The organism is Mesorhizobium sp. EU05-FHT14A09, assembly GCF_058790995.1.
Genome location: NZ_JBYTDF010000015.1, coordinates 56,845 through 112,683 on the forward strand (window position 1 = coordinate 56,845; position 55,839 = coordinate 112,683).

Annotated in this window: 56 protein-coding genes (2 of these 56 cut by a window edge); 37 read left to right on the plus strand and 19 right to left on the minus strand. The window is 62.8% G+C overall.

The features are described from left to right. The 4 genes from AC3WTO_RS30030 to AC3WTO_RS30045 all read left to right on the plus strand — a co-directional run. Positions 1-290 carry the 3' portion of an ArsR/SmtB family transcription factor gene (locus AC3WTO_RS30030; RefSeq protein ID WP_492464749.1) on the plus strand. It extends 25 nt beyond the left edge of the window, so the window shows 290 of its 315 coding nt (coding positions 26-315); its start codon lies off the left edge, out of view; it ends in the stop codon at positions 288-290. Positions 291-292: 2 nt separating this feature from the next. Further along, positions 293-757, plus strand: a complete 465-nt coding sequence (locus AC3WTO_RS30035) for an SRPBCC family protein (protein ID WP_492464748.1) — start codon at positions 293-295, stop codon at positions 755-757. 27 nt (positions 758-784) lie between these two features. Further along, complete coding sequence (locus AC3WTO_RS30040) at positions 785-1,201, plus strand: GFA family protein (RefSeq protein ID WP_492464747.1); 417 nt, start codon at positions 785-787, stop codon at positions 1,199-1,201. A gap of 69 nt (positions 1,202-1,270) precedes the next feature. Next, on the plus strand, positions 1,271-1,420 hold the full coding sequence (locus tag AC3WTO_RS30045; RefSeq protein WP_492464746.1) for a hypothetical protein: 150 nt from the start codon (positions 1,271-1,273) through the stop codon (positions 1,418-1,420). A gap of 35 nt (positions 1,421-1,455) precedes the next feature. Here the strand turns inward: AC3WTO_RS30045 and AC3WTO_RS30050 are convergent, their stop codons facing one another. Then, positions 1,456-3,261, minus strand: a complete 1,806-nt coding sequence (locus AC3WTO_RS30050; RefSeq protein WP_492464745.1) for an IlvD/Edd family dehydratase — start codon at positions 3,259-3,261, stop codon at positions 1,456-1,458. Between AC3WTO_RS30050 and AC3WTO_RS30055 the strand changes: the two genes are divergently transcribed. From AC3WTO_RS30055 to AC3WTO_RS30065, 3 genes are all read left to right on the plus strand, one after another. Beyond that, positions 3,260-3,391, plus strand: coding sequence for a hypothetical protein (locus AC3WTO_RS30055; RefSeq protein ID WP_492464744.1), 132 nt, complete (start codon positions 3,260-3,262; stop codon positions 3,389-3,391). The genes AC3WTO_RS30050 and AC3WTO_RS30055 overlap by 2 nt on opposite strands. Positions 3,392-3,459: 68 nt before the next feature. Continuing rightward, positions 3,460-3,915 carry an SRPBCC family protein gene (locus AC3WTO_RS30060; protein ID WP_492464743.1) on the plus strand — a complete coding sequence of 152 codons (456 nt, stop codon included), beginning with the start codon at positions 3,460-3,462 and terminating at the stop codon, positions 3,913-3,915. A gap of 78 nt (positions 3,916-3,993) precedes the next feature. After that, positions 3,994-4,482: a hypothetical protein gene (locus AC3WTO_RS30065; RefSeq protein ID WP_492464742.1), complete on the plus strand. Its 489-nt coding sequence runs from the start codon at positions 3,994-3,996 to the stop codon at positions 4,480-4,482. Positions 4,483-4,493: 11 nt separating this feature from the next. On the opposite strand, the gene AC3WTO_RS30070 is transcribed toward AC3WTO_RS30065, so the two are convergent. Then, the gene (locus AC3WTO_RS30070) at positions 4,494-5,672 is read right to left on the minus strand and encodes an Mrp/NBP35 family ATP-binding protein (RefSeq protein ID WP_492464741.1); all 1,179 of its coding nucleotides are present in this window, start codon (positions 5,670-5,672) and stop codon (positions 4,494-4,496) included. Between the two features lie 422 nt (positions 5,673-6,094). On the opposite strand from AC3WTO_RS30070, the gene AC3WTO_RS30075 reads away from it, so the two are divergent. Next, positions 6,095-6,565 carry an SRPBCC domain-containing protein gene (locus tag AC3WTO_RS30075; RefSeq protein ID WP_492464740.1) on the plus strand — a complete coding sequence of 157 codons (471 nt, stop codon included), beginning with the start codon at positions 6,095-6,097 and terminating at the stop codon, positions 6,563-6,565. Between the two features lie 15 nt (positions 6,566-6,580). On the opposite strand, the gene AC3WTO_RS30080 is transcribed toward AC3WTO_RS30075, so the two are convergent. Beyond that, entirely contained in the window at positions 6,581-7,804 is a 1,224-nt protein-coding gene (locus tag AC3WTO_RS30080) for a sensor domain-containing diguanylate cyclase (RefSeq protein WP_492464739.1), read from the minus strand. 145 nt (positions 7,805-7,949) lie between these two features. Between AC3WTO_RS30080 and AC3WTO_RS30085 the strand changes: the two genes are divergently transcribed. From AC3WTO_RS30085 to AC3WTO_RS30155, 15 genes are all read left to right on the plus strand, one after another. Continuing rightward, the gene (locus AC3WTO_RS30085; protein ID WP_492464738.1) at positions 7,950-8,879 is read left to right on the plus strand and encodes a LysR family transcriptional regulator; all 930 of its coding nucleotides are present in this window, start codon (positions 7,950-7,952) and stop codon (positions 8,877-8,879) included. A gap of 105 nt (positions 8,880-8,984) precedes the next feature. Next, positions 8,985-9,464: a formate dehydrogenase subunit gamma gene (locus AC3WTO_RS30090; protein ID WP_492464737.1), complete on the plus strand. Its 480-nt coding sequence runs from the start codon at positions 8,985-8,987 to the stop codon at positions 9,462-9,464. Beyond that, entirely contained in the window at positions 9,461-11,017 is a 1,557-nt protein-coding gene (locus AC3WTO_RS30095; protein ID WP_492464736.1) for a formate dehydrogenase beta subunit, read from the plus strand. Before AC3WTO_RS30090 ends, AC3WTO_RS30095 begins: the two co-directional genes overlap by 4 nt. 10 nt (positions 11,018-11,027) lie before the next feature. Next, positions 11,028-13,907 carry a formate dehydrogenase subunit alpha gene (fdhF, locus tag AC3WTO_RS30100; RefSeq protein WP_492464735.1) on the plus strand — a complete coding sequence of 960 codons (2,880 nt, stop codon included), beginning with the start codon at positions 11,028-11,030 and terminating at the stop codon, positions 13,905-13,907. A 116-nt stretch (positions 13,908-14,023) separates the two neighbouring features. Continuing rightward, complete coding sequence (locus AC3WTO_RS30105) at positions 14,024-14,452, plus strand: endonuclease domain-containing protein (protein WP_492464734.1); 429 nt, start codon at positions 14,024-14,026, stop codon at positions 14,450-14,452. Beyond that, a complete protein-coding gene (fdhD, locus tag AC3WTO_RS30110; protein WP_492464733.1) occupies positions 14,449-15,273 on the plus strand; it encodes a formate dehydrogenase accessory sulfurtransferase FdhD in 825 nt (274 codons plus the stop codon). The genes AC3WTO_RS30105 and fdhD overlap by 4 nt, the downstream gene beginning before the upstream one ends. Beyond that, positions 15,263-15,526, plus strand: a complete 264-nt coding sequence (locus tag AC3WTO_RS30115) for a formate dehydrogenase subunit delta (RefSeq protein WP_492464732.1) — start codon at positions 15,263-15,265, stop codon at positions 15,524-15,526. Before fdhD ends, AC3WTO_RS30115 begins: the two co-directional genes overlap by 11 nt. 401 nt (positions 15,527-15,927) lie before the next feature. Then, positions 15,928-16,401, plus strand: coding sequence for a hypothetical protein (locus AC3WTO_RS30120; RefSeq protein ID WP_492464731.1), 474 nt, complete (start codon positions 15,928-15,930; stop codon positions 16,399-16,401). A 111-nt stretch (positions 16,402-16,512) separates the two neighbouring features. Continuing rightward, positions 16,513-16,908, plus strand: coding sequence for a hypothetical protein (locus AC3WTO_RS30125; RefSeq protein ID WP_492464801.1), 396 nt, complete (start codon positions 16,513-16,515; stop codon positions 16,906-16,908). After that, positions 16,875-17,408 (plus strand): hypothetical protein, encoded by a 534-nt coding sequence (locus AC3WTO_RS30130; RefSeq protein ID WP_492464730.1) that lies wholly within the window; start codon positions 16,875-16,877, stop codon positions 17,406-17,408. Before AC3WTO_RS30125 ends, AC3WTO_RS30130 begins: the two co-directional genes overlap by 34 nt. A gap of 17 nt (positions 17,409-17,425) precedes the next feature. Beyond that, positions 17,426-17,926: a hypothetical protein gene (locus tag AC3WTO_RS30135; protein WP_492464729.1), complete on the plus strand. Its 501-nt coding sequence runs from the start codon at positions 17,426-17,428 to the stop codon at positions 17,924-17,926. Positions 17,927-18,111: 185 nt separating this feature from the next. Beyond that, positions 18,112-19,665 (plus strand): alpha/beta fold hydrolase, encoded by a 1,554-nt coding sequence (locus AC3WTO_RS30140; protein ID WP_492464728.1) that lies wholly within the window; start codon positions 18,112-18,114, stop codon positions 19,663-19,665. A 107-nt stretch (positions 19,666-19,772) separates the two neighbouring features. Continuing rightward, complete coding sequence (locus tag AC3WTO_RS30145; protein ID WP_492464727.1) at positions 19,773-20,246, plus strand: carboxymuconolactone decarboxylase family protein; 474 nt, start codon at positions 19,773-19,775, stop codon at positions 20,244-20,246. 75 nt (positions 20,247-20,321) lie between these two features. Then, positions 20,322-20,684, plus strand: coding sequence for a nuclear transport factor 2 family protein (locus tag AC3WTO_RS30150; RefSeq protein ID WP_492464726.1), 363 nt, complete (start codon positions 20,322-20,324; stop codon positions 20,682-20,684). A gap of 84 nt (positions 20,685-20,768) precedes the next feature. After that, a complete protein-coding gene (locus AC3WTO_RS30155; RefSeq protein ID WP_492464725.1) occupies positions 20,769-21,083 on the plus strand; it encodes a hypothetical protein in 315 nt (104 codons plus the stop codon). 137 nt (positions 21,084-21,220) lie between these two features. Here AC3WTO_RS30155 and AC3WTO_RS30160 read toward each other — a convergent pair whose 3' ends face one another. From AC3WTO_RS30160 to AC3WTO_RS30195, 8 genes are all read right to left on the minus strand, one after another. Then, complete coding sequence (locus AC3WTO_RS30160; protein WP_492464724.1) at positions 21,221-22,648, minus strand: gamma-aminobutyraldehyde dehydrogenase; 1,428 nt, start codon at positions 22,646-22,648, stop codon at positions 21,221-21,223. 114 nt (positions 22,649-22,762) lie between these two features. Then, positions 22,763-23,578, minus strand: coding sequence for an ABC transporter permease (locus AC3WTO_RS30165; protein WP_492464723.1), 816 nt, complete (start codon positions 23,576-23,578; stop codon positions 22,763-22,765). Further along, positions 23,568-24,542 carry an ABC transporter permease gene (locus AC3WTO_RS30170; RefSeq protein WP_492464722.1) on the minus strand — a complete coding sequence of 325 codons (975 nt, stop codon included), beginning with the start codon at positions 24,540-24,542 and terminating at the stop codon, positions 23,568-23,570. Before AC3WTO_RS30170 ends, AC3WTO_RS30165 begins: the two co-directional genes overlap by 11 nt. After that, entirely contained in the window at positions 24,539-25,537 is a 999-nt protein-coding gene (locus tag AC3WTO_RS30175) for an ABC transporter ATP-binding protein (RefSeq protein WP_492464721.1), read from the minus strand. The genes AC3WTO_RS30170 and AC3WTO_RS30175 overlap by 4 nt, the downstream gene beginning before the upstream one ends. 181 nt (positions 25,538-25,718) lie before the next feature. Next, positions 25,719-26,879, minus strand: a complete 1,161-nt coding sequence (locus tag AC3WTO_RS30180; protein WP_492464720.1) for an ABC transporter substrate-binding protein — start codon at positions 26,877-26,879, stop codon at positions 25,719-25,721. Between the two features lie 129 nt (positions 26,880-27,008). Beyond that, on the minus strand, positions 27,009-27,920 hold the full coding sequence (locus AC3WTO_RS30185) for a LysR family transcriptional regulator (protein ID WP_492464719.1): 912 nt from the start codon (positions 27,918-27,920) through the stop codon (positions 27,009-27,011). A gap of 39 nt (positions 27,921-27,959) precedes the next feature. After that, positions 27,960-28,577 carry a DedA family protein gene (locus AC3WTO_RS30190; protein WP_492464718.1) on the minus strand — a complete coding sequence of 206 codons (618 nt, stop codon included), beginning with the start codon at positions 28,575-28,577 and terminating at the stop codon, positions 27,960-27,962. Then, a complete protein-coding gene (locus AC3WTO_RS30195) occupies positions 28,574-29,077 on the minus strand; it encodes a class I SAM-dependent methyltransferase (protein WP_492464717.1) in 504 nt (167 codons plus the stop codon). Before AC3WTO_RS30195 ends, AC3WTO_RS30190 begins: the two co-directional genes overlap by 4 nt. A 304-nt stretch (positions 29,078-29,381) precedes the next feature. On the opposite strand from AC3WTO_RS30195, the gene AC3WTO_RS30200 reads away from it, so the two are divergent. Further along, positions 29,382-30,056 (plus strand): response regulator transcription factor, encoded by a 675-nt coding sequence (locus tag AC3WTO_RS30200; RefSeq protein ID WP_492464716.1) that lies wholly within the window; start codon positions 29,382-29,384, stop codon positions 30,054-30,056. Further along, complete coding sequence (locus AC3WTO_RS30205; RefSeq protein ID WP_492464715.1) at positions 30,053-31,456, plus strand: sensor histidine kinase; 1,404 nt, start codon at positions 30,053-30,055, stop codon at positions 31,454-31,456. The genes AC3WTO_RS30200 and AC3WTO_RS30205 overlap by 4 nt, the downstream gene beginning before the upstream one ends. A gap of 103 nt (positions 31,457-31,559) precedes the next feature. Here AC3WTO_RS30205 and AC3WTO_RS30210 read toward each other — a convergent pair whose 3' ends face one another. Next, complete coding sequence (locus tag AC3WTO_RS30210) at positions 31,560-32,123, minus strand: TetR/AcrR family transcriptional regulator (protein ID WP_492464714.1); 564 nt, start codon at positions 32,121-32,123, stop codon at positions 31,560-31,562. A 214-nt stretch (positions 32,124-32,337) separates the two neighbouring features. Here AC3WTO_RS30210 and AC3WTO_RS30215 point away from each other — a divergent pair, with 214 nt between their 5' ends. Both AC3WTO_RS30215 and AC3WTO_RS30220 read left to right on the plus strand, forming a co-directional pair. Further along, entirely contained in the window at positions 32,338-33,567 is a 1,230-nt protein-coding gene (locus AC3WTO_RS30215; protein WP_492464713.1) for an efflux RND transporter periplasmic adaptor subunit, read from the plus strand. Continuing rightward, positions 33,564-36,653, plus strand: coding sequence for an efflux RND transporter permease subunit (locus AC3WTO_RS30220; RefSeq protein WP_492464712.1), 3,090 nt, complete (start codon positions 33,564-33,566; stop codon positions 36,651-36,653). The genes AC3WTO_RS30215 and AC3WTO_RS30220 overlap by 4 nt, the downstream gene beginning before the upstream one ends. Before the next feature lie 82 nt (positions 36,654-36,735). On the opposite strand, the gene AC3WTO_RS30225 is transcribed toward AC3WTO_RS30220, so the two are convergent. After that, a complete protein-coding gene (locus AC3WTO_RS30225; protein WP_492464711.1) occupies positions 36,736-37,212 on the minus strand; it encodes a VOC family protein in 477 nt (158 codons plus the stop codon). 290 nt (positions 37,213-37,502) lie between these two features. Here AC3WTO_RS30225 and ilvD point away from each other — a divergent pair, with 290 nt between their 5' ends. Together ilvD and AC3WTO_RS30235 are read left to right on the plus strand one after the other, a co-directional pair. Beyond that, the gene (gene ilvD, locus AC3WTO_RS30230) at positions 37,503-39,338 is read left to right on the plus strand and encodes a dihydroxy-acid dehydratase (RefSeq protein WP_492464710.1); all 1,836 of its coding nucleotides are present in this window, start codon (positions 37,503-37,505) and stop codon (positions 39,336-39,338) included. Positions 39,339-39,456: 118 nt separating this feature from the next. Continuing rightward, the gene (locus AC3WTO_RS30235; protein ID WP_492464709.1) at positions 39,457-39,720 is read left to right on the plus strand and encodes a hypothetical protein; all 264 of its coding nucleotides are present in this window, start codon (positions 39,457-39,459) and stop codon (positions 39,718-39,720) included. A gap of 21 nt (positions 39,721-39,741) precedes the next feature. On the opposite strand, the gene AC3WTO_RS30240 is transcribed toward AC3WTO_RS30235, so the two are convergent. Further along, the gene (locus AC3WTO_RS30240; protein WP_492464708.1) at positions 39,742-40,905 is read right to left on the minus strand and encodes an ATP-binding protein; all 1,164 of its coding nucleotides are present in this window, start codon (positions 40,903-40,905) and stop codon (positions 39,742-39,744) included. Beyond that, the gene (locus AC3WTO_RS30245; protein ID WP_492464707.1) at positions 40,902-41,594 is read right to left on the minus strand and encodes a response regulator; all 693 of its coding nucleotides are present in this window, start codon (positions 41,592-41,594) and stop codon (positions 40,902-40,904) included. Before AC3WTO_RS30245 ends, AC3WTO_RS30240 begins: the two co-directional genes overlap by 4 nt. 209 nt (positions 41,595-41,803) lie before the next feature. On the opposite strand from AC3WTO_RS30245, the gene AC3WTO_RS30250 reads away from it, so the two are divergent. Together AC3WTO_RS30250 and AC3WTO_RS30255 are read left to right on the plus strand one after the other, a co-directional pair. Further along, entirely contained in the window at positions 41,804-42,439 is a 636-nt protein-coding gene (locus tag AC3WTO_RS30250) for a methyltransferase family protein (protein WP_492464706.1), read from the plus strand. 118 nt (positions 42,440-42,557) lie between these two features. Then, entirely contained in the window at positions 42,558-43,472 is a 915-nt protein-coding gene (locus AC3WTO_RS30255) for a DMT family transporter (protein WP_492464705.1), read from the plus strand. 257 nt (positions 43,473-43,729) lie between these two features. Here AC3WTO_RS30255 and AC3WTO_RS30260 read toward each other — a convergent pair whose 3' ends face one another. The 4 genes from AC3WTO_RS30260 to AC3WTO_RS30275 all read right to left on the minus strand — a co-directional run bounded on the left by AC3WTO_RS30260 (position 43,730) and on the right by AC3WTO_RS30275 (position 50,043). Then, positions 43,730-44,359 (minus strand): CDGSH iron-sulfur domain-containing protein, encoded by a 630-nt coding sequence (locus AC3WTO_RS30260; protein WP_492464704.1) that lies wholly within the window; start codon positions 44,357-44,359, stop codon positions 43,730-43,732. 82 nt (positions 44,360-44,441) lie between these two features. Then, on the minus strand, positions 44,442-46,385 hold the full coding sequence (locus AC3WTO_RS30265; RefSeq protein ID WP_492464703.1) for a GTP-binding protein: 1,944 nt from the start codon (positions 46,383-46,385) through the stop codon (positions 44,442-44,444). Positions 46,386-46,702: 317 nt separating this feature from the next. Next, a complete protein-coding gene (locus tag AC3WTO_RS30270; RefSeq protein ID WP_492464702.1) occupies positions 46,703-49,159 on the minus strand; it encodes a GcvT family protein in 2,457 nt (818 codons plus the stop codon). Next, positions 49,156-50,043 carry a phosphotransferase gene (locus AC3WTO_RS30275; RefSeq protein WP_492464701.1) on the minus strand — a complete coding sequence of 296 codons (888 nt, stop codon included), beginning with the start codon at positions 50,041-50,043 and terminating at the stop codon, positions 49,156-49,158. Before AC3WTO_RS30275 ends, AC3WTO_RS30270 begins: the two co-directional genes overlap by 4 nt. 209 nt (positions 50,044-50,252) lie before the next feature. Here AC3WTO_RS30275 and AC3WTO_RS30280 point away from each other — a divergent pair, with 209 nt between their 5' ends. The 6 genes from AC3WTO_RS30280 to AC3WTO_RS30305 form a co-directional block, all read left to right on the plus strand. Continuing rightward, the gene (locus AC3WTO_RS30280) at positions 50,253-51,014 is read left to right on the plus strand and encodes a DeoR/GlpR family DNA-binding transcription regulator (RefSeq protein ID WP_492464700.1); all 762 of its coding nucleotides are present in this window, start codon (positions 50,253-50,255) and stop codon (positions 51,012-51,014) included. Positions 51,015-51,197: 183 nt separating this feature from the next. Then, positions 51,198-51,299, plus strand: a complete 102-nt coding sequence (gene kdpF / locus AC3WTO_RS30285) for a K(+)-transporting ATPase subunit F (RefSeq protein WP_207213090.1) — start codon at positions 51,198-51,200, stop codon at positions 51,297-51,299. Between the two features lie 15 nt (positions 51,300-51,314). Continuing rightward, complete coding sequence (gene kdpA, locus AC3WTO_RS30290) at positions 51,315-53,024, plus strand: potassium-transporting ATPase subunit KdpA (RefSeq protein WP_492464699.1); 1,710 nt, start codon at positions 51,315-51,317, stop codon at positions 53,022-53,024. 12 nt (positions 53,025-53,036) lie between these two features. Then, positions 53,037-55,076: a potassium-transporting ATPase subunit KdpB gene (gene kdpB, locus AC3WTO_RS30295; protein WP_492464698.1), complete on the plus strand. Its 2,040-nt coding sequence runs from the start codon at positions 53,037-53,039 to the stop codon at positions 55,074-55,076. A 2-nt stretch (positions 55,077-55,078) separates the two neighbouring features. Further along, complete coding sequence (gene kdpC / locus AC3WTO_RS30300; protein WP_492464697.1) at positions 55,079-55,648, plus strand: potassium-transporting ATPase subunit KdpC; 570 nt, start codon at positions 55,079-55,081, stop codon at positions 55,646-55,648. A gap of 98 nt (positions 55,649-55,746) precedes the next feature. Further along, positions 55,747-55,839, plus strand: partial view of a DUF4118 domain-containing protein gene (locus tag AC3WTO_RS30305; protein WP_492464696.1) — the 5' end (the start) only. The gene runs 2,619 nt beyond the window's last position; only the first 93 of its 2,712 coding nucleotides appear in the window; its start codon is at positions 55,747-55,749; the stop codon falls past the right edge of the window.

Consider the following 55,839-nt stretch of genomic DNA (forward strand, 5'->3'; position numbering starts at 1 on the left):
CATTGGCCGACCCGACGCGCAGGAGACTGCTCGACCTTCTCTACGAGAAGAACGGACAGACGCTGGGGCAGCTTTGCGAGAACCTCGACATGGCCCGGCAGTCGGCGACGCAACATCTCGGCCTCCTGGAAGAAGCCAATCTGGTCAGCACGATCAAGCGCGGCCGGGAGAAGCTGCATTTCATCAACCCGGTGCCGCTCCACGAAGTCTACGAGCGCTGGGTGCGCAAATTCGAACAGCAGCGGCTCGAGCTGCTGCACGATCTGAAAAAAGAACTCGAAGGAGAGTGACGATGGCCAGGGAGACAACCAGTTTTGTCTATGTGACGTACATTCTCTCGACACCTGAAAAGGTGTTCGAGGCCATCGCCAGACCGGAGGTCACGCGGCGCTACTGGGGCCATGAGAACGTCTCCGACTGGCAGGCGGGATCGACATGGGAACATGTCCGCGCCAATGACGAACGCACCATCAAGGTGGTGGGCAAGGTCGTTGAAGCCACGCCGCCGAGCCGCCTCGTCATCACCTGGGCTACACCGCAGCAAGCCGCCGATCCGGCGAGCCACAGCCGGGTGACCTTCGCGATCGAGAAACAGGATGACATGGTGCGGCTCACCGTCAGCCATGACGAACTGGAGGCAGGCAGCGACATGGCGAAGACCATGACAAAGGGCTGGCCGGCGGTTCTCTCCAGCCTGAAATCCTTCCTGGAAACCGGCCGCGGCCTCGACATTTTCGGCAAGCCGAAAGCGGCCTGACCCCAATCCATCAAAGAAAGAACACCAATGACCAAGTTCTATCGCGGCGGCTGCGCCTGCGGCGCGGTCCGCTATGAGACGACGAGCGAACCGATTTTCGAGAACCATTGCCAGTGCCGCGACTGCCAGAAACAAAGCGGCACCGGGCATGCATCCTATCTGACCTTCGCCAACCGGGCCGACATGGCGATGACCGGAGAAACCAGCAGCTGGCGTGTGCCGAGCGACAGCGGCAACGAGAAGATCTACGCCTTCTGCCCGACTTGCGGCGCGCCGGTCTATCTGTCGACCGTCGCCATGCCGAATTTCATCGCGGTCTCGGCCGCCAGCCTGGACGACCCCGGCCAGTTCAAGCCGCAGGTGGTCACCTATACCGCCCGCGGCCACGCCTGGGACACGCTCGATCCGGCGTTGGCGGCATTCGAGGGCATGCCGCACGGATAGAGGCAGACGGTCCGCAATAATCGGAACCGCGCGGCCCTGCACCGGGTTGTCACCGGACAGGAGGTTGCCATGATCCGCAAGCTGAAATCCGGCGAATATCGTCTCTATTCGCGCAAGGTCGACCCCAGGACCCACAAGCGCAAGAACCTCGGCACGTTCAAATCAAGGGAAGCAGCCGAGAAGCATGAGCGCGAGGTGCAATATTTCAAGCACCACTAGCCGGGGCCGTTTAGCGCCCCGGCCGACCCCTTGGCCTAGTGATTGTCGCGCGGCATGCCCTGGGTATGGGCGACGTCCTGGTATTTGACTGCCGGCTTTAGCACCATGCCTTCCGAGAACTGGTCGACCATGGAGCGCTGGATTTCCTGCCACGGCGTCTGGTGCTTGGGATAGTGATAGCCGCCATTGCCACTGAGTGCGGCGCGGCGGCGGGCAAGCTCATCCTCTGGCACTAGCATGTCAGCGGTGCCTCGCTTGAGATCGATGCGCACGCGGTCGCCCTTGCGCAGCAGCGCCAGGCCACCGCCGATCGCCGCCTCCGGCGAAGCGTTGAGGATCGAAGGCGTTCCCGACGTGCCGGACTGGCGACCGTCGCCGATGCAAGGCAGTGAGTGGATGCCCTTCTTGATGAGGTAGGCCGGCGGCTGCATGTTCACCACTTCCGCGCCCCCTGGATAACCGACCGGGCCGGCGCCACGCATGAACAGGATGGTGTGTTCATCGATGCCCTCGGCCGGATCGTCGATGCGGGCGTGGTAATCTTCCGGCCCATCGAACACCGCGACCTTGCCTTCGAAGGCCTCGGGGTCGTCGGGGTTCGACAGATAGCGGTCGCGGAACTCCTTGGAGATCACGCTGGTCTTCATGATGGCGCTGTCGAACAGATTGCCCTTGAGATTGATGAAGCCGGCTTCCTTCCTCAGCGGATCGGCAACCGGCAGGATGACCTTCGGGTCGAGGTTCTCGGCCTTGCCGCAGTTCTCGCCCATGCTCCTGCCGTTGGCGGTGACGGCAGCCGGATGCGGCAGCAGGCCGGCCTTCATCAGTTCGGCGACCACTGCCGGCACGCCACCGGCATGGTGGTAATCCTCGCCCAGATATTCACCGGCCGGCTGCAGATTGACCAGCAGCGGGATCTTGTGACCGATTGCCTGCCAGTCGTCATTGTCCAGCCGGACACCGAGATGACGGGCAATCGCGTTGAGATGGATCGGCGCGTTGGTGGAGCCGCCGATCGCCGAGTTGACGACGATGGCATTCTCGAAGGCTTCGCGCGTCATGATATCCGATGGCTTCAGGTCCTCATGCACCATGTCGACGATGCGCTTGCCGGTTTCGTAGGCGATCTGCCCGCGCTCGCGATAGGGCGCCGGGATGGCGGCCGAACCGGGCAATTGCATGCCGAGCGCCTCGGCCAGGCTGTTCATGGTCGTGGCTGTGCCCATGGTGTTGCAATAGCCGACAGAAGGCGCGGAGGAAGCCACGATCTCCATGAACTCGTCATAGTCGATCTCGCCCGCCGACAGGCGCTGGCGCGATTCCCAGACGATGGTGCCGGAGCCGGTGCGCTTGCCCTTGTGCCAGCCGTTCAGCATCGGTCCGACGGAAAGCGCGATCGCCGGAATGTTGACGGTGGCCGCCGCCATCAGCATGGCAGGCGTGGTCTTGTCGCAGCCGATGGTCAGCACGACACCGTCGAGCGGATAGCCATAGAGCACTTCCACCAGCGAGAGATAAGCAAGGTTGCGGTCGAGGGAGGCGGTCGGGCGCTTGCCCGTCTCCTGGATCGGATGGCAGGGGAACTCGAAAGGGATGCCCCCGGCCGCGACGATGCCTTCACGCACCCGCTTGGCGAGTTCGAGATGATGGCGGTTGCAGGGCGAAAGATCGGAACCGGTCTGGGCGATGCCGATCAGCGGCTTGCCCGACTGCAGTTCGGCGCGGGTGAGGCCGTAGTTCAGGTAGCGCTCCAGATAGAGCGCGGTCATGCCCGGATTGTCGGGATTGTCGAACCATTCCTGAGACCGGAACTTCTTCTTGTTGCTAGGCGCGCCTGCCATGGCTGTCTCCGCATTTGTCAGACAAATGGATATTTCATCGCATGCATTCAGGCAAGGCCATGCCCCGGACTTTGGTGCGATGGACAGCATTGATGCACTGCGTTACGGCTTTGGCCAGAGCATGACCTGAAAAAGTGCGAAAGATCATGCTCCAACAGGGAATGAGGTCAGTTTCGACTGCCCCCATGGGAGGATTGCATGGCTCTGCTGATCGAAGGCGAAGAACGCATCGCGGCCCCGGTTGAGAAGGTTTGGGCGGCACTCAACGACCCGGCGGTGCTGAAGGGCAGCATTCCCGGCTGCCAGAGCCTGGAAATGAAATCTCCCACCGACATGGCGGCCACGGTGGTGCTGAAGATCGGGCCGATCAAGGCTACCTTCAACGGCGAGGTGACGCTGAAGAACCTCAACCCGCCGCATTCCTACACCATCCAGGGCGAAGGCAAGGGCGGCATCGCCGGTTTTGCCAAGGGTGGCGCCGATGTGACGCTGACCGCCGACGGCGACGGCGCGACGCTGCTGAAATATGCCGCCAAGGCCGATGTCGGCGGCAAGATCGCCCAATTGGGCAGCCGCCTGATCACCTCGACCTCGAAGAAGCTCGCCGGCGAGTTTTTCTCAACCTTCGGCAAGAAAGTGGGTGCCGCCGGTTGAGGCTTCCCGCAATGGCTTGACGTCGACGCTGCCGACAGTCAGTTCTCCGGCTCCCCGTGGAAAGTCGGAGGTCGACCCGTGGCCAGGATCGCAGCTGCTGCCCTTCTCGGATTGCTGGTATCCGGCCTGCCGGCTGGAGCAGCAGACGACGCGCTGGGCAGAAATCTCATCCGCCAGCTTTCCTGCACCAGCGACCCCGACCCGACCGTCGCCCTGCTTCACCTCGAAAAGACCGGCCGGATCGGCGACAATGACGGCGACCGCAACGACGGCGAAACCTGCTGGTTCATGAAACCAGCTCTCAAGATCGAAGGCGTTGTCTTCACGCGCATCTGCGCAACCGCGGATGACGATGCACTGATGGTCGAGATGTTCCCGAAATTCTACTATCGCGGCCCGGGCCAGCCGAACGGCAGGCTGGTGCGACTGACGTCCAAGGCAAGCGTGCCGACGCTGCGCAGCTGGGCGAAGAAGGTCTTGGGCAACGGGCCCTACGAGGTCGGCTCCGCCGGCCGCGAAGATGGCGAGAAGGCCATCTCCTGCGCTGCCAGCACGCGCCGGCAATAGTCCCGGCCGGGCTATTCGAAGACGATGCTGGGTCCTGTTTCGGCAGCGCTCTTGCCGGCCTGCAGCTGCGCCCAGGTTCTGGCGGCGATCTCCTTGTAGATCTTGGCTTCCGCACCATCCGGCTTGGCGGCCACAACCGGCGAGCCGGCGTCCGAACTCTCTCGAATGCCCATTTCCAGCGGCACCGCGCCAAGGAATGGCACGCCGAGGCGCTCGGCCTCCTTCTGCGCGCCGCCATGGCCGAAGATGTCGTAGCGCTTGCCGGTGTCGGGAGCGATGAAATAGCTCATGTTCTCGACGATGCCGAGCAGCGGCACATCGACCTTCTTGAACATGTTCAGACCCTTGCGCGCATCGATCAGCGCAAGGTCCTGCGGCGTGGAGACGATCACCGCTCCGGCCAGCGGTACCTGCTGGGCCATGGTCAGCTGGGCGTCGCCGGTGCCGGGCGGCATATCGACCACCAGAACGTCGAGCGGCCCCCATTCGACTTCGCGCAGCATCTGGGTGAGCGCCGACATAACCATCGGCCCACGCCAGATCATCGGCGTCTCCTCATCGACGAGGAAGCCCATCGACATCACCTTGAGGCCGTAATTTTCCTTTGGCTTCAGGACCTTGCCATCGACCGTCTCCGGCTTGCCATGGATGCCGAGCAGCTTTGGCATGGAAGGTCCGTAGATATCGGCGTCGAGAATGCCGACCTTCAAGCCGTTGGCGGCGAGACCGAGGGCAATATTGACGGCGGTCGTGGACTTGCCGACACCGCCTTTGCCGGAAGCAACCGCGATGATCGCCTCGATGCCCGGAACGCCGCGCTTGCCGGAACTCTGCGACGGCGGCGCTTGCCGCGGAGCCGGTGCGGGACGCGGCGCCGCAGCCTGAGGGGCCGGCTGCGGGGCTGCCGGCCGCTGCGGCACCGGCGCCTCCATGCCGCCACTTTTCTTCTCGGCGGTGAGCGCAACGACTGCGCCGGCGATCCCTGGAATGGCTTTCACCACGCGCTCGGCGGCGGCGCGCAGCGGCTCCATCTCCTGGGCGCGGGCCGCCGGAACGGTAATTGAAAAGAACACCTTGGCATCAGCGATGAAGATCTCCGACACCATGCCGAGATCGACGATGTTGCCGGAGAAATCCGGCCCGCTGATCGTCTTCAGGCGATCGATGACGGCTTCCTTGGTTACGGACATGCTGCTGCTTCTTCTGTCTGTTGCCTGGGCCTGAAATAGTGCACTTCCCGCACTCGGGCAATTCCAGCAAAAGTGCGCAGCGGTTTTGCGTCCGCAATTGCATAAAAATAGGAAGCTGGCGCGCTTAGCGAAACGGGAACGCTTGAAACCAGCGGCATGGTTGCCGAGGAAACCTGGCAGCCGAAACACTTTGTCACGTCAGCAAATTCCAGGGACAGCACCGCGCTGTACTTCCCACCCATGCTTTCGATGCTCTTTCGGTGCTCACGTTCAGATACTCCCGAACGGCGTCATTCCGGCCCGGATGACTCTATCTCTAAATGCGCCTGAACAGCTTGCAAATTGCAATTGGTGTTGATAGCTAAAACTGATCTTGCTTTGCAAGCAGTTTGCAAGCATCGAGCGATCTATGGAACATAGCGATGGACTACGAAATCGGTCACAGGACGTTCGTTTTCGAACGGCGTTGCGAGGCCCCGGTAAGCAGGGTGTTTGCGGCACTCGCGGATCCGGTCACCCGTGCAAGCTGGAGCGCACCATCCGATGGCGCAGCCTTTGTCTATGATGAAGCTGACTTTCGCACCGGCGGCGAGGACCGGTTCCGCTGTGGTTCAAAGCACAACCCGCAATATACCGGGCGCACGACGTACGTTTCGATTATCCCCGGCGAACTGGTGATCAGCAACGAGACCGTCGAAGCCGGCGGGCGAACGCTGATGTCGAGCCTGATTACAACGGAACTGGAAGCCGACGGCGATGCGACAAATGTCAGGCTGACCGTGCAGGTGACCTCTCTTTTCGGCGACCAAATGATCGTAGGGACCGAGATCGGGAACAATGCCGCTCTCGACAACTTGGTTGAGCACTGTTCGCTCCCTAGCCCGGCAGCCTAAAATCTGCCGTCGTCCTTATAAAAACGCCACCTCCAGCCGTTTGTCCTGCTGCGACAGGATTCGGCATCGCGCCTCGAATCGATCGGAAGCGATGGCGAGCTGGAACCGGTTGGGGATTCCAGCCGCGCTGAAGACATCCAGCGTGGCGCCGTCCTCGCCGATCGCGCGTACGGTGCAGTCTATGGTCGACGAGCGGCCGTTGAAGATGATCAACCCGGCCTTGAGCACGCGCCGGCGCGAGGCATGTGCCTCCGCCGAATGCCACAGCGTGCAGCGGTTACGCCCTGCCTGCTTGGACTGGTACATGGCTGCGTCCGCCCGCTCGATGAGCGCCTCGAGATTCGGCGCCGTCGGATCGAGCAAGGCTATGCCGAAGCTCGCCGTGGCCTGAAGCGTGATGTCGCCGTGCTGGACATGCATCCGTTCGATGGTGGTACGCAGGCGCTCGGCTGTTTCGAACGCGCCGTTGCGGCCAGCATGGGCCAGCAGCGCGAACTCTTCGCCGCCGATGCGGCCGAAAACATCGGTTTCGCGCAGCGTGTTGGCACAATGCTCGGCCACACCCTGCAATATCCTGTCGCCACCGCTGTGACCGAACGTATCGTTGATCGACTTGAAATGATCGATGTCGAAGGCGATGCAGGCGACGTTGCCATATTGGCGCTGGGCCAAAGCGACATCTCGCCTGGCGACCTCCATGAACGCACGGCGCGACAGGATTCCCGTCAGCATGTCGGTGGAGACGCGCTGGCGCAGCTCGATCTCGTTCATCGCCATGGCGGCGAAATCGGCCAGGATGCCGAGCTCCTTTTCGCTGAAGCCACGCGGCTCGAATCCGATGGCGCAGACGCTGCCGATGTTGTGGCCATCGCTGGTGCGCAACGGCACGCCGGCATAGCTGCGGACATGGGGATCGCCCACGACATAAGGGTTTTCGGCGAAACGCGGATCGAGCCTGGCGTCGGGTACCACCAGTGGCTCGTCCTGCAGGATCGTGTAGCGGCAGAAGGTGTTCCGACGACCCGCCTCCGAACCGCCCAGGCCCTCGCAGGCCTTGTACCATTGCCTGTGGGCGTCGATGACCGAGACAATGGCGACCGGAATATCCAGGATCGTGCGGATCAATCGCACGATGCGATCAAACGAGGCTTCGCGCGGCGTGTCGAGGAAATCATACCGGTCGAGTGCGGCAAGGCGTGCCGCCTCGCGCATGTCCAGATCGGCCTGCACTGCATCCATTTCTCGGGCTCCAGCTCGTCAAGGTCACCCGCACGGCACATGCCGGCGACCTTATCCCTTGGCAGCCCCCGCTTGCCTTGAGAGATGGTGTCGTCCACGATCATTAAACAAGAGTTTCAATGATGGTTCAGTTTAAACAGACCGCATGATCGACAAGCTGGAATTTTTCATCGCGCTCGCCCGGGAAGAGCATTTCGGACGCGCGGCCGAGATGTGCGGAGTGACGCAGCCGACCTTGTCGGCCGGCATCAAACAGCTGGAAGATCAACTCGGCGTCATGCTGGTGAAGCGCGGTTCGCGTTTCCAGGGCCTGACGCCGGAAGGCGTACAGGTGCTGACCTGGGCGCGCCGCATCGTCAGCGACACCCGCTCAATGAAGGAGGAGATGCGCGCGGCCAAGCACGGGCTTTCCGGTCGCATCCGCATAGCCGCCATTCCCACGGCACTGGCCATGGTGGCGCGGCTCACCACGCCGTTCCGCGAAAAGCACCCCGGCGTCACTTTCTCGGTGCTGTCGCGCACCTCGATCGAGGTGCTGTCGCTGCTCGGCAATCTCGATATCGACGCCGGCATCACCTATCTCGACAACGAGCCGCTCGGCCGGGTGACCAGCGTACCGCTCTATGACGAGCGCTACCAGCTGATCACGGCGGCCGGAACCGAATATTCCGATCGCGAAATGGTGACCTGGGAGGAGGTGTCGAGCCTGCCGCTCTGCCTGCTGACGCCCGACATGCAGAACCGCCGCATCATCGACCAGCATCTGGCGGATGCCGGCGTGCAGGTGCGGCCGACGCTGGAGAGCAACTCGATGATCGTGCTGTTCTCGCATATCCGCACCGGCAAATGGTCGTCGATCATGCCGCTCAACCTCGCGGAAACATTCGGCTTTTCCGAACCGATCCGGGCTATTCCGATCGTCGACCCGGATGCCCGCCACGCCGTCGGGCTGGTGACGGCGCCGCGCGATCCGCAGACGCCCCTGGTGCAGGCGCTGCTGGACGAGGCGACGGCGCTGGCAGGCGATCTGCGCCGCGAGGCCGCGGCTAAGGTTCAGTCGACCCGCAATCGATAGAAAATTTTTATCATACGACGAAACAGCTTTATTGATTCCAAGGGTTTGTATCGCCTTTAATAGAGCAATAGCGCCCAAAGGGCGTAACGTCAGGGAGGGCGCTGCATGTCGATGCAGCCTGCAAGTACCGAAATCGCGGCGCGCACAGCCGCCGTCGTCAGCGAGATGAAGGACCTCGAAGGTCCGCTGCTGCCGATCCTGCACGGTATCCAGGAAGAATTCGGCTACGTACCGCAGGAAGCGCTGCCGGTAATCGCCGAGGCGCTCAACCTTTCCCGCGCCGAAGTGCATGGCGTCGCCACCTTCTACCATGATTACCGCAAGCATCCGGCTGGACGGCACGTGCTGAAGGTCTGCCAGGCGGAAGCGTGCCAATCAATGGGTTCCGACGCTGTCGCCGCCAAGCTGAAACAGGCGCTCGGCATCGGCTTCCACGAGACGACCAAGGACAATTCTGTTACACTGGAACCGGTCTATTGCCTCGGGCTCTGCGCGTGTGCCCCGGCCGCCATGCTGGACGGCGAAGTGATCGGCAGGCTGGACGACGAGGCGATCGACGATATCGTCGCGGAGGTACGGCGATGAGCGCTACCATTTACATCCCAGGTGACTCCGGTGCGCTGGCGCTCGGCGCCGAAAAGGTCGCCAAGGCGGTAGCCAAGGAGCTGGCGGAGCGCGGCATCGCCGCGAAGATCGTCCGCAACGGCTCGCGCGGCGCCTATTTCCTCGAACCGATGGTCGAAGTCGAGACCGCGGAAGGTCGTCGCGCCTACGGGCCGGTGAAAGCCTCCGACGTGAAAGGACTGTTCGACGCAGACCTCCTTGCCGGCGGCCAGCACAGGCTGGCACTTGGCGACCCCGAAGACATTCCGTTCTTCGCCAGGCAGACTCGGCTGACCTTCGCGCGCTGCGGCATCACCGACCCGGTATCGCTGGAAGACTATGAAGCGCATGGCGGTCTCGACGGCTTGCGCAAGGCGGTGGCCATGGTGCCCGCCGACATCGTCAAGCAGGTCACCGAATCCGGCCTGCGCGGACGCGGCGGCGCCGGCTTCCCGACCGGTATCAAGTGGAAGACGGTGCTCGATACGGCAGCCGACCGCAAATACATCGTCTGCAACGCCGACGAAGGCGACAGCGCTACTTTCGCCGATCGCATGATCATGGAAGGCGACCCGTTCGTGCTGATCGAAGGCATGACGATCGCCGGCATCGCCACCGGCGCCACCAAGGGTTTCGTCTACATCCGTTCGGAATATCCGCATGCGGTGGCGACGATGAACAAGGCCGTCGAGGTCGCCCGCAACGCCGGCGTGCTTGGGGCCACCGTGCTCGGCTCGCCGAATGCCTTCGACATCGAGATCCGGGTCGGCGCGGGCGCCTATGTCTGCGGTGAGGAAACCTCGCTGCTGAACTCGCTGGAAGGCAAGCGCGGTGTGGTGCGCGCCAAGCCGCCGCTGCCGGCGATCCAGGGCCTGTTCGGCAAGCCGACGGTGATCAACAACGTGATCTCGCTGGCGTCCGTGCCCATCATCATGGACAAGGGCGCGGCCTTCTACAAAGACTTCGGCATGGGCCGCTCGCGTGGCACGATCCCGATCCAGATCGCCGGCAACGTCAAATATGGCGGCCTGTTCGAGACGGCTTTCGGCCTGACGCTGGGCGAGATCGTCGACGATATCGGCGGCGGCACCCGTTCGGGCCATCCGGTCAAGGCCGTACAGGTTGGCGGACCGCTCGGCGCCTATTTCCCGCGCGCGCTGTTCGACACGCCGTTCGACTATGAGGAATTCGCCAAGCGCGATGGGCTGATCGGCCATGCGGGCATCACGGTGTTCGACGACACCGCCGACATGCTGAAGCAGGCACGCTTCGCCATGGAATTCTGCGCCATCGAGAGCTGCGGCAAGTGCACGCCCTGCCGCATCGGCTCGACGCGCGGCGTCGAGACCATCGACAAGATCGCGGCCGGCATCGAGCCGGAGAAGAATCTCGAGCTGGTCACCGATCTCTGCAACACGATGAAATTCGGATCGCTCTGCGCGCTGGGCGGCTTCACGCCTTACCCGGTGATGAGCGCGATCAAGCATTTTGGTGAAGACTTCAAGCCGGCGCCCGTCGCCGAAGCTGCTGAATAGGAGCCTGGCCATGGGTCTCATCCACGAAATCGACTACGGCACGCCGGCTTCGAAATCGGAGAAGCAGGTCACGCTGACCGTTGACGGCTTCACCGTCACCGTGCCGGAAGGCACCTCCATCATGCGGGCATCGATGGATGCCGGCATTGCCATCCCGAAGCTCTGCGCCACCGACATGGTCGACGCCTTCGGCTCCTGCCGCCTGTGCCTAGTGGAAATCGAAGGCCGTAACGGCACCCCCTCCTCGTGCACGACGCCGGTGGCGCCGGGCATGGTGGTGCACACCCAGACCGGACGGCTCAAGGACATCCGCCGCGGCGTGATGGAACTCTACATTTCCGACCATCCGCTCGACTGCCTGACCTGTGCCGCCAACGGCAACTGCGAACTGCAGACGCAGGCTGGTGTCGTCGGCCTGCGCGACGTGCGCTACGGCTACGAAGGCGACAACCACGTCTTCAAGAAGAACGATGGCGACGCAAACTTCCGCTGGATGGCGAAGGACGAGTCCAACCCCTATTTCACCTATGATCCGTCCAAGTGCATCGTCTGCTCGCGCTGCGTGCGGGCCTGCGAGGAAGTGCAAGGCACCTTCGCGCTGACCATCGAGGGTCGCGGTTTCGACAGCCGCGTTTCACCCGGCATGCATGAGCACTTCATCGATTCCGAATGCGTGTCCTGCGGCGCCTGCGTACAGGCTTGCCCGACCGCGACGCTGTCGGAAAAGTCGGTGATCAAGATCGGCCAGCCGGAACATTCGGTGGTGACGACCTGCGCCTATTGCGGCGTCGGCTGCCAGTTCAAGGCAGAGATGCGCGGTGACGAGCTGGTGCGCATGATGCCGTTCAAGGACGGCAAGGCCAATCGCGGCCACTCCTGCGTCAAGGGCCGCTTCGCCTACGGCTACTCGACCCACAAGGACCGCATCCTCAACCCGATGATCCGCGAGAAGATCACCGATCCATGGCGCGAAGTGTCGTGGGAAGAAGCGCTGACCTATACGGCCAACGAATTCCGCCGCATCCAGTACCAGTATGGCCGCAGCGCCATCGGTGGCATCACCTCTTCGCGCTGCACCAATGAAGAAACCTATCTCGTGCAGAAGCTGGTTCGCCAGGGCTTCCGCAACAACAATGTCGACACGTGCGCCCGCGTCTGCCACTCGCCAACCGGTTATGGCCTCGGCCAGACCTACGGCACTTCCGCCGGCACGCAGGACTTCGACTCGGTCGAGGATTCCGATGTCATCATGGTCATCGGCGCCAATCCGTCGGCAGCGCATCCGGTTTTCGCCTCACGCATGAAGAAGCGCATCCGCCAGGGTGCAAAGCTGATCGTGCTCGATCCGCGCAAGACCGAGACCGTCAATTCGGTGCATGCCAAGGCCACCTATCACCTGCCGCTGAAGCCGGGCACCAACGTTGCCGTCGTCACCGCGCTCGCCCATGTCATCGTCACCGAGGGCCTGTTCGACGAAGCCTTCATCCGCGAACGTTGCGACTGGAACGAATTCCAGGACTGGGCGTCCTTCGTCATGCTGCCCGAGAACAGCCCGGAAGAAGTTGGCAAATTGTCCGGCGTCGATCCGGAACTGATCCGTGGTGCCGCACGGCTCTATGCCACCGGTGGCAACGGCGCGATCTACTACGGCCTCGGCGTCACCGAGCACAGCCAGGGTTCGACCACGGTCATCGGCATCGCCAACCTCGCCATGGCCACCGGCAATATCGGCCGGCGTGGCGTCGGCGTGAACCCGCTGCGCGGCCAGAACAATGTGCAGGGCTCGTGCGACATGGGTTCCTTCCCGCACGAACTGCCCGGCTATCGCCATATCTCGGGCGACGCTGTGCGCGACATCTATGAGAGCCTGTGGGGCGTGAAGCTGGACGATGAACCCGGCCTGCGCATCCCCAACATGCTGGACGCGGCCGTCGATGGCTCGTTCAAGGGCATCTACATCCAGGGCGAGGATATCCTGCAGTCAGACCCGGACACCAAGCACGTGTCGGCCGGCCTCGCCGCCATGGAATGCGTGGTGGTCCAGGATCTCTTCCTCAACGAGACCGCCAACTACGCCCACGTCTTCCTGCCGGGCTCGACCTTCCTCGAGAAGGACGGCACCTTCACCAATGCCGAGCGCCGCATCAACCGCGTGCGCAAGGTGATGGCTCCGAAGAACGGTTACGCCGACTGGGAAGTCACGCAGAACCTCGCCAAGACGATGGGGCTCGACTGGAACTACGCGCATCCGTCCGAGATCATGGACGAGATCGCAAAAACCACGCCGAGCTTTGCGATGGTGTCTTATGACTATCTCGAGAAGATGGGCTCGGTGCAGTGGCCCTGCAACGAGAAGGCGCCGGAAGGCACGCCGATCATGCACATCGACGGTTTCGTGCGCGGCAAGGGCAAGTTCATCCGCACCGAATATGTGGCGACGGACGAACGCACCGGCCCACGCTTCCCGCTGCTTTTGACCACCGGCCGCATTCTCTCGCAGTACAATGTCGGCGCGCAGACAAGACGCACCGACAACGTCATGTGGCATTCGGAAGACCGGTTGGAAATCCATCCACACGATGCCGAGAATCGCGGCATCCGCGATGGCGACTGGATCCGGCTGGCAAGCCGCGCGGGTGAGACGACGCTGCGCGCGCTGATTACCGACCGGGTCTCGCCGGGCGTGGTCTACACCACCTTCCACCATCCGGACACGCAGGCCAACGTCATCACCACCGACTACTCCGACTGGGCGACCAACTGTCCGGAATACAAGGTCACCGCCGTGCAGGTGGCGCCGTCGAACGGCCCGACCGAATGGCAGAAGGACTACAACGAGCAGGCCCGCCAGAGCCGGCGCATCAAGGGCCATCTCGAGGCGGCGGAGTGAGAATGGCGCTAACGCCCCCCTCCCCCTTGAGGGGAGGGTGGCCGCGAAGCGGCCGGGTGGGGTCCGCGCGGCAGTGCTCCAGCCTCCGTTCTTTCTTGCAAGTGCCGGAGGACGAATTGCCTCGTACACGCGTCACTTTCGAAATGCGGCAAAAGGCCAAGGGACTCCGCCGCTTTGCTACCAAAACAGAAGTGCTGCTTTGGTACGAACTTCGCGACTTGAAGACCGATGGCTTCAAGTTCCGGCGCCAATCGCCGATTGGACCCTACATCGCTGATTTCGTATGTTTCGATCCCCGGCTTGTCGTGGAGATCGATGGAGACTCGCACGAAACCAGCCAAGGGCGCAGGCACGATACCAATCGTGACGCGTATCTCAACTCGCTCGGTTTCGACGTGATGCGGGTTGATGCGCCAGATGTTCTGGACAATGCCTGGCATGTCGCTCAGCGGGTGAAGGGATATGCCGAGCGCTGCCGCACAGACCCCACCCGGCCGCTTCGCGGCCACCCTCCCCTCAAGGGGGAGGGGGAGATCGCGCCATGATCCGCCCCGCCACCAGCTCGACCACTCGCATCGCCCGCCGCACGAGCGGAACCAAGGCGGCGGCGCGGATGGTGCCGGAGGAAACGCCGGTCGCACTTTCCTATGCCGGCACCACCCATGCGGTGATGATGGCTTCGCCCGCCGACTTCGAGGATTTCGCGCTCGGTTTCTCGCTGACTGAAGGCATCATCGCTTCGCCGAACGAGATCGAATCCGTCGAGGTGCAGGACGTCGAGGCCGGCATCGATATCCAGATTCGGCTGAAGGACAAGGCGAACACCCGTTTCGAAGCGCGACGCCGGCGGCTTGCCGGGCCAGTCGGCTGCGGGCTGTGCGGTATCGAGTCGATCGAGGAAGCCATGCGCTCGGTCGATGATGTCGACGTCTCGAAACTCACGCTGAGCGCCGACGACATCACCGGCGCGGTCAAGGCGCTGTCCAGGCTGCAGCCACTGCATGCCGAAACCGGCGCCGTGCACGCAGCCGGCTTCTACCTGCCAGGCAAGGGCATCATTGCCGCACGCGAGGATGTCGGCCGCCACAATGCGCTGGACAAGCTGGCCGGCGCGCTGGCCAAGGCCGGGGTCGATGGCGCCACGGGCGCGGTCGTGGTGACTTCACGCGTCTCGGTCGAGATGGTGCAGAAGACGGCAGCGATCGGCGCGCCTTTCATCATCGCGGTCTCGGCGCCGACCGCGCTTGCCATCCGCACCGCCGAGGCCGCCGGCATGACGCTGGTGGCGCTGGTGCGCGGCGACGAATTCGACATTTTCACCCGCCCGGAGCGGGTCTTGAGCGGAGTTTCCCAACATGTCGCATGACGAGGATCATGTTTCCTCCACCAGCGAGAAACTGGTGCGCATGGCCAACCAGATCGCGACCTTCTTCCATTCCAAGCCGCGTGAAGAAGGCATCGCCGGCGTCGCCGAGCACATCAACAAGTTCTGGGAGCCGCGCATGCGCCGCCAGATGTTCGAGATGATCGACGCTGGCGGAAAGAGTTTCGACGAACTGGTCCTTGCCGCAGCACCACTGATTCGCCGACCCGCTGCGGAAGAGAAGCCCGCAGCCTGATTTTTGGCTGCGGATTGCCGCCAGCCAGCCCGTCTTTGCCCTTTCAGTCACCGTAAAAAACCGGGAGTCCTTTGCGAGTCGCCGGTTCCTTCGGCTAGCGCGCAGGCCAGAAAACAATCCAACTGTCCAAATTTTTGACCACGCTTCAAGGGCCCCGCAAAGTAGCGGCGCACATCCAATGATTGCAGAGTCCTGAACTTTATTTCGCTATGCCTAATTTAGACAGGTCAATATTAGAGATACATTCTAAAACCAGGGATTTGAATCAGAATACACGCAGTGTCTATATTGTACAAGAAAGACGTACGGCGTACAACCCAACGCACACGAACAATAAATCCTTGACTTAATACTGCTTGTGTTTAAGCGTTTCATTATTCAGTAAGGAGAGGGCTCTCCGCATGAAAGGTATTTTACCTGGACTTGCGTTTCTTGGGCTTGCGGCATCTTCTTCTGTAACATTTGCCGCAACGCAAGGCGTGATCTTCAATGGATCGGTGGCTTCTGTCTGCGTTCTGACCGTCGGCTCCAATGGAACCATGACCGTCAGCCCGAACCTTCAATCGCTCAGTTCGCACAACAGTGGCGGCACGGCAGGCACGGCAAATCTTGCAACCACAGGCGGTGTGACGCTCAGCGTCGATTCTGCCGTAAGCGGCGTCACCACACCGGCCGCCGACAGCGGCACCATCGCCTGGACCCCGACCTATGCGGTCTCCGGCGCGCATAACTTCCCCGAAGGCGGCGCTTCCCATGCGTTGACAGGCCCCGGAACATCGGTGGTGACCGTCAATCTGGCGGGGGCCAAGACGGGCTCGGATACATTCGTGGCAGGCAACTACCAGGCGACCGTTACGGTTCGCTGCGAACCCTAGAGCGTTCCGTTTTTCGCGGAGACACGGAAACGCTCTAACTCTTTGTTTTTACGCAACTCCGGACGGAACCGTTACCCGGAATTGCTGGAGTCTAGTTCGAAAGGGACGATGATGATCAGCAAGCGCCTGCATGGGCTCTTGGCGCTGTTTTGCGCTCTTCCGGCAGCGGTTTCGGCTCAGTCAATGTCGCCGATGCGCGGCGAAATCATGAGTTTTTCCAATGCTTTCGCCGTCCGCGTCTACCCGGCCAATCCCTACAAGCAACGCATCAAGATCTCGGTTCGCGTCTACGACCAGGATTTTTATCCAGTCAAGGACGCCCGCGTCAGCCCTTCCGAGTTCATGCTCGGAGGCGATGCCTCGCGCCCGGTTCTCGTCGTCGTTCCATTCAACGGCACCAGCGAACGCAAGGTTCGAATCTGCACGGAAAGCATCCCGTTTCCAAATGATCAAACCCAGATAAGGGCACAGATATGCGGAAAGTTTCTTGGACAAAGGCGCTCCTGACCACGCTCGTGCTGACTGGAACGGGTGGGTGGCGGGCCCATGCGGAAGACGTCTACAAGCTCGTCCAGAACCAGAACGGCTTCGACCTGCCTGGGGTGGCGCTGCCGCAAGGCCAGGATGAGGTGCGCGCGGCTGATGGCACGACCTGCAGTTCCTCGATCTCCGGCTCCGGTGCGTATCTCGACATGGGTGTCATCAGGAACAGCGCCGCGGTCAGCACGCAGGACATGGCCGCCTATGGCCGGGTGGTGATCCCGCTGGGCAGCCGGCCAAAGCGACTGGACTGCTCCAAGCTATACAATCTTGAGGTCGAACGCCTGCAGATAGAGCTCGACCTGATGAAAATGGGGGTCGGCCCCGATGCCGGCATGTCCACCGCATCGACCGCACAACCGGCATCCGCGACTGTCGCCGTTCCGGCGAAACGTCAGGTCAAGGCACAGCGCAAGAGCAAGAATTGGGTGTCCGAGGGCTGGAGCGCACGCGGCGACGGCAAGTAGCCAGGTGGAGTGCCATGATGGCCTGTAGCCCCTTGCATGTCGCTGCACTGCGCCTGATAGCGGCGCTTGTCATATCTGCCCTGGCCAGCAACCCCGCGTCAGCCGCCCTGGATGGCACCTGCACGATCATGGTGACACGGACTGGAACGATGGTGACCAACGCCAACGCTTCCGTGTTGAGTTCCAAGCCAGCCGGCGGTGCTTACGCTGCAGCTTCGATTACCATTCAGCCTGGGGTTCTCGGAGTCCTGTGCAGCCTTGTCCAATTGCTCAACTGTTTCGCCTTGACCGTGGTGCCACCGGCGAGTTTTTCGAGCGCCCCCTCGGGCGGGGGCACCAATGTCGGCTTCAACACGGTGTTCCGTATCGACGGCGGCGCCACCGACCAGCCCCAGAACACGCCGGTCAAGGTGCTGAACGGCCCGCACAGTGTTCAGATCGACCTGATCGCGACCAAAAGCTCCGGCATCTACGCTTCCGGCAACTATCAGGGAACGGTGACGCTCCGCTGCGAGTGAAGCGAGACAGCCTCGTGGCTTTCAATTGATCCGTCCCGCCACGCCCGCAGTGCTCGCTGTCCGCCGCAGCGGCAGCCGACCAAAGGCTCCATTGATTATTTCAGTCTGTAAAATTTGGCTGCGCGGCAGCTGGCATTTTCTGCTATGATCGACGATCGGATCGTCTCGTTGGGCGGGGCAGTCGCGTGAGGTCGATCGAGACCAGATACGCGCGTAGCGGGGATGTGCGGATCGCCTATCAGGTGGTCGGCCAGGGCTCGTTCGATCTCGTCTTCGTGCCGGGTTTCATCTCCAATCTCGACCTGCATTGGGAAGACGAAGGCTACAGCCGCCTGCTCAAACGGCTCTCCGCCTTCTCGCGGCTGATCCTTTTCGACAAGCGCGGCACCGGGCTTTCCGACCGCGTCGACAGCCATCACCTGCCCAGTCTCGAAAACCGCATGGATGATGTGCGCGCCGTGATGGACGCTGCCGGCAGTGGCCGCGCCGCGCTGCTCGGCGCCTCGGAAGGCGCACCGATGGCGATGCTGTTCGCCGCCACCTATCCGGAGCGAACCCGGGCGCTGGTGCTCTATGGCGGCTACGCGCATTTCCACAGATGGGTCATGCCTCCGGAGCGTCTGGAAACCTTCATCGAGACGACGGAAACCTCGTGGGGCACCGGCGCGACCTTGCCCGGCTTCGCACCGGGGCGGATGGACGATGCGCATTTCGTGCAATGGTGGGCACGGTTCGAAAGACTGTCGGCCAGTCCAACCGCCGCCGCGGTGCTTGCCCGCATGGATGCGGGAACCGATGTGCGTGGCATCCTCCCGGCGATCAAGACGCCGACATTGCTGCTCCATCGCCGCGGCGACGTGCGCGTCGACCTGGAGGCCAGCCGCTTCCTGGCCAGGAAAATCCAGGGAGCCCGCCTCGTCGAGCTCCCCGGGCGCGATCATCCGGTCTGGACCGGAGATGTCGACCGGGTGGCGGACCTCACGGAAGAATTCCTGACCGGCCAACCGGCGGTGGCCGACACCGAGCGCGTTCTGGCTGCGCTGCTGGCGACGCGTATCTATGACACGGCCAGGCTCGGCGACCGCATGTGGAGCGAGCGAAGCCAACGCTTCCACGAGACATGGCGCCTGCTGGTCGGTCGCCACGGCGGCCGCGTCGCCGGCATGCATGGCGAGCTGATGATCGCGCGTTTCGACGGGCCGGCACGCGCCATACGCTGCGCGGCGGCCCTGCGCGAGGCGGCGCAGCAGATCGGGGTGGCAAGCGCGCAGGGCGCCCATGTCGGAGAGATCGAGCTGCGCGGCCAACCGGCCGGGCTGACGGCGCGGGTGACCATGCAGCTCGCGCTGCATGCCGCACGCGGCGACATCGTCGCTTCGCGACTGGTCGCCGAACTCGCGATCGGCTCCGGCCTGCGCTTCGTCGACGCCGGCCATGCCAGCCTCGACGAACTGGGCGAGCCGTTGCCGGTGGTCCTTGCAACGTCGGAACAGCATCTGGAGCCGGCCTGCCGCTCCAAGGCAAAGCCATTGGAAACTGCAGCGCTGACGGCACGGGAAAGCGAGGTGGTCAGCCTGATCGCCGACGGCAAGAGCAATGCGGCGATCGCCGCCGAACTGAAGCTCAGCGAGCATACGGTGAAGCGGCACGTCGCCAACATCCTGCTCAAGCTCGACCTGCCATCGCGGGCGGCGGCGGCTGCCTTTTCGGCCAGGCACCCTGGCCCGGACGGGCCATAAGAGCCATGGCGCTTTCGAGCGAAGCGGTCGGAGCGCTTCGAGGATTACGATTTGTCTCCATGCAGGCCAGGCGATGTCGCCATCAAACCCTGCGGATGGAGGATGAAATGCTGAGACAGATTGGCAAGACCGGTTTGCTGGCATTGGCGGCGAGTGCAGTGCTGGCCGCCACGCCGCTGCGGGCCGAAGATGCTTCGGCAACCGCCGCCTTCAAGGATATCCAGGCCACGCTCGGCTCGGTGCCCGACATGTTCAAGACATTGCCGGATGTCGCCGTGGCCGGCGCCTGGGCCGAAATCAAAGGCGTCCAGCTCAATCCCAACACCGCGCTCGACGGCAAGACCAAGGAACTGATGGGGCTCGCCGTGGCCGCACAGATCCCCTGCCAATACTGCATCTACTTCCACACGCTGGCGGCCAAGGCCAACGGCGCCAGCGATGAAGAGATCAAGGAGGCCGTGGCGATGTCAGCGATCGTGCGCCACTGGTCGACGATGCTCAACGGCAGTCAGGTCGACTTCGCGACCTTCAAGAAGCAGACCGACGAGTTGCTCGCAGCCGCCAAGGCGAAATCGCAGTGAAGACTGGCTGTCCGGCAGCAAGCGTCGGGCGGCATCCGATCAAAATCGAACGGTAACGAAATCATGGAGACCAACATGCTGACCAAGACAAAAGCAGTGGATGGTGCCTCGATCAAGAAGGCGATCGAAGGCCGCGACGGCAAGATGTTGTCGAGCTTTTACGCCGACGATGCGCTGGTGCGGGTGATCGACCGCAACAATCCGCCGAGCAAGCCGCGCGAGATCCGCGGCCGTGCGGCAATCAGCACCTTCTGGGACGACATCTGCAGCCGGGCAATGACGCACAAGGTCGATACCACCATCGCGGAAGGCGACAACCTCGCCTTCACCCAGGCCTGCGCCTACCCGGACGGCACGAAGGTGTTTTGCGCGGCGACAGTCGAACTGAAGAACGGCCTCATTGCACGACAGACAGTCGTGCAGGCCTGGGACGAGTAGATCAACAGCCGAGCCATCCCGATCGGATCGGGATGGCTTCTGTTTCGGCGGTAATCGTTGCGGCAAATCATGGAGGAGAACAGCATGTTCAGCGCCAGATGGCAGATCGACGCCAAGTTCGGACACAAGCAGACTGTGCTCGAGCTGATGCGAAAGTGGGAGCGCGAGATCGGCTCGCAGGTCGACATCGCCGATCTCAAATTTCAGATCATGACCGGATCGATCGGCGCGCGCGAAGCAACGGTCGAGACGCATCATCAGGTCGAGAGCCTCGCCCGGCTGGAGGAATTCTTCGCCAGGATCGGCAAGATCGACGCGCACGCCAAATGGGGCAAGGAGATCGAGCCCTATGTCGTGTCGGGCTCCAGTCTCTGGCAGATCTTCCGCGTGGTGGAGTAACGCTCCCGTCCTTCTCCCCGTTCACGGGGAGAAGGTGGCCCGAAGGGCCGGATGAAGGGCAGAACCAATGTTGGCGAGTTCGTGCAGCCCCTCATCTGCCTGCCGGCATCTTCTCCCCGTAAACGGGGAGAAGAACCTTATCCATGCGCAACCATCACGTGCCGCACGGCAGTGTAGTCCTCCAGCGCGTAGACCGACATGTCCTTGCCGTAGCCGGACTGCTTGAGGCCGCCATGCGGCATCTCGTTGGTCAGCATGAAATGGGTGTTGATCCAGGTGCAGCCATATTGCAGGCGGGCAGCGGTGGCCATGGCGCGCGAGATGTCCTTGGTCCACACGGAAGAGGCAAGGCCGTAGTCGCTGTCATTGGCCCAGCCGACCGCCTCGTCGACATCGGAGAAGCGGGTGATCGAGACGACGGGCCCGAACACCTCGCGGCGCACGATCTCGTCGTCCTGCAAGGCGCCGGCAACCACCGTCGGCTGGAAGTAGAAACCCGAGCCCTCGCCCGGCTTGCCACCGGTGGTGATCTCGATGTGCTTGAGCTCCGACGCGCGCTCGACGAAGGAAGCGACGCGGTCGCGCTGGCGCCGCGAGATCAACGGCCCGATCTCGTTCTCGGTGTCGTCGGCCTGGTCGAACTTGATGGTCGAGACTGCCGAAGACAGTTGCGCGACCAACTTGTCGTAGATTTTCTTGCCCGCATAGATGCGACAGGCGGCGGTGCAGTCCTGGCCCGCATTGTAGTAGCCGAAGGCACGCAGGCCGGTGACGACGGCGTCGAGATCGGCATCATCGAACACGATGACAGGCGCCTTGCCGCCAAGCTCCAGATGCGTGCGCTTGACCGACTTGGCGGCGGCCTGCAGTACCTTCTTGCCGGTGGCGATGTCGCCAGTGATCGAGATCATGTTGATCTTGGGATGGTTGATGAGCGGGCTGCCGACGCTTTCGCCGCGACCGAGCACGACATTGACGACCCCCTCCGGCAGGATGTCGGCCAGGATGCGCGACAATTTCAGCGCGGTGAGCGGCGTCTGTTCCGACGGCTTGAACACCACCGTGTTGCCACCGGCGATGGCCGGAGCCAGCTTCCACGCCATCATCATCAGCGGATAGTTCCACGGCGCGATCGAAGCGACGATGCCGATCGGGTCGCGGCGGATCATCGAGGTGTGGCCGGGCAGATATTCGCCAGCAACCTGGCCAGGCATGGAACGCACTGCGCCAGCAAAGAAACGGTAACAATCGACGATCGCCGGGATCTCATCGTTCAGCACGGCATTGATCGGCTTGCCGCAGTTCAGCGCCTCGAGCGCCGCGAACTCCTGCGCCTCGGCCTCGATGCGGTCGGCGATCTTGAGCAGGTAGGCGGAGCGCTGCGCCGGCGTGGTGCGCGACCAGCTGGCAAAAGCTCTCTCGGCTGCCGCGACAGCGCGCTCGATTTGCGCCTCGCTTGCTTCAGGCAGGCTGAGAATGGTGGCGCCGGTGCGCGGGTTCAGCACGGCTTCCTCGGCTTCTGCGCCCTTTTCGAACGCGGCGCCGATCAGCATCTCAGTGTTCATTGTCGTACTCCCTTTTTGAAAGGGGTGGCAGTGGGCAGTCGGAAATAGGCAGTCGTGGTTTTATGTTGTTTCCCGACTGCCTATTGCCGACTGCCTACTGCCCACCCACCGATTTCATTTTCCCGCCCCGGCGACCTGATCGCCATCGCGGGTGAGGTAATAGGCAAGCAGGATGGGCAGCAGTGTCACCAGCACGACGACCATGGCCACGACGTTGGTGACCGGCCGCTGGCGCGGCCTGATCAGTTCTTCCAGCATCCAGATCGGCAGCGTCTGCTGCTGGCCGGCGGTGAAGGTGGTGACGATGACCTCATCGAAGCTCAGGGCGAAGGCGAGCATGCCGCCGGCAAGCAGCGCCGTGGCGATGTTGGGCAGAATGACATGCCGAAACGTCTGGAAACCGTCGGCGCCGAGATCATAGGACGCCTCGATCAGAGAACCGGACGTGCGGCGGAAGCGAGCGACCGCATTGTTGTAGACCACGACCACGCAGAAGGTGGCGTGGCCGAGCACGATCGTCCAGAACGAGAACGGAATGTCGGTCAGCGAAAAAGCCGAACGCAGCGCGATGCCGGTGATGATGCCGGGCAGCGCTATCGGCAGGATGACCAGCAACGACACCGTCTCGCGGCCGAAGAAACGTGAGCGCGAAACGGCGGCGGCGCACAAGGTGCCGAGGATCATGGCCACCAGCGTCGAGATCGCCGCGACCCTGACCGAAAGCGACAGTGCTTCCCACACGTCGGGCCGATTCCAGGTGACTGCGAGCCATTGCGTGGTGAGACCGGGGGGTGGCCACTGGTAGCTCTTCTCTTCCGTGGTGAAGGCGTAGACGAAGATCAGCAGGATCGGCAGGTGCAGGAAGAGCAGGCCACAGGTGGCGGCGATCTTCAGGCCGAGCGGTGCCGACTGGTTACGGTCAGAGCGCATCGAAGGCCCCCATACGCTTGGCGCCCCACAGGTAGAAACCCATGATGACGATGGGCACCACCGCGAAGGCGGCGGCCAGCGGGATGTTGCCGGCGGTACCCTGCTGCGAATAGACGGCCTGGCCGATGAACAGGCGCGACGTGCCGATGATCTGCGGCACGATGTAGTCGCCCAGCGTCAGCGAGAAGGTGAAGATCGATCCGGCGACGATGCCCGGCAGCGCCAGCGGAAACAGCACGTTGCGGAACGTCTGGCCGGGCGAGGCCCCGAGATCCGACGACGCTTCGACCAGATTGCCGGGCACGCGTTCGAGCGCTGCCTGCATCGGCAGGATCATGAACGGCAGCCAGACATAGACGAAAGCGATGAAGGTGCCTGTGGCCGACACCGACAGCGAATTGCCGCCGACATAAGGCAATGCCAGCCAGCCGTCGAGCAACCACTGCAAATGCAGCTTGGCCAGGAACCAGGTGAGGATGCCTTCCTTGGCGAGGATCAGCTTCCAGGCATAGACCTTGACCAGATAACTCGACCACAACGGCAGCATTACGGCCAGATAAAACAGCGCCTTCCAGCGGCCCTGCGCGTAGCGGGCGGCATAGTAGGCAATCGGGAACGCGACGGCGATGGATGCCAGCGTCACCAGCGCGGCCATGACCACGGTACGCACGATGATGTCGAAATTCGCCGGCTGCAGCAGGTCGGCATAGGTCTTCAGCGTGAACTGCCGGTTGATGAGGCCAGAGAACTCGTCGATCGAGAAGAAGCTCTGCAAAAGCAGGGCAAGCAGCGAGCCGATATAGACAACGCCAAGCCACAGCAGCGGCGGCATCAGCATCAGCACGAGCAGGAAGCGCGGCCGGCGCCAGAACAGGTCGGACAGCGCGCCCAGCATGCCGCCACGCGCGGGCAGGATCGCGGAAGCCGGCGCGTCGCCGGTCGCGGTGACGGAAGCGATGCTCATGGCGCTTCGTCCATCAGGTGGATGGCATCGCGATTGAACGTGAAGGCCACGGCATCGCCCTGCTCCGGCACCGTCGAGCCCGACGGCACACTGGCATGCAGGCGCAGGCCCTCGGTGTCGAGCGCCAGCCGGGTGGCGGCGCCAAGATAGCTGACACCCGAAACCCTTGCCTGGACGGCATCGCCGCCGGTCTGGCGCGTGATGCGGATCGCTTCAGGGCGCAGGCTGCCCCAGCGGCGCTGGCCGGCGTAGCGCTGCACGAAATCCGGCGGCAGCACGTTGGAGGAGCCGACGAAATCGGCAACGAAACGTGTCTTCGGTCGCTCGTAGATCTCTTGCGGCGAGCCGACCTGCATGATCTTGCCTTCATTGAAGACAGCGACGCGGTCGGCCATCGACAAGGCTTCGCCTTGGTCGTGTGTGACGAAGACGAAGGTGATGCCGAGCGCCTTCTGCAACGACTTCAGCTCTTCCTGCATGTTTTCGCGCAGCTTGAGGTCGAGCGCGCCGAGCGGCTCGTCGAGCAGCAGCACCTTGGGCTGGTTGACCAACGCCCGTGCCAAAGCCACGCGCTGGCGCTGGCCGCCGGAGAGCTGGCCAGGACGGCGCGCGCCATAACCCGGCAGTTGCACGAGCGCCAGCGCCTCCTCGGCGGCCCTGAGACGTTCGACCTTGCCGACACCCTTGACCATCAGGCCATAAGCAACGTTGTCGAGCACATTGAGGTGCGGAAACAGCGCGTAGTCCTGAAAGACCGTGTTCACGTTGCGCCGGTAAGGCGGCACGCCCTCGGCGCGTTCGCCGAAGATCGAAATGGTGCCGGCCGTGGGCTGCTCGAAACCGGCGATCAGGCGCAGGCAGGTGGTCTTGCCGGAACCGGACGGGCCAAGCATGGCGAAAAATTCACCGGCCGCGATATCGAGGTCGAGCGCGTCGACGGCTTTTACCGCACCGAAGTGCCGGGCCACTTTCTGAAAGGAAACAGCTGGGGTCATCTCTTCTGCGATCATTGTTGCGAACGATCATGCCTGTCCGGCTGCCGACAGCCGACGGACAGACGCGGTCACCTCCCACCGAGAGATGGTTTGCACCCAAGGGCGGGCGAAAGCTCAGGTCCGCGCGGCTCTCGCCCCGCCCCTCAGGGGCGACCCTCCCCTTACTAGGGAGGGAGGGAGATCAACGCCCGCCGATGACACCGATATAGTCCGAGACCCAGCGATAGTAGGGTACGCACTGGTCGTTCTGGCTGGCGCATTTCGAGGTCGGGGTGCGCCAGAACTTGATCTTCTCGAACTGGTCGAAGCCGTTGGTCTTGCAGCCTTCGTCGGTCAGCAATTCGTTGCCCTTACAGGCGGCTGGCACGACGGGAAGCGAGCCGAACCAGGCAGAAACGTCACCCTGCACCTTCGGCGACAGCGAATGTTCGAGCCACATATAGGCGCAGTTCGGGTTGGCGGCGTCAGCCTCCATCATGGTGGTGTCGGCCCAGCCAGTGGCGCCCTCTTCCGGAATGGTCGAGGCAACCGGCTGCTTGGCGGCAACCAGCGTGTTGACCTGGAATGGCCACGAACCGGAGGCGACGACACCTTCGTTGCGGAAATCGTCGACCTGGATGGCGGCGTCATGCCAGTAGCGGCCGACCAAAGTGCGCTGGACCCGCAGCAGGTCGAGCGCTGCCTTGTACTGATCCTCATTCAGTTCATAAGGGCTCTTGATGCCGAGGTCCGGCTTGTGCGCCATCAGGTAGTTGGCGGCGTCGGCGATATGGATCGGACCGTCATAGGCCTGGACGCGGCCTTTGTTGGACTTGCCGTCGGACAGCGTCTGCTCCTCGAAGACGATATTCCAGCTCTTGGGCGCTTCCTTGAAGACGTTGGTGTTGTACATCAAGACGTTCGGGCCCCATTGATAGGGCACGCCATAGTGCTTGCTGTCGACGGTGAACCAGGGCGCGTCCTTGATGCGGTCGTCGACGGTCTTCCAGCTTGGAATGAGATCGGTGTTGATGGGCTGCACCCGCTTGCCGGCAACCAGGCGCAGTGAGGCGTCGCCCGAGGCGGTGACGAGGTCGAAACCGCCCTCATTCATGAGCGAGACCATTTCATCGGAGGTGTTGGCGGTCTTGACGTTGACCTTGCAGCCCGACTTCTTCTCGAAGTCCGAGACCCAGTCATAGGCCTTGTCGGTTTCGCCGCGTTCGATGTAGCCCGGCCAGGCGATGATGTTGAGCTGGCCTTCGCCTTTGCCCAGTTCCTTCAAGGCTTCCTGCGCCACGGCTTGACCAGCAAAGGTCAGCGCAATGGTCAGGGCAGTGCATGATTTGAGGAAAGAATTCATCGTCGTCTCCCATCTCAGGGGCCGCGCTCTGACGGCGGCTTCGCTCCCTGAAACGAAAGGTGTCGTGAAAACGTAGCTTTCGCAAATTCATTTATCAGAAAGGCGGTATCGGTTTTTCCGATAACAAAATCACTGCCGCTGTCGGATGGTGCGCTGCGATTGCGCAATGCCGATGAAATCGCGCGCGGGCTGCGCCAGGCCTGAACCACGCCGCCAGACCATGCCGACCTGGACGACCGGAAGCGAGCCGGAAACATCCCGCGATTCAATGCGATCGCCTTCCAGCGACCACGGGCGATAGATCAGGTCCGGCAGCAGGGCCACGCCGGCGCCGGTGGCGACGAGGCTGCGCACGGCCTCCACCGAGCGGGTGCGGAACGCGACATGCGGCCTGGCGCCGATGGCGGCCAGAAGCTTGCCGGTGTTCTCCTCGATCTCGTCGATGGTCAGCATGATCAGCGGTTCGCTGACGATGTCGCTCACACCGATGATGTCGGCGCCGGTCAGCCGATGGCCGAGCGGCATCCACAGGCGATAGGCGGAGACTTCGAGGATTTCCGATTGCAGCGCGGTGCGGTCGCGCAGGTTCGAGATCACCATGACCGCGACGTCGAGCTTGCCGCCGACGAGCAGGTGCTCGAGATAATCGCCATTGTCCTCGATCGCCGTGATCTCGACACCGGGATAGGCGCGGCGATAGCGCGCCAGGATGTCGGACAGGACATAGCCGGCAACCAGCGAAGTCACACCGAGCTGCAACCGGCCCTTGGTCTGTTCCTGCTCGCCGAGGAAAGTACGGCGCGCATCCGACACGTCGGACAGGATCTTGGTGGCATGGCGCAGGAATTGATGGCCCTTATGCGTGATGTTGAGGCCGCGCGAATGGCGCTCGAACAGTTCGACGCCAAGGTCGGTCTCCAGCTCCTTGACCGCCTCGGTGACAGAGGACTGCGAGATGGACAGTTTCTGCGCGGCCCGCGAGACCGAGCCCTGATCCGCGACGGCGACGAAGAACTGCAGTTGCCTGAGAGTGAATGCCATGCCGCAAATAAACACGGGCGCGGGCAGGAAGAAAGGTGCTCAGCCGCCGGCCAGTTCGGCACGGCGACGACGGATCGACCGATAGCGCAGGACGAGGAAGAACGTCGCTTCCACCAGAACGACGATGGCGATGATGCGAAAGCCGATGGAGACCGGGTTGTGATCGCTGCCGCGCATCAGATAGCCGATGAGCAGGAACGCCGAATTCCAGATCATGGCTCCGAGCAGCGTGGCTGAGGCAAAGGCCAGAACAGGCAACCGCAACGCGCCCGCGCCGATACCGAGATAGTTGCGCACCGTTGGAATGAGTTGTGCCACCAGCGAAGCCGCGAAAGCCTTGCGGCGGTACGCTTCTGCCAGCTTGCGATAGGTCGAAAGCGGCAGGAAGACATATTTGCCAAAACGCTTGACCAGTGCATCCGCACGTTCTTGGCCAAGGCGGCGACCCATCGCGTACCAGAACAGCGAGCCCAGAGTGGACCCTGCAACGGTAACCAGCAAAAGCAGTTCCAGCCGGTCCAGCCCCGGCGCCGCCGTCATGCCGAGGAACAGCAGGATGATGTGTGACGGCGGCGCCGGAAAGATCTTCTCGACGGACGCGATACAGAACACGCCGAGAAGTCCGAACTCCAGAATGACCGACGCTGGGCCGGTCACGATGCGTAGCGCCAGTCGTACGATTTGACGACCGGGATGCGGCTGATGCGGTAGACCGTCGCTGGCGGGAAATTACGCAGCGTGTGGCCAATGCGGGTGGCCTTGAGATCGAGCTGGTCGAGCATGCTCTGGTCGATCGGGCAACGCAGCCCGAGTGTGAACTGGTAGAGCGAGGCGCCAGGACGCAGGTTGGCGAAGACGCCTTCCAGGATCAGCCGCGTGCGGCGCGGCGAGATCAGCCGGAACGGAAGGCCGCTGATGGCGGCACCGACGATCGGTCCATTGTACAATGCCAGATGGCGCAGGCCGGTGGCATCCATCTCGAAGATACGTGCCGTGGGAAACCGCTTGGTGAGCATGGCGGCGAAATCGCTGTCGGCCTCGACCAGTGTCAGGTCCTGTTCACGCACGCCGCGGTCGATCAGGGCTCGCGTGAACGGGCCTGTGCCCGGCCCGAGTTCCAGTACCTGACCGGTATCAGGACCGATCTCGCGGGTCATCAAACTTGCCAGGGTCGAGCTCGAAGGCGTGACTGACCCAACCCTGAAAGGGGCTGCCGCCCAGGCCATCAGAAATGAGAAAGCGTCATTGGTGTGCATATCATCCTCGATCCGAAATCGAACTGCCGGCGAATCGAACGCCAGCCGATGCAGCGCTGTTTGCTGCCACTGGATTGCATAAACATTGCGAAAAACGGCGATCCGCGATGAAAAGCGGGCCTCGGCGCTCACATTGTGTTTTGCCATGTTTACGCAATGTTGAGGTCGTAGCCCGCCACGACGAGCTCCATTACAAGAGACGACAATGCGTATCCTTCTGGTCGAGGACGAACAGGAAATGGCTTCGGCACTGCGCGTGGCGCTCAAGCGTCACGACATGGTGGCCGACCATGCGTCCTCGCTTCTCGAGGCCGAAGATTTCGTGGCTACCGATAGTTACGACGCCATCCTGCTCGACCGGCAACTGCCGGATGGCGACGGGCTTTCGCTGGTCAGCAAGCTGCGAGCCGCCGGCAGCGCCACGCCCGTGCTCGTGCTGACCGCGCGCGGCGACACCGCTGACAAGGTCGATGGACTGAATGTCGGCGCGGATGATTATCTGGCAAAACCCTTTGCCTTCGAGGAGCTGATGGCGCGGCTGCGCGCGCTGCTGCGCAGGCCGGCGACAGTGCATTCGCAGGTGATCCGTGCCGGCGACCTCGCCTTCGATGTCGGCCACCGCGAGGCAAGCATACGGGGCGAGCCCATGGCTTTGCCGAGACGCGAGTTGCTGGTGCTGGAAGCACTGATGCGACGCATGGGCCGCATGGTGCAGCGCGAGTCGCTGATGGAAGCGGTGTTCGGCCTTGACGACGAGATCCAGTCCAACGCCCTCGACACGCATGTCTCGCGCCTGCGCCGCAAACTGGCCGAAGCCGGTGTCGGCGTGACGATCAACGGCGTGCGAGGCGTCGGTTACCTCCTGCGCGAAACATCATGATCCTCCGCAAACCACGTCGACCCCGCTCGCTGAAATGGAGCTTGGTGCTGCGCATCGTCTTGCTGCAGGGCATCCTGATCACGTTGCTTGTCCCATTGCTCATCGTTGCTTTGATCATGTTCGGCGTTGCCAGCTTGAACGACTATGAAGGCGGCACGGCCGACGTCATCAAGGATGCGCTTGCGCGAGACAGCAGCGGCAAGCTGATACTCAACCAGACGCGCGAACTTGCCGAACTGCGCAAGACCGAAAAGAACCTCTGGTATGTCGTGCGCGACAAACAAGGCAACGTGCTGAGGGAGGGTACGATCCCGCCGGCGCTGGCGCCATTCGCGGACCAGCTCGACAACATCAGCGAGGCGCGCTTTTCCTGGACGAAAGGCAAGGCGCCGGACAGACCCGCCGGCATCGTGATGTGGGAAGACGATACCAAGGCGGGCACCGTGCAGATCCTGGCCGGAACCGAAGGCAAGCTCTCATGGGGCCGGATGGCGTATGGTGCATGGGACTTCTTCCTGGTCGTCATTTTGCCTGTGGTCGGCGTAATGGCTTTGGCAACCCTGTTCGTCACCCCATGGGTGGTGCGTGGTGCGCTACGCGGCCTGGGCGCGGCCGCCAGCGAGGCCGGCCAGATCGACATCGACAAGCGTGGCGTGCAGTTGCCGCTCAAGGGCGTCCCGACCGAAGTGACGCCGCTGGTCAACGCAGTGAACGATGCCCTGGTGCGGCTCGACACCGGCTATGAACGCCATCGTCGGTTTCTAACCGACGCGGCGCACGAGCTGCGCACGCCGGTGGCCATCCTCAACACCCGTGTCGCCTCGCTGCCGCCAACGCCGGAGCGGGCACGCGTGTTGCGGGATGCCGCACGGCTTACCACGCTGACCGATCAATTGCTCGACCTGCAGCGGCTCGGGCGTCAGGCCGACAGTATGGCAAAGGTTGATCTGGTCGAAATCGCCCGCAGCGTCGTCCTTGACATGGCACCGATCGCGTTCTCCTCAGGCTATGAAATGGCCTTCGAGCCGGCCGTTGAAAAACTGGCAGCGACGGGCGATCGCGCTTCGATCGAACGTGCGGTGACCAGCCTTGTCCAGAACGCCATCGAACATGGCGGCAACCACGGCAAGATCACCATCAGCGTCGTCAGGCCGGCAACCATCGAAATCCTCGACGAAGGCGAAGGCGTGCCGGAGGACGAACGCAAGAAGATCTTCCAGCCATTCTACCGCCTGCGCCCGCACGACCACGGCGCCGGGCTCGGCCTCAACCTTGTGCAGGAAATCATGCAGCTGCACGGCGGACGCATCGAGGTGCTGGACGGCAGCCCGGGCGCGCTGTTCAGGATCAGTTTTCCGACGCGTCAGAAAAAAGAAGAGGCATCCAGCAAGGGGTGCTGAGCCGAGCAATTCCAGGAAAAGTGCGTAGCGGTTTTCCGTCCGGAATTGCGTCAAAACAAAAAAGTCAGAGCGTTTCCGCGTTTCCGAAAAAACCGGAAACGCTCTACGCGACGGCTGGAACCGGCGCCAGATTGCCCTTGGCAACGGAAAGCAGGGAGGACACGAGCGAGCGCCGCTCCTGCTCGGAAAGCACATGGAAGTCGAACAGATTGGCGCTGCGCATGCCTTCGACGGCGAAATAGGTCAGCATCAATATCTTGAAATCGGGGGTCTCGGCCTTCAACCGGTCGAAGAGCTGGCGATGAAAGAGGCGGATCGGCGCAAGGAAATCGGGATCTTCGGCAATCGCCGAAAAAATCCAGGACGAAGGCGGCTGGTCCTCTTCGAACTTCTTCGCGGAAAGCTTCACATAGGCGGCCAGCAGATTGCCCTGTCCGCAGGCCTGCCTGGCCAGTTCGAGCGACTCCTGGAACTCGCTCAGATAATGTTCGACCAGCGCCTGCATCAGCTTGGCCTTGGTCGGGAAATTGTAGAGAAGTCCGCCTTTCGAGACACCGGCACGCTGGGCAACTGCGTCAAGGGAGAGGTTGCCCGGACCCGACTCGCGCGCGACATCGGCCGCCGCTGCCAGGATCTTTTCGCGTGAATTCGCTCGCGGTTTCTTCATCTTTTGCTGCCTATAAGACACACCCGTGTCCGAATCAGACCTTCGTGGAGGTTCGCCCCCCGCGAACTTCGCGATCGTGACAGTAGGCGCAATTGACAAGACCGTCCAGACGGTACAGTAAAGCGTCGAAAAAACTGAAGGCCGGGGTTTCGCACAAAGCGCACCCGGCTATTTTGATTCGATTGTCATTGCCACGCGCCGTTCGAGGGATCCCATGATCAAGCGCTTTATCATCCGTTTCATCTTGCTTGTCCTCGTGGCCGCGGTGGCCGCCGGCATCATCTGGTTCAACTTCTTCCGCGACAAGATGATCGCCGGGTTCTTCGCCAACATGCCGGCCAATGTGCTGACGGTGTCGGCCAAGAAGATCGAACCGACCACCTGGACCCCGGGCATCGAGGCCATCGGCACCGTCGGCGCTTCGATGGGTGTCGACCTGACGATGCAAACGTCCGGCGTGGTCAAGGAGATCCTGTTCAAGGCCAACGACAAGATCGATAACGGCCAGTTGCTGGTGCGTCTGGACGATGCTGTCGAACAGGCTGACCTGGTCGTGGCCAAAACCAAGGCGACGCTCGACCAGCAGGCGCTGGCGCGCGCCCAGGCGCTGCGCAAGACCGGCGTCGGCACGGAGGCAACGCTCGACACTGCCAACGCCAACGCCGAGACATCGATTGCACAGGTTTCCAAGGCCCAGGCTACCGCAGACCTGAAGCTGCTCAAGGCCCCCTTCAATGGCATCGCCGGCATTCCAAAGATCGAACTCGGCCAGTATGTCGCGCCCGGCAACGCCATCGTCACCCTGCAGGACATGGATACGATGCGCGTCGACTTCACCGTTCCCGAGCAGCAGCTCGAGAAGCTGAAGGTCGGCCAGCCCGTCAACTTCGGCCAGACCCTGGGTGACATGCCGTTCAAAGGCGTCGTCACCGGCATCGACCCCAAGATCGACCCGAGCAGCCGCCTGGTTTCGGTGCGTGCCCGCATCGACAATCCGGAAGGGCGCCTGAGCCCGGGCCAGTTCGTGCAGGTGCGCGTCGAACTGCCGAAGGAAGACAATGTCATTACCGTCCCGCAGACGGCGCTGACCACCAGCCTCTATGGCGACTACGTTTACATCGTCGTTCCAGGCAAGCAGGCGGAGTCCAAGCCCGCCGACAAGGCAGCTGAGACCAAGCCGGCCGAAGGTGCCAAGCCGGCCGAAGGCGCTGCGGCTGACGCACCGAAGCCTGCTGGTGGAGAAGGCCCGCAGCTCGTCGTGAACCAGGTGTTCGTCAAGATCGGCCGGCGCTTCGGTGGCGTTGCCGAGATCGTCGAAGGCGTCAAGGCCGGCGACGAGGTTGTCACCGCTGGCCAGAACCGGTTGAACAATGGCGCTCTGGTGAAGATCGACAACACGATCGACCCCAGCAAGCCGGCAGAGCAGAAGGCTTCCGCCCAATGAGTTTCTCTGACCTTTTCATCAGACGACCCGTCCTGTCGACGGTGCTCGGTGCCATGATCCTGCTCGTCGGGATCCAGGGCATCTTCAACCTGGCGATCCGCCAGTATCCGAAGGTCGAGGAAACCGCGATCACGGTGACGACCGCCTATCCGGGCGCCAGCGCCGACCTGATCCAGGGCTTTATCTCGGCCCCGATCGCACGCGCCGTCGCCTCGACGGAAAACATCGACTACGTCAAATCGTCCAGCGCGCCGTCGGTCAGCACCGTAACGGTGCAGATGAAGCTCGGCTCCAACCCGGACGTCGCGCTCGCGGAAGTCCTGTCCAAGGTGCAGGGCGTGCGCGGTGATCTGCCTTCGGAAGCCAAGGACCCGGTGATCGTCAAGGGCACCGGCGACTCGTTCGCGATGATGTACATTTCGATGCAGAATCCGAACATGACGAAGGAGCAGCTGACCGAGTACATCGACCGTGTCGTGCGCCCGCGCATCACCACGGTCGAAGGTGTTGCCGACGTCAAGATCTTCGGCGCGCAGCAATATTCGATGCGCGTGTGGATCGATCCGATCAGGCTCGCTTCGCGCGGCGTCACCGCTGCCGAAGTGGTTCAGGCAATCAACAATTCGAACTTCCTGTCCGCTCCGGGCAAGACCGAGAACGAATATGTGATCTCCTCGATCACCGTGCGTTCGACCCTGCAGACGCCGGAAGCCTTTGCGGCGCTGCCGATCCGCTCCGTCGACAACAATGTTGTGCGTCTGCGCGATGTGGCCCGCGTCGAACTCGGCGCGGAAAACACCGATACCCGCGTGACCTTCAACGGCAAGCCCGGCACCTTCCTGGCCATCTTCCCGACACCGGCCGCCAACCCGCTGACCACGGCCGCTGCCGTCCAGAAGCTGGTGCCGGTGATCCAGGAAACGCTGCCGAAGGGCATGACGATCCAGGTCGTCTATGACTCGACGGAACAGATCAGCGCCTCGATCGAGGAAGTGTTCAAGACCATCGCCGAGGCCGTTGCCATCGTCGTCGTCGTCATCCTGCTGTTCCTGGGTTCGTTCCGGTCGGTGCTGATGCCGATCATCACGATCCCGCTGTCGCTGATCGGTGTCTGCTTCATCCTCTATTTCATGGGCTACTCGATCAACCTCCTGTCGCTGCTCGCCATGGTCCTGGCGATCGGTCTGGTGGTCGACGACGCCATCGTGGTGGTGGAAAATATCCACCGCCACATCGAGGAAGGCATGACGCCGATGCAGGGCGCCTTTGCCGGCATGCGTGAAATCTTCTCCGCGGTCGTGGCGATGACGATCACGCTGGCGGCGGTGTTTGCCCCGCTTGCCTTCACCGGTGGCCTGACCGGCTCGCTGTTCCGCGAATTCGCGGTGACGCTGGCCGGCGCAGTGGTCATCTCCGGTATCATCGCCGTGACCATCACGCCGATGATGTCGGCGCGCCTGCTCAAGGCTGGCTCGCACAGCCGGTTCCAGAAGATCGTGGACGGCACCTTCACCCGCATCGAAAACGTCTATGAGCGGCTGGTCCAGGCATCGCTCAATGCGCGCTGGGTGACGCTGCTGATCGTCCTCACCCTGGTCGGGGTGACGGGTTTCATGTTCACCAAGACCTCGAGCGAGCTGGCGCCGGAAGAAGACCAAGGCTTCCTGCTCTCGATCGTCACCGGTCCGCAATATGCGACCTCGGACTACACCGAAGCTTATGTCAACCAGATCCTCGGCCTGGTGCAGGATATCCCGGAAACGCGTGCGCTTTTCTCGGCGGTCGCTTTCGGCGGCGCCACCAACGGCGCGTTCGTCGGTTTCGCCTTCAAGGACTGGGCCGACCGTATCCGGTCGTCGAAGGAACTTCAGGCCGACATCACCGAACGCCTGAAGAAGGTCGCCGGCGTGGAAGCCTTCGTCTTCGCACCGCCGACGCTGCCAGGTTCCGGCGGCGGCCTGCCGGTTGGCCTCGTCGTCCGTTCGACGGGTGAGGCCTCGAAGGTGTTCGAAGTGGGTGAGGAGATCAAGCAGAAGGCGCAGGCTTCCGGCCGCTTCATCGTTGTGCAGAACTCGATGTCGTACAACGCGCCGCAGACCACGATCACCATCGACCGCGACCGCGCCGCCGCGCTCAACATCCCGATCAGCGACATCGGCCGCACGCTGACGCTGCTGGTCGGCGGCAACGAAGTGGCGAAGTTCGATCGCGACTCCAACGCCTACAAGATCATGCCGCAAGTGCCGAAGGTCTATCGCGACAACCCCGAAAAGCTCGGAGAGTATTTCGTGCGCAGCGTGACGGGCCAGATGGTGCCGCTGACCTCGGTGGTGAAGATCACCACCGATGCATCGCCGGCGGCGATCGAGCAGTTCAACCAGCTGAACTCGTCAACGATCACCGCGCTGCCGATGCCCGGCGTGACCACCGGCGACGGCTTGCAGACGATCGAGACGATCGCCCGCCAGGTCATGCCGGATGGCTTCTTCATCGACTACACCGGCCAGTCGCGGCAGGAAAAGGAACAGGGCAACACGATCATCATCGCCTTCATCGCGGCGATCATCGTGATCTACCTGGTGCTCGCAGCGCAGTTCGAAAGCTTCCGCGACCCGCTCATCATCATGATGTCGGTGCCGCTGTCGATCTTCGGCGCGATCTTGCCGCTCAACCTGATCAACGGTCAGATCGCGGGTGCATCGCTGAACATCTACACACAGGTGGGACTGATCACTCTGATCGGCCTCATCACCAAGCACGGCATCCTGCTGGTGGAGTTCGCCAATCAGCAGCGCGAGGAACACGGCCTGTCGATCCGGGAGGCCATCGTCGCTTCCGCGAAGGTTCGCCTGCGCCCGATCCTGATGACCACCGCCGCGATGGCGCTGGGCGTCGTGCCGCTGATCGTCGCCCAGGGCGCCGGTGCGGCAGCCCGCTTCTCGATGGGTCTGGTGATCTTCACCGGCATCCTGGTGGGCACCTGCTTCACGCTGTTCGTGGTGCCGATGTTCTATACGTTCCTCGCGCATCGCGGCCATGCGCCGGCGCAGGAATTTGGAAGAGACGCAGCTCAACCGGCGGAGTAAGCCGCGGCTGACAAGCAAAAAAACAGGGCGCCGGAGCAATCCGGCGCCCTGTTTCATTCAGGCGGACAATCGCCGGGGATAACTATCCCCTGGCGGCCGCTTCGAGTGCTGCGATGTCGATCTTCACCATCTTCATCATCGCCTGCATCACGCGACCGGCCTTGGCCTGGTCCTTGTCTTTCAAGAGCCTCGGCAGGATCTCCGGCACCACCTGCCAGGAAATGCCGTACCTGTCCTTCAGCCAGCCGCACTGGACCTCCTTGCCGCCATCGGCGGTCAGCCCGTTCCAGAAATGATCGACCTCCTCCTGGGTCTTGCAGTCGATGCTGAGCGAGATCGCATCGTTGAAGGTCGCGTGCGGACCGCCGTTCAATGCCTGGAACCGCATGCCGTCCAATTCGAAGTCGGCGACAAGCAGGCTGCCTTCCGGGCCGTGGCCGTCCTTGCCCCAGCGCGTTTCGCTGACGACCTTCGAATTCTTGAAAATGGACGAATAGAACTTGATCGCATCCTCGGCATCGTTGTTCTCGAACCAGAGGCAAGCGGTGATCTTCTGCATGATCTTCTCCTGAAAGGTCCCGTTTCGTTGTTCTGCGGCTCTTGCGGCTGTTTCCAGGTCTGACCCGAAGGCCGTAACAGGCTGCCGTCCTCCCAAGGACGGCCAGTCCCCCGATGATCCGACAGCTGCGCCAAATTTTTCCGCCGGGGGCGTTGGCGACGCCGCGGATGCGTGAAGCCGGCTTTGACGCAAAACCGTGGCCAGACTGGCTCATGGCGTATATAACGCCTGCTTCCTATCTACCTTCACCGCACAGGAAACCTGCCGCACAGGCATCAAGGACAGTACCCATGCCAGCCTATCGCTCCCGAACCACCACCCATGGCCGCAACATGGCCGGCGCCCGCGGCCTGTGGCGCGCCACCGGCATGAAGGACTCGGATTTCGGCAAGCCGATTATCGCGGTGGTGAACTCTTTCACGCAGTTCGTGCCCGGCCACGTGCATCTCAAGGATCTCGGCCAACTGGTGGCGCGGGAAATCGAAGCGGCCGGCGGCGTCGCCAAGGAATTCAACACGATCGCCGTCGACGACGGTATCGCCATGGGCCATGACGGCATGCTCTATTCGCTGCCGAGCCGCGAACTCATTGCCGACAGTGTCGAATACATGGTCAACGCGCATTGCGCCGACGCCATGGTCTGCATCTCCAACTGCGACAAGATCACGCCCGGCATGCTGATGGCTGCGATGCGCCTCAACATCCCGGCCGTCTTCGTCTCCGGCGGCCCGATGGAAGCCGGCAAGGTCGTCTGGAAGGACAAGGTGACCGCCGTCGACCTGGTCGACGCCATGGTGGCCGCTGCCGACGACAAGGTTTCCGACGAGGAAGTCAATGTCATCGAGCGCTCGGCCTGCCCGACCTGCGGCTCGTGCTCGGGCATGTTCACCGCCAATTCGATGAACTGCCTGACCGAAGCGCTCGGCCTGTCCCTACCAGGAAACGGCTCGACGCTCGCCACCCATGCCGACCGCAAGCGGCTGTTCGTCGAAGCCGGCCATCTCGTCGTCGACCTCGCCCAGCGTTATTACGAACAGGACGACGAAAGCGTTCTGCCCCGCAACATCGCCTCAAAGCCGGCTTTCGAGAATGCGATGGCACTGGACGTCGCCATGGGCGGCTCGACCAACACCGTGCTGCACATCCTCGCTGCCGCATTGGAAGGCGGCATCGATTTCACCATGGATGATATCGACCGGCTGTCGCGCAAGGTGCCGGTGCTTTCCAAGGTCGCGCCCGCCAAGTCCGACGTGCACATGGAAGACGTGCACCGTGCCGGCGGCATCATGGCCATCCTCGGCCAGCTCGACAAAGCCGGGCTGATCAACCGCAACCAGCCGACCGTGCATACCGAAACCATCGGCGAGGCGCTGGATCGTTGGGACATCTCACGCACCACCGCCGAGAACGTGCGCAAATTCTACATGGCCGCGCCCGGCGGCGTGCCAACCCAGGTCGCCTTCAGCCAGGACCGGCGCTGGGACGATCTCGATCTCGACCGCGAAAAGGGTGTCATCCGTTCTGCCGAGCACGCCTTCTCGAAGGATGGCGGCCTTGCCGTGTTGAAGGGCAACATCGCCCTCGACGGCTGCGTGGTGAAGACTGCCGGCGTTGACGATTCGATCCTGAAGTTCACCGGCCCGGCCAAGGTCTATGAGAGCCAGGACGCCGCGGTGAAGGCCATCCTCGGCAACGAGGTAAAGGCCGGCGACGTGGTGGTGATCCGCTACGAGGGCCCGAAGGGCGGCCCCGGCATGCAGGAGATGCTCTATCCGACCAGCTACCTGAAGTCGAAAGGGCTCGGCAAGGCCTGCGCCCTGCTGACCGATGGCCGCTTCTCCGGCGGCACCTCGGGCCTCTCGATCGGCCATGCTTCGCCGGAAGCGGCGACCGGCGGCGCCATCGGCCTGGTGCGCGAGGGCGACCAGATCGCCATCGACATCCCCGGCCGCACCATCAACCTGCTGGTCAGCGACGAGGAATTGGCGGCACGCCGCAAGGAGCAGGATGCCAAGGGCTGGCAGCCAGTCGAGAAGCGCAAGCGCAACGTGACGCCGGCGCTGCGCGCCTATGCCGCCTTCGCTCTCAGTGCCGACAAGGGTGCTGTCCGCCACGTGCCGGAATAGGCAGGCAGACACTACGACAGAATTCAGGCGGGGCCGGGAGATCATTCCCGCCCCGCATTTCTTTCGCCACGGATGAAGTCTACAATACGTCTCATCTTTTAGACTTGGAGAGAAGGCGATGGCGCTCAAAGTCCTGGCGGCTGTGCTTGTCGCGGCCTTCCTGGCTGGTTGCCAGACGATCACGCCCGAACAACGGCGCGCGGCGGACGAAGCGAAATGCAGCACCTACGGCTTCAAGAAGAACACCGACGCCTTCGCCGAATGCCTGCAGCGCATCGACCTTGACCGCGCGGCCGAGATGCGCGCCCGCGATGCGGAGTTTGCCCGCTTCAGCGCCCGGCCGCCTGTGGTGATCTACCGCCCGGTCGTGGTGAAACAATAGGCCCAGGGGCGACTGACGGACCTATAGCGGCTGAGGCGGAATAACGATCGCGATCGTCGCACCGCCGTCGCCCCTGTTGCCTGCTTCCAGCCGGCCGCCATGGGCCTTGGCGATCGCCCCGACGATGGAGAGCCCGAGGCCGGTTCCGCCAGTCGCGCGCGAGCGTGAGGTTTCGCCGCGCCAGAAGACGTCGAATGAAATCGAACGGACTTCGTCGATCAGACCGGGACCGCGGTCCAGGAAGCGGGCAAACGCGTTACCCTCCTTGTCGAGGCCAGTTTCGCAACGCAACACCCCACCCGCAGCGGCATAGCGGCAGGCATTGTGGACAAGTGCCAGCATCGCCTGTCGCAGGCGCTCCGGATCGACAGTGGCGGGTGCCGTGCGGAATTCAGTTTCAACACTCATGCCGGCGTCATCGAGCATTGGCCGGGCTGCCGCGAGGATCGTCGCAGCCTCGTCCGCCAGATCTGTGGCTGCGCGCTCGCCGATCAGCTTGTGGCCGGCCGCGAGCGACAAGGTCCGCAAATCCTCAACCAGTCGCGACAGGCCTTGCACCTGCGTCAGCAAATCCTGCAGTCCTTGCTGGTGGACGGGAAAAACACCGTCGATCATGCCTTGCAGGTTGCCTTGCAAAATGGTGAGCGGGGTGCGCAGTTCGTGTGCCACGGCCATGGTGTTGAAACGCAGGCGCTTTTCCATATGGTCGAGATCGGTTGCCAGCGCATCGATGGTCTTGCCGAGACGCTGCACTTCCGACGTACCGCCGCGAAAATTGCCAAGGCCGACCGCGAAATTGCCTTCGCGCAGCGTTTCCGCCGCCGACACCAGCTTCTCCAGCGGGCGCGCGATACGCCGCGCAAGCCAGTAGCCGATCAAACCGCAGATGAATGCCGCCAGCAGGATGTGACCGAGGAATGCCACGTTCATCTGGGCATCGACGATCCTCTCGAATTCGGGAACGACGAGCATCAGTTTCCGGAAGCTCTCGACGGACGGCATCACTCCGTCCTGGACGTCCCGATAGGCCTGGGCCACGTCGGCGGGCAGCGTCCGCAGCTCGCTTTCCGTCAGATGCTTCATGATCGCGAAGAAAGTGGTGTAGGCGATGATCATGCTGAGCACGAGCATCGCCGCGATCGTCACTGCGGTGACCGTGGAGAGAGAAAGCCGCCGCAGCCTCATTTCGGTGCCGCGAACCGGTAGCCGACGCCGCGCACCGCCTGGAAGAGATCAGGCACTCCGGCGTTTTCGAACTTGCGGCGCAGATTGGCGACATGCGTGTCGACGGTCTTGGCCAGCGCGTCATTTTCCGGCAGGCAGGCGTCAAGGATATCGGCGCGGCCAAAGGCATGGGTCGGCCGGCGGATCATATAGGCGACGATGCGGAACTCGCTGAGCGTCAGCGAAAGAGACTGGCGTCCTGCCTCCGCCTCGACAAAAGCGGCATGCGCATCGAGATCCACTTCGACAGGAGCGAACCGCAAGGTCCGCGAGGCGCCCGCGGTACGCGACCGGCGCAACACCGCATTGACGCGCGCCACGACCTCCTGCGGATTGAACGGTTTGACCACATAGTCGTCGGCGCCCAGCCGCAGACCCGACAGGCGATCGATATCCTCCGCCAGTGCCGTCACCATGATGACGGGCGTGTTCGCCTCCTGGCGGATACGCGCCAGGACCTCGAACCCATCGAGGCGCGGTATGTGCACGTCCAGCAGCACGAGATCGGGCGACAGCATGGCATGATGGGAAAGCGCGATATCCCCGTTCGCCGCGGTGACGGTGCGAAACCCCTCGCGCGCCAGATAGGCCTCGAGAATCTCGGCAATGCGCGGTTCGTCCTCGACGATAAGGATCAACCCCTTGTCCATGCGCGGTCCTTCAATGGTTTCCGTAGGTCATATTCCGCAAGGCGAAGCGGCAAGCAATCGCAAACACCTGCAATTGCCAGGGCCCTTAGCAAGCCTTGGCGAGTTCTCCGCCAAACCTTGATGAAACGCGACCAAGGTCCGGCCCGTCGACACGTCGTAACGGTTTGGGCGGGACCCAACGGCGCGCCGGCTCACTCGTCGGGATCATCATGCAAACGCCACCAAAGACCTTCGGACATATCCAACGTCCACGCCTAGCGGCTTTGTGGATCGTCACTTTGTTCCTCATCGCCTTCGCACTGCTGTTCCAGTCCGCCTGGAAACTCTATCCGCCGGGCGGCGTGGATCTGCAGCTGACAATCAGGATCGCCGGTATCGGCCTCATCGGCACGGCGATCCTGGGACGGCTCTGGTGCACGCTCTACATCGGCGGCAAGAAGTCGATGGTGCTGGTCGACGACGGTCCCTATTCGATGTGCCGCAACCCGCTCTATCTGTTCTCGATCATCGGGGCGGCAGGGGTGGGCGCACAGACCGGCAGCGCCGCGCCGGCGCTGCTGTGCGCCATCGTGGTGCATGCGATCCTGCTGAGAACCGCGACACGCGAAGAGCATCTGCTCGAGATACATTTCGGACAGGCCTATGTGGAGTACTGCCGGCGTGTCCCGGCATTCTGCATCGACTGCCGGCTGTTCACGGATCGCGAGACGATCGAGATCACACCGAAGCGGCTTTATGGCACCTTGATCGACGGTCTTGTCTTCCTTGCTGCCGTGCCTGCCATGTTCCTGGTCGAATACCTGCAGGACGAAGGCTGTCTGCCGGTGTTTTTCAGCCTGTATTGAGCTGGACCGCTGCGCGACGCTCTGGCGCAACCAAAAGTTTTGCTTCCCTCTCGCCAATGGTTCGGTCAAAGGCTAGGTCCGCGTCGGCTGAATGATCGGCTTGAAGGATTCTCGACCCATGGCGTCGCTGCGGGCACTCGCCCCAAAGAACCTCGTCGTGGCTGGCATCCTGCTGATGCTGGCCGGCGATTTCATGTTCGCGCTCAACGACGCGATGGGCAAATGGCTGGTCGCCAATTTTTCGGTCGGGCTGGTGGTCGCCATTCGCTCGATCGGCGCCTTCATCATCCTCGGCCCGATGATCGCGCGGCAAGGCACGGCGAAACTGTTCCAGCTCGAACGGCCCGGCACGCAGGTGCTGCGCGCCGTCATGGCAACGGTCGATACCGGCCTGTTCTACGCCGCCGTCGTGCATATGCCGCTGGCCGATGTGATGAGTTTCTACATGGCCGGACCGATCTATGTCGCCGCGCTTTCGCATTTCATGCTCGGCGAACGCATCCGCTGGCGCCGCTGGGCTGCCATCCTGGTCGGCTTCTGCGGCGTGCTGGTCATTCTCAACCCATCGGCATCCGCCTTTTCGACATCCGCCATCTTCGCCTTCATCGGCTCGGTCGCCTTCGCTCTGACAATTGTCTACAGCCGGCAATTGCGGGGAACGCCCGATACGACTCTGGTGACCTGGCAGACCATCGCCGCCCTGGTGGCCGGTCTCGTCTTCGCGATTCCCGACTGGAAAACGCCAGGCCTCGTCGACATCGGCCCGATGCTGCTGCTCGGCGTCGTTTCCTGCGCCGCCCATCTAATGATCACGCGGGCGCTGAAGCTGGCGCCCGCCTCGACGCTAGCGCCGCTGCATTACAGCCTGCTTTTGTGGGCCATCGTGTTCGGCATGGTGTTCTTCGGCGACGTTCCGGGCCCACGCGTTCTGGTGGGTGCCGTCATCGTCGTGCTGGCCGGCCTGTTCATCTTCCACCGACAGAAGGTGGTCGATACCGTGCCGCCGGAGAATGTGCCCAAGGGCGTGAACTAGACAAGGTGCGTCCTTCGAGGCTCGCCCGCATGACTTTTTCCAAGATTTCAACCCTTTCGCGGCTCGCACCTCAGGATGAGGACCGTTGTGCCGTTCGGGTGAAAAGCGGAAGCGTTTCAGAACTCGGATGTGGCTTCACGCAACGGTCCTCATCCTGAGGAGCGAGCCCGCAGGGCCCCAGGAAAAAACACGCGACCTCAATCGGGCGAGCCTCGAAGGACGCACTAAATCAATGCATGGCGACTTGGCAGGCTCAATCAGCCGACGAAACCCGCCGCCTTGTGGCTACCGTCGCAGAACGGCTTGTTCTTCGAATGGCCGCAGCGGCACAGGAACACCTTGGTGGCCCGGTCGACCGTGCGACCGGTGCCCGAGACGATCTCCAGATTGCCTTCGACCTTGAGCGACCCGTTGGGCAAGGGCGTTACCTTGACCGTACCGTCGCGCGCCTCGAGCGCGACGGATTCCTTGGTCTCGGGTTCCCCCGTGGCGGCAAAACCTGCCCTGGTATGGCTGCCGTCGCAGAAAGGCTTGTTCTCGGAAGCCGCGCAACGACAGAGTGTTGCCCGCAGCATCGTCTCGCCATTGATGTCCATTTCGGCGTTGAAGGCGAGCGGCCCGTTCTCGCGCACCCTGACGAGGTTGACGACCGGTGCCGCTTCCTCCGCTCCGCCATCCTTGCGGTGATAGGTGATCGCGCCGGAAGGACAGGAATGGGCGACCCCGACGATCGCCTCGACGGCGCCGGCTTCCGGGTGGATCCATTCGCCCGGAGCGTTGGGCACGAACACCTCGGGATGGCCGAGCACGCAATTGCGGGAGTGGATGCAGAGCTTGCCGTCGAAACCGACGTCGATCTTCTCGCCTTCGACGAATTTCCGCACCATTGGGTAGCTCCTCAGCATGATGTTCCCCCCGATCATGCCGTAGGAAAACGGTCCACCGCAACTGGCCGAAAGGAGGGCGGCGTCACCCCCGTCGTGAAAGCCGCAGGAGATAGTCCTTTCGATTGAGCGGATTGTCGTCGGTGCGCGGTCGGTGCGGCATCGCACCACGGACGGGCCGATAATGATCGAACGCCGTTTCCAGCACACCCTCCCCATGCGTGTATCCAGGCACCAGTTGCTGCAAGGAATGGACGCATGCCGCCGGGATGCTGCCCGTCAACGTGCAGGTTGCGCCTTCCATCACCGGGCTTTCGGGTATGGCCTGCAGTTTCGCCAGGATCGACAACAGGGGCGCCACCGCATCCGCCGGAGCTTCGAGCGTGAAACGATGGATCGGTTCGCACACCACCGTCCCCGCCTGCTTCAAGGCAGCCATCACGACCAACGGCGTGAGCCTGCGATGCTCGGCGGCCGTCGTCATCGGCCCCCAGTGACGGACACGGGTCGCCTCCGTCATCGTGACGATGCAGTCCGTCACCTGCCAGCCGTACAAACCCTGCCGAAGCGTCTCGTGGACAGCGTCTTCCACTGCCTTGTGGTAGGAAAGCGGAAGCGTTCCGAATTCCATTTCCAGGCGAAAGGCGATGCCGCTGCCGACCGAGCCCGGTTCGATCCGCAAAGCCACCGTCGCGACGAACGGATCGGGTGCTTCGTCACGTGCACTGCCGCTGCCGATCGGTCGCTCGACGCAGATCGGCGTGGTTTCGCGAAAAGAAATGTCGAGCCCGAATTCGTCGGCCAGTGTCTGCTGGATGACCTCCTTCTGCACCTCGCCATACAGCGAGACATAGGTCTCCTGACGGCTGTCGTCCTGTCGCAGGTTTATCAGCGGGTCCTGTTCGGCGAGCAACGAAAGTGCAGCGTGCAAGCCGCTCTTGTCGGCTGGATGACGGGGCTGGATCACCGTCTCCAGCGTCGGCGGCGCGAAATGATGTTCCGCAACGCCGCGCCGAATGCCGATCGCATCGCCGATCTGAACGTCGACGAGGCCCCACAGCTTACCGATCTGCCCCGCGCTGAGACTGGGTTGCGCGACCGCGCCCCCGCCGCTGAAAACCTTGAGCGCCGATATCTTGGCTTCGCGCCCCTGGCCGAAACGGATACGCTCGCGCGCTCGCAGGGCTCCGGAAAACAGGCGGACATAGGCGATCTTCTCCCCAGCCCCGCCACGCTCGATCTTGAACACCACGCCCGAAACGGGACCGTCGTTGGAACCGTCGGTTGTCGGCAGCAGATCGCGTATACCCGCAAGCAGCGGCGCGATACCGGCCCCGGTGATGGCCGAGCCGAAGAACACCGGATGAACCAGTGCCTTCCCTGCCTGCACCGCAAGTGCCTTGTGAAGCTTGCGGGCGGACTGCGCTTTGTGATCGACATAGGCGGCGAGCAGCGTGTCGTCATGTTCGGCCAGCGTCTCCGTCAACGCGTCGCCGAACGCCGCTTCCCCGAAATCGTGGGGTTGCATGCGGGCACCCGGCACGCCGGCGTCTCGTACCACACCCATCGCGACAGCGGCCGGGGTCAACTTTCGCGTGATCGCTGCCAGGACGCGTTCGCTATCGGCACCAGCGCGATCGATCTTGTTGACGAAGATCAGCGTTGGAATGCCGAGCCGCCGCAGCGTTCGCATCAATATGCGCGTCTGCGCCTGCACGCCTTCCACGGCGGAAACCACCATCACCGCACCGTCGAGCACGCTGAGCACGCGCTCCACTTCCGCGATGAAATCCGGATGGCCGGGCGTATCGATCAGATTGACCGTGATGTCGTCGATGGTGAACGACATCACTGCGGATTTGATGGTGATGCCGCGCTGTCGTTCCTGAGCAAGGGTGTCGGTCTGTGTGTTGCCGTCATCGACACTGCCGATCTTGTCGATGACGCCGGCTGAATGGAGCAACCGTTCGGTGAGGCTCGTCTTACCTGCGTCGACGTGCGCCAGAATTCCCAAATTCAGAGTCCGCATAGAGATTCATGTCCCCAAGATGGATCAAAGCTCCTTTCTCGTTGGACATGACTCGCATTGGTCGGCTCCTTACCGGACGTGACTTGGAAGATGGCAGAGAGCACGCGATGCCCGGCAGGACAACCCCGATGCATGCACCTAGGCTTTGCCGGCTAGAGCAATCTCAGCAAGAGTATGCAGCAGTCTCGCATCCCGAAATTGTTTTAAAACAAAGCGTTAGCGTATTTTCACGCTTCTGCGAGAAGCGGAAACGCCTTGGCGTTAACTTCGCCTTCTGTGGCTTATCGGTAACGCCGGGCGGCAGGTGTCACTTGCACTTAAGCTTTCACCTTCTGTCCGGACGGATCATAGAGCGGCTCGAGGTGTAGCTTTGCCGGCACCTTTTGCGTCGCCACCACCAGCTCATAGCCGCCGGCATGCAGGAAGGTATCGTCGACGCCAGCCGCGTTGCGCACATAGCCGTAGCCGATGTTGCTGGCCACGGTGTAACCATAGCCGCCGGAAGTGAGATAACCGACCGGCTCGCCGTCGCGCAGGATCGTCTCGCGGCCAAGCAGCACAACCTCGGGATCATCCACTGTGAAGCCGGCAAAACGCTTGGTCAAAGGCTGCCCCTCCAGCTTCTGCAGCGCCGCGCGACCGACGAAATCGGTTGGCCGCTTCAGCTTCACCGCCCAGCCGAGGCCGGCTTCTAGGGGCGTATCGTTCGGCGTGATGTCGGAACCCCAGGCACGATAGCCCTTCTCGAGGCGCAGCGATTCCAGGGCGCGATAGCCGACAGGGCGGATGTCCTGCTCTTTGCCCGCCTGCATCAATGCGTCGAACACCTCGCCGGTGGCAGTGATGGGAACGTGCAGTTCCCAGCCGAGTTCGCCGACATAGGTGACGCGCAGGGCCCGCACCGCATGCCCTGCAAGGACGATCTCACGCGCATGGCCGAATGGGAAGGCGGCATTGGACACATCCGCCTCTGTCACCTTCTCCAGCACTGCACGCGCGAGCGGTCCCATCAGCGAGAGCGTGCCGAAGGCTTCCGTCACATCGGCGACGTCGACGTCAAAGCCGGAACCGATGTGATCCTGAATCCAGGCAAGGTCGTGCGTGCGGAAACCGGTACCGGTGACGATGTAGAATTTGTCGTCGGCCAGCCGCGCCACGGTGAGATCGGCCTCGATGCCGCCGCGCGTGTTGAGAAGCTGCGTGTAGGTAAGACGCCCGGCGGGCTTTGCGACATCGTTGGCGCAGATCCAGTCGAGTGCCTTGCCGGCATCCCTGCCGCTCAGCTCATATTTGGCGAAGGACGACTGGTCGAAGATACCGACCTTGTCGCGCACATGGTGGTGCTCCTCGCCGACCGGCTCGAACCAGTTCTGCCGGCCCATCGAATAGATGTCTTTCGCCTCGCTTCCCGCCGGCGCGAACCAGTTCGGGCGTTCCCAGCCGAGCTTGGAGCCGAAGACGGCATTGTATTTGTGCAGGCGCTGGTAAAGCGGCGAGACGATCTGCGGGCGGCCGCTGTCATATTCCTCATGCGGGAAGGCGACGGTGTAGTGCTTGCCATAGGCTTCGAGCGTGCGGTCGCACACCCATTGCCGATCGCGATGCAGGCCGGAAAAACGGCGGATATCGACGACCCAGAGGTCGAGCGGCGCCTCGCCGTCAGCCACCCATTTCGCCAGCACCCAGCCGGCGCCGCCGCCCGACGCGATGCCGAAGGCGTTGAAGCCGGCGCCGACGAACATGTTCGAACATTCGGGCGCCACGCCGAGGATGAAATTGCCGTCCGGCGTGAAGCTTTCGGGGCCGTTGATCATCTGCTTGACGCCGACGGTTTCGAGCGCCGGCACCCGCGCGATGGCCTGCGTCATGTGCTGCTCGAAATGGTCGTAGTCGTCGTCGAACAGACGGAATTCCCACTCGTTCGGCACGTCGCCACCGGGCAGGCCGGTATCCCAGGCCTGCGGGTTCGGCTCATAGCCACCCATGACGAGGCCGCCGACTTCTTCCTTGAAATAGGTGCGGCGGTCGGGGTCGCGGATGGTGGGCGCGTCGGTGGCGAGGCCAGCGATCTTCTCGGTGATGATGTACTGATGCTTGACCGGTTGCAGCGGCACGTTGATGCCGGCCATGGCGCCGACCTGCCTCGCCCATTGCCCGGCGCAGTTGACCACCTTCTCGCAGGCGATATCACCCTGGTCGGTCTTCACCGCGACAATGCGGCCGTCTTTGATGTCGAAGCCGGAGACGTGGACCTTCTCGAACAGTCTGGCGCCATGCATGCGCGCGCCCTTGGCCAGCGACTGCGTGATGTCGGAAGGGCTTGCCTGGCCGTCCGTCGGCAGCCAGCTGGCACCAACCAGGTCAGCGGTCTCCATCAACGGCCACATCGCCTTCACCTCGGCTGGCGAAAGCAGGTGCATGTCCATGCCGAAGCTGCGCGCCGTGGTGGCCAGACGCTTGAACTCGGTCCAGCGATCCTGGTTGGCGGCAAGGCGCAGACAGCCGGTCATCTTCCAGCCGGTGGCAAGCCCGGTCTCGGCCTCCAGTCCCTTGTAGAGGTCGACCGAGTATTTGAGCACGCGCGTGATCGAGGCCGAGGAGCGCAGCTGGCCGACGAGGCCGGCGGCATGCCAGGTCGAGCCCGACGTGATGGCGCCTTGTTCGAGCAGGATCACGTCGGCCTTGTGGTCGCGCGCCAGGTGATAGGCGGTGGAACAACCGATGATGCCGCCGCCGATGACGACGATCTCGGCGTGGCTTGGCAGGGTCGTCATGACAGGATTTTTCCGTATCTGGAGCTGTAGCTTTCGAGCGCCGCGTCGAGGCGGGCCAGGTTCTCTGTGGTGTAGGCGACATAGTCGACGCCCGGTGCATCGAGATGCAGTTCGGAGACCATGCTCCACATCGCCTCGCGCAGCAGCGACGCACACTGCATGGCGGCAAAGGAACGGCGCATCGCCTCATCCGGCGCGTGATCGAGGTAGACGCCAAGCAGAGCATCCGCTTGCGCATCCGTCATGCCGGAATTGGATGCGATGCCGGCAATGTCGAACATCGCCGTGCCGAAGCCGGCATATTCGAAGTCGATCAGCCAGAGCTTGTCACCGTCGTCGAGAAAATTGGCCGGCAGCAGATCGTTGTGGCCGAACACGATCGGCAGCGGCGCCTGCACGGCTTCCAGCCGATCCGCCAGCGCGAGGTAGAGCGGCAGCACCGGCATCATGCGGCTTTTTCCGGCACTCAACGTACGTGCATAATCGCGGATGACGTGAAATACCCAGAACATGAAGCCGGGACCGGAAACATGCTCCGGCATGCGCTGGTGGAAGCTTCGCATCAGCGTGGCGATACGCTCGCCGTTGGCGCGCACGTCGTCCGGCCCATAAGTCTTTGCGCCAAGGAACTGCGTGACCATGGCGCCGGGCTCGGCATATTCCACCGCTGGCCCGAAACCGGCGACCGAGGCGGCCTGCGCCGTCATCAGTTCGCGCTCGCGCAGCACATGGTGGAATGGATAGTCGCGCCCGAGCCGGACAACATGCTTGCCGGCGGCATCCGTCACCAGGAAGTTCTCGTTGCTCAGTCCTCCCGACAGGGCAGCGATATCAACGCTTCCCTTCCAGCATGGCAGGCGGCGAATACGATCCTCGCTCGTCACATCTCCTCCCATCGACCGGCGTGCCCTTCTTGCCGAAGGTGTTTTCGCCAGATCCAACCGCATCTCCTCAGTCTCACGGTCGAACGGCGTGGTCGGATTGTCAACGTTATTCTGTGGCTTTTTCTTTCTTTATGACCGTTTCTGTTGTTTTTAATCGCACAAAGTTCTACAAATCAGTCATCATAATGCCGGAAACAGGGCAGGCTTCGGTGAACCATTCCAAGCGGCACAGCGAAATCCTGCGTCTCCTGCAGGAGGTAGGCACGGTCACGATCGCCGACCTCGCCCAGCGGCTGGATGTCTCGCTGGAAACCGTACGCCGCGATGTGAAACCGCTGACCGAAGACGGCTCGGTGTTGAAAATGCACGGCGCCATCGGCCTGCCAAACATCGTCGGCGAAGCCCCGTTCGAGCGACGCATGCGGGACAATGCCGATGCCAAGCGAACGATCGCGCGCATGGTGGCGGCAACGATCCGCGACGGCGAGTCAATCATGCTGGACTGCGGCACCACCACCAGCTTCCTCGCCCGCGAACTGCTGGGCCATCGCCGGCTCACCGTGGTCACCAATTCGTCCGACATCGCGCGTACGCTGGCCACCGCCAACGGCAACAAGGTCTATATGGCCGGCGGCGAGCTGCGCAGCGATTCAGGCGCCGCCTTCGGCGTCTCAGCGATCGATTTCGTCGGCCGTTTCAGCGTCGACCACGCGATCATATCGGCAGGCGCCATCGATGCGGCAGGTGGCGTCATGGACTTCGATCTGGAAGAGGCCGAGTTCGCGGCTACCGTGCTGTCGCGCGGCCAGCGCTCCGTCGTCATCACCGACCACAGCAAATTCGGCCGCCAGGGCCTGGTACGGGTATGCGGCTTTTCCGGCTTCTCCGAACTCGCCACCGACAGTGCGCCGCCCGCCGACATCGTGGCTGCGCTGGAAACCGCCGGCGCGCGCCTGCACGTCGCCGGCTGACACAATCCTTATCTTTTCTTGATGCCCGGCGGATCTATTCCCAATCGATATTTGACCGGCATCAGGAGCATTTTCCGCATTCCCTGAATCGCGGAGAAGCATCGTGCTCGACCTCGCCTACCTTGCCCTTGGCATAGGATCCTTCCTGATTTTCGCGCTCTACGCGCGTGCCCTGACCCGGCTTTGAGCGAGGAGATCCTGATGGAAGCCTTACTCGGCCTCGCCGTTGCCGCAGCCCTTGGCGTCTACCTTCTGGTGACGCTGCTGCGGCCTGAGAAATTTTAAGAAAAGAGTTCCGCCATGTCTTTGATCGGATGGCTGCAGATCGGCCTGCTTTTTCTCGTCACATTTTTGCTGATCAAGCCGCTCGGCTTGTTCATGGCAAAAGTCTTTTCCAACGAACGAACCTTTCTCTCTCCCGTGCTTGGCCCTGTCGAGCGCGGCTTTTATGCTCTGGCTGGCGTTGACCCGAAGAAAGAGCAAGGCTGGCTGGCCTATGCGTTTTCGATGATCGCCTTCAGCATCGCCGGCCTGGTGGTGCTCTACGCCATCCAGCGGCTGCAGGCCTACCTGCCCTACAACCCGCAAGGCTTTGCCGGCGTTGCGCCGGATCTTGCCTTCAACACCGCCGCCTCTTTCGTCACCAACACGAACTGGCAGTCCTATGGTGGCGAGACCACCATGAGCCACTTCACCCAGATGGCCGGGCTGACCGTGCAGAACTTCGTTTCGGCGGCCAGCGGCATCGCCATGGCGCTGGCGCTGACCCGCGCCTTCATCCGTTCAAATGGCACGACCGTCGGCAATTTCTGGGTCGACCTGACCCGTTCCACGCTCTACGTGCTCTTGCCGATTGCCATCGTCATAGCGATCGCCTTCGTGGCCATGGGCCTGCCGCAGACGCTCGACGGCTCGGTGACCGCGACCACGCTCGAGGGCGCCAACCAGACCATTGCGCTCGGACCGGTCGCCAGCCAGGAAGCCATCAAGCAGCTCGGCACCAATGGCGGCGGCTTCTTCAACGTCAACGCCGCGCATCCGTTCGAGAACCCGACGGCGCTGTCGAACTATCTCAACATCCTCGCCATGCTGATGGTGACGGCAGCACTTGCCTACACCTTCGGCCAGATGGTCGGTGATCGACGCCAGGGCTGGGCCTTCGTCGCCGCGATCGCGATCCTTCTGATTGCCGGCGTTGGCGTCATCTACTGGGCCGAGACCCAGGGCAACCCGATCCTGACCGCACTCGGCCTCGACAACGCGCTCGGCAACATGGAAGGCAAGGAAGTGCGCTTCGGCCAGGCCATGACTGCCGCCTATGCCGCCGTCACCACCGGCATTTCCGATGGCGGCGTCAACGGCATGCATGGCTCGTTCACCGGCCTCGGCGGCCTCATTCCGATGTTCCTGATGCAGCTCGGCGAAGTGCTGCCTGGCGGCGTCGGTTCGGGCCTCTATGGCATGATCGTCTTTGCCATCCTCGCCGTCTTCGTCGCCGGCCTGATGGTCGGCCGCACGCCCGAATTCCTCGGCAAGAAGATCGAAGGGCGCGAGATGAAATACGCCATGCTGGCGGTGCTCATTCTGCCCTTGTCGATCCTCGGTTTCAGCGCCTTGTCGGCCATGCTGCCATTCGCTGTCGCTTCGATCAGCATGAGCGGTCCGCACGGCCTGTCGGAGATCCTCTACGCCTACACGTCGACGACCGCCAACAACGGCTCGGCCTTCGGCGGCCTGACGGCGAACACGCCCTGGTACAACACCACGCTCGGCATCGCGATGCTGCTCGGCCGCTTCGGCTACGTCGTGCCTGTGCTCGCCATCGCCGGCTCGCTGGTCGGCAAGACCAAGACGACCGCCTCGGCTGGCACCTTCCCGACCCACACGCCGCTGTTCGTCGGCCTGCTCGTCGGCATCATCCTCATCCTGGGCGGCCTACAATATTTCCCGGCTCTCGCCCTCGGCCCCATCGTCGAGCATTTCGCGATGCTGGCCGGCCAGACCTTCTAAAGGACATTTCTCATGTCGACCGCAATCCAACACAAGCTCTTCGAGCCGACCATCCTGTGGCCGGCGCTCGGACAGGCCTTCGCCAAGCTGGCGCCGCAGAAACTGATGCGCAATCCCGTCATCTTCGTCACCGAAGTGGTGGCGGCGCTGGTGACGCTGATGTTCCTGCGCGATCTCGTCATCGCCGGCGGCAAGCCGCTGTTCTCCGCTCAGATCGCGGCATGGCTCTGGTTCACCGTGCTGTTCGCCAACTTCGCCGAAGCAGTAGCCGAAGGCCGCGGCAAGGCGCAGGCCGACAGCCTGCGCCGTACCAAATCGCAGCTCACCGCCCGCAAGCTGATGTCGGAAGACGGGCTGGACGTCGCCAGCATCCCCGCCACCGACCTCAAGGTCGGTGACATGGTGCTGGTTGAAGCCGGCGAACTGATTCCGGGCGACGGCGAAATCGTCGAAGGCATCGCCTCCGTCAACGAGAGCGCCATCACCGGTGAATCCGCTCCGGTCATCCGCGAATCCGGTGGCGACCGCTCCGCCGTCACCGGCGGCACGCAAGTGCTGTCCGACTGGATCAAGGTGCGCATCACAGCGGCACCCGGCTCGTCCTTCGTCGACCGCATGATCGCGCTCATCGAAGGCGCCGAGCGCCAGAAGACACCGAACGAGATCGCGCTGTCGATCCTGCTGTCGGGCCTTACTCTGGTGTTCCTGATCGCGGTGGCGACGCTGTGGGGCCTTGCCGGCTATTCCGGCACCGTGCTTTCCATCACCGTGCTGGCGGCATTGCTGGTGACCCTGATTCCCACCACCATCGGTGGCCTGCTGTCGGCCATCGGCATCGCCGGCATGGATCGCCTGGTGCGTTTCAACGTCATCGCCACCTCCGGACGCGCGGTGGAAGCTGCCGGCGACGTCGACACGCTGCTGCTCGACAAGACCGGCACCATCACCTTCGGCAACCGCATGGCGACCGAATTCCTGCCGGTGCCGGGCGTCCGCGCCGAAGAGCTGGCCGAGGCCGCCATGCTGGCGAGCCTTGGCGACGAGACGCCGGAAGGCCGCTCGATCGTCGCGCTGGCGACCGGCGAATTCGGTGCCGCGGCACCGACCAGACAGCCCGATGCGATCGTCCCGTTCGCGGCCGAGACCCGGCTGTCGGGCGTTGACCTCGGCGAGCGCCGCCTGCGCAAGGGCGCGGTCGATTCCGTGCTCAAGTTCACCGGACTGGACGAAGCCCGCGTGCCCGCAGCTTTCCGGCAGGCTGTGGAACTGGTGGCACGCACTGGCGGTACGCCGCTGGCTGTCGCGGAGGGCAACAGACTGCTCGGCGTCATCCACCTGAAGGACGTGGTCAAGCCCGGCATCAAGGAGCGCTTCGCGGCGCTGCGCGCCATGGGCATCCGCACCGTCATGGTCACCGGCGACAACCCGGTCACCGCGGCGGCGATCGCTTCGGAAGCCGGTGTCGACGACTTCCTCGCCGAAGCGACGCCAGAGCAGAAGCTCGGCTACATCCGCAAGGAACAGGAAGGCGGCCGCCTGATCGCCATGTGCGGTGACGGCACCAACGACGCGCCGGCGCTTGCCCAGGCCGATGTCGGTGTTGCCATGCAGAGCGGCACCCAGGCCGCACGCGAGGCCGCCAACATGGTCGATCTCGATTCCAGCCCGACCAAGCTCATCGAGATCGTCGAGATCGGCAAGCAGTTGCTGATGACGCGCGGCTCGCTGACCACCTTCTCGATCGCCAACGATGTCGCCAAATATTTCGCCATCATCCCGGCGCTGTTCGTGGCGACCTATCCGGCGCTCGACAACCTCAACATCATGCGGCTGACCTCACCGGAATCGGCAATCCTGTCGGCGGTGATCTTCAACGCACTGATCATCATCGCGCTGATCCCGCTGGCGCTGAAGGGTGTCGCCTACCGCCCTGTGGGTGCCGCAGCGCTGCTGCGCCGCAATCTCCTCGTCTACGGCGTCGGCGGCCTCGTCCTGCCCTTCGCGGGCATCAAGCTGGTCGACATCGCCGTCTCGGCTCTTCATCTGGTGTAATCATGACAAGCAATCTCCGCCCCGCCATTGTGATGATCGTGCTGTTCACGATCCTGCTCGGCATCGCCTATCCACTCGCCATCACCGGCGTCGGCCAGATCGTCCTGCCGGCGCAGGCGAACGGCAGCCTGATCCGGCAGAACGGAACCGTCATCGGTTCCGAACTGATCGGCCAGAACTTCACGACGGATCGCTATTTCTGGCCGCGCCCGTCGGCGATCGGCAGCACGCCCTACGACGCCGGCAATTCCAGCGGCTCCAATTTCGGCACCACCTCCCAGAAACTGAAGGACCGCGTTGCGGCCGACATCCAGCGCCTGAATGGCGCGGGCATCGCCAGCCCCGTGCCGACCGATGCCGCCACCACGTCCGGCTCGGGTCTCGACCCGCACATCTCGCCGGATTTCGCCCGTGATCAGGTGGCACGCGTCGCCAAGGCGCGTGGCCTGCCCGAAGCGGATGTGACCAGGCTAGTCGATGAAACACAGGAAGGCCGATTGCTCGGTCTGATCGGCGAGCCGCGCGTCAACGTGCTGAAACTAAATCTCGCGCTCGATCGGCTAAAGTCCTAAATCTGGAGCATGATCCCGCGAAGTCGCAGACTTCTCGGACAGGAGCATGCGTCGAGGAAAGGGAGATGGGGCGGAGTGCCAACATTCCGCTCCGGTGAATGGCAGACAGCGACCGTCATCGAGAAAAGCGCGCCGATCCTGACGCGCTGCTGGCATTGGCAGGCGCCCAGGGGCGCGGTCGGCTGACCGTG

What these genes read in the sequence shown, in the direction of transcription:
- AC3WTO_RS30035 (WP_492464748.1), top strand. Translation starts at nt 293, where the DNA reads ATGGCCAGGGAGACAACCAGTTTTGTCTATGTGACGTACATTCTCTCG.
- AC3WTO_RS30040 (WP_492464747.1), top strand. Translation starts at nt 785, where the DNA reads ATGACCAAGTTCTATCGCGGCGGCTGCGCCTGCGGCGCGGTCCGCTAT.
- AC3WTO_RS30045 (WP_492464746.1), top strand. Translation starts at nt 1,271, where the DNA reads ATGATCCGCAAGCTGAAATCCGGCGAATATCGTCTCTATTCGCGCAAG.
- AC3WTO_RS30055 (WP_492464744.1), top strand. Translation starts at nt 3,260, where the DNA reads ATGGCTGTCTCCGCATTTGTCAGACAAATGGATATTTCATCGCATGCA.
- AC3WTO_RS30050 (WP_492464745.1), bottom strand. Translation starts at nt 3,261, where the DNA reads ATGGCAGGCGCGCCTAGCAACAAGAAGAAGTTCCGGTCTCAGGAATGG.
- AC3WTO_RS30060 (WP_492464743.1), top strand. Translation starts at nt 3,460, where the DNA reads ATGGCTCTGCTGATCGAAGGCGAAGAACGCATCGCGGCCCCGGTTGAG.
- AC3WTO_RS30070 (WP_492464741.1), bottom strand. Translation starts at nt 5,672, where the DNA reads ATGTCCGTAACCAAGGAAGCCGTCATCGATCGCCTGAAGACGATCAGC.
- AC3WTO_RS30075 (WP_492464740.1), top strand. Translation starts at nt 6,095, where the DNA reads ATGGACTACGAAATCGGTCACAGGACGTTCGTTTTCGAACGGCGTTGC.
- AC3WTO_RS30080 (WP_492464739.1), bottom strand. Translation starts at nt 7,804, where the DNA reads ATGGATGCAGTGCAGGCCGATCTGGACATGCGCGAGGCGGCACGCCTT.
- AC3WTO_RS30085 (WP_492464738.1), top strand. Translation starts at nt 7,950, where the DNA reads ATGATCGACAAGCTGGAATTTTTCATCGCGCTCGCCCGGGAAGAGCAT.
- AC3WTO_RS30090 (WP_492464737.1), top strand. Translation starts at nt 8,985, where the DNA reads ATGTCGATGCAGCCTGCAAGTACCGAAATCGCGGCGCGCACAGCCGCC.
- AC3WTO_RS30095 (WP_492464736.1), top strand. Translation starts at nt 9,461, where the DNA reads ATGAGCGCTACCATTTACATCCCAGGTGACTCCGGTGCGCTGGCGCTC.
- fdhF (WP_492464735.1), top strand. Translation starts at nt 11,028, where the DNA reads ATGGGTCTCATCCACGAAATCGACTACGGCACGCCGGCTTCGAAATCG.
- fdhD (WP_492464733.1), top strand. Translation starts at nt 14,449, where the DNA reads ATGATCCGCCCCGCCACCAGCTCGACCACTCGCATCGCCCGCCGCACG.
- AC3WTO_RS30115 (WP_492464732.1), top strand. Translation starts at nt 15,263, where the DNA reads ATGTCGCATGACGAGGATCATGTTTCCTCCACCAGCGAGAAACTGGTG.
- AC3WTO_RS30120 (WP_492464731.1), top strand. Translation starts at nt 15,928, where the DNA reads ATGAAAGGTATTTTACCTGGACTTGCGTTTCTTGGGCTTGCGGCATCT.
- AC3WTO_RS30125 (WP_492464801.1), top strand. Translation starts at nt 16,513, where the DNA reads ATGATCAGCAAGCGCCTGCATGGGCTCTTGGCGCTGTTTTGCGCTCTT.
- AC3WTO_RS30130 (WP_492464730.1), top strand. Translation starts at nt 16,875, where the DNA reads ATGCGGAAAGTTTCTTGGACAAAGGCGCTCCTGACCACGCTCGTGCTG.
- AC3WTO_RS30135 (WP_492464729.1), top strand. Translation starts at nt 17,426, where the DNA reads ATGGCCTGTAGCCCCTTGCATGTCGCTGCACTGCGCCTGATAGCGGCG.
- AC3WTO_RS30145 (WP_492464727.1), top strand. Translation starts at nt 19,773, where the DNA reads ATGCTGAGACAGATTGGCAAGACCGGTTTGCTGGCATTGGCGGCGAGT.
- AC3WTO_RS30150 (WP_492464726.1), top strand. Translation starts at nt 20,322, where the DNA reads ATGCTGACCAAGACAAAAGCAGTGGATGGTGCCTCGATCAAGAAGGCG.
- AC3WTO_RS30155 (WP_492464725.1), top strand. Translation starts at nt 20,769, where the DNA reads ATGTTCAGCGCCAGATGGCAGATCGACGCCAAGTTCGGACACAAGCAG.
- AC3WTO_RS30160 (WP_492464724.1), bottom strand. Translation starts at nt 22,648, where the DNA reads ATGAACACTGAGATGCTGATCGGCGCCGCGTTCGAAAAGGGCGCAGAA.
- AC3WTO_RS30165 (WP_492464723.1), bottom strand. Translation starts at nt 23,578, where the DNA reads ATGCGCTCTGACCGTAACCAGTCGGCACCGCTCGGCCTGAAGATCGCC.
- AC3WTO_RS30170 (WP_492464722.1), bottom strand. Translation starts at nt 24,542, where the DNA reads ATGAGCATCGCTTCCGTCACCGCGACCGGCGACGCGCCGGCTTCCGCG.
- AC3WTO_RS30175 (WP_492464721.1), bottom strand. Translation starts at nt 25,537, where the DNA reads ATGACCCCAGCTGTTTCCTTTCAGAAAGTGGCCCGGCACTTCGGTGCG.
- AC3WTO_RS30180 (WP_492464720.1), bottom strand. Translation starts at nt 26,879, where the DNA reads ATGAATTCTTTCCTCAAATCATGCACTGCCCTGACCATTGCGCTGACC.
- AC3WTO_RS30185 (WP_492464719.1), bottom strand. Translation starts at nt 27,920, where the DNA reads ATGGCATTCACTCTCAGGCAACTGCAGTTCTTCGTCGCCGTCGCGGAT.
- AC3WTO_RS30195 (WP_492464717.1), bottom strand. Translation starts at nt 29,077, where the DNA reads ATGACCCGCGAGATCGGTCCTGATACCGGTCAGGTACTGGAACTCGGG.
- AC3WTO_RS30200 (WP_492464716.1), top strand. Translation starts at nt 29,382, where the DNA reads ATGCGTATCCTTCTGGTCGAGGACGAACAGGAAATGGCTTCGGCACTG.
- AC3WTO_RS30205 (WP_492464715.1), top strand. Translation starts at nt 30,053, where the DNA reads ATGATCCTCCGCAAACCACGTCGACCCCGCTCGCTGAAATGGAGCTTG.
- AC3WTO_RS30210 (WP_492464714.1), bottom strand. Translation starts at nt 32,123, where the DNA reads ATGAAGAAACCGCGAGCGAATTCACGCGAAAAGATCCTGGCAGCGGCG.
- AC3WTO_RS30215 (WP_492464713.1), top strand. Translation starts at nt 32,338, where the DNA reads ATGATCAAGCGCTTTATCATCCGTTTCATCTTGCTTGTCCTCGTGGCC.
- AC3WTO_RS30220 (WP_492464712.1), top strand. Translation starts at nt 33,564, where the DNA reads ATGAGTTTCTCTGACCTTTTCATCAGACGACCCGTCCTGTCGACGGTG.
- AC3WTO_RS30225 (WP_492464711.1), bottom strand. Translation starts at nt 37,212, where the DNA reads ATGCAGAAGATCACCGCTTGCCTCTGGTTCGAGAACAACGATGCCGAG.
- ilvD (WP_492464710.1), top strand. Translation starts at nt 37,503, where the DNA reads ATGCCAGCCTATCGCTCCCGAACCACCACCCATGGCCGCAACATGGCC.
- AC3WTO_RS30235 (WP_492464709.1), top strand. Translation starts at nt 39,457, where the DNA reads ATGGCGCTCAAAGTCCTGGCGGCTGTGCTTGTCGCGGCCTTCCTGGCT.
- AC3WTO_RS30240 (WP_492464708.1), bottom strand. Translation starts at nt 40,905, where the DNA reads ATGAGGCTGCGGCGGCTTTCTCTCTCCACGGTCACCGCAGTGACGATC.
- AC3WTO_RS30245 (WP_492464707.1), bottom strand. Translation starts at nt 41,594, where the DNA reads ATGGACAAGGGGTTGATCCTTATCGTCGAGGACGAACCGCGCATTGCC.
- AC3WTO_RS30250 (WP_492464706.1), top strand. Translation starts at nt 41,804, where the DNA reads ATGCAAACGCCACCAAAGACCTTCGGACATATCCAACGTCCACGCCTA.
- AC3WTO_RS30255 (WP_492464705.1), top strand. Translation starts at nt 42,558, where the DNA reads ATGGCGTCGCTGCGGGCACTCGCCCCAAAGAACCTCGTCGTGGCTGGC.
- AC3WTO_RS30260 (WP_492464704.1), bottom strand. Translation starts at nt 44,359, where the DNA reads ATGGTGCGGAAATTCGTCGAAGGCGAGAAGATCGACGTCGGTTTCGAC.
- AC3WTO_RS30265 (WP_492464703.1), bottom strand. Translation starts at nt 46,385, where the DNA reads ATGCGGACTCTGAATTTGGGAATTCTGGCGCACGTCGACGCAGGTAAG.
- AC3WTO_RS30270 (WP_492464702.1), bottom strand. Translation starts at nt 49,159, where the DNA reads ATGACGACCCTGCCAAGCCACGCCGAGATCGTCGTCATCGGCGGCGGC.
- kdpA (WP_492464699.1), top strand. Translation starts at nt 51,315, where the DNA reads ATGTCTTTGATCGGATGGCTGCAGATCGGCCTGCTTTTTCTCGTCACA.
- kdpB (WP_492464698.1), top strand. Translation starts at nt 53,037, where the DNA reads ATGTCGACCGCAATCCAACACAAGCTCTTCGAGCCGACCATCCTGTGG.
- kdpC (WP_492464697.1), top strand. Translation starts at nt 55,079, where the DNA reads ATGACAAGCAATCTCCGCCCCGCCATTGTGATGATCGTGCTGTTCACG.